The sequence below is a fragment of the Dokdonella sp. genome (assembly GCF_017744955.1).
Lineage (GTDB): Bacteria > Pseudomonadota > Gammaproteobacteria > Xanthomonadales > Rhodanobacteraceae > Dokdonella_A.
In genome coordinates this window covers 627089-684759 of the sequence record NZ_JAGIAG010000002.1, presented here as the reverse complement: position 1 = coordinate 684759, position 57671 = coordinate 627089, and the positions used below count along the sequence as shown (strand labels likewise).

Here is a 57671-nt window from a genome sequence, read left to right as displayed (position 1 = left end):
GCACGATCGCGCAGCACCGCCCAGACCACGTCGCCCGGCAGGCCTTCGCGCGCCGTGTACGCGCTCCACACGCCGCCACCGAGGCGCCGGTGCAGTCCCGCCGAGCCCCACCACAGCGAACCTTCGCGATCCACCAAGGCCGTGCGGCACCACTGCGCCGAAAGGTTCGCCGGGCCGAACACGCGTTCCCAGCGATCGCCGTCGTGGTGCAGCAGGCCCGCCTCGGTCGGCAGCCACAGGCCGCCGCGCGGATCGGGCAGCAGGGAGCCGAACTGGGCGTCGATCGGCAGCGGCGCGGCGACCGGCTCGAATTCGCCGTCGCGCGATTTCATCGACAGGCCGTTCGCGCCGCGCGCCCATACGCGGCCCTGGCCGTCCTCGAGCAGGTCGTCGATGCGTTCGCGATCGCTGCCGCGCGGAAGTTCCAGGCGCTGCCATTGCCCGGCTTCCCAGCGCAGCACGAACGCGCGCGTTCCGTCCCATGCGCCGACCCACGCATGCCGCGCGTCCGCGGCGCCGGCCATGGCGGTCGCAGTGCCGCCGGGCCAGCCGGGCAGGGCGGCGAAGCGTCCGACCGCGTCACGTGCGAACGGCCCCTGGCCGGCGGCGCCGGTGGCGGCCCACAGGCCGTCGGCGGTTTCCGCCAGCGCCGCGATCGACGTCGCGGACAAGCCCTGTTCGGCCGCGCTCGCGAACGAGGTGCCGTTCCATCGGTGCAGGCCGCCGCGGGTGCCGACCCACAGCGTGCCGTCGCGGTCCTCGAGCAGATGCGTGATCAACGCCGAGCGCAAGCCGTCGCGCAGGCCGAACGCCTGGAAGCGTTGCCCGTCGTAGCGGTACAGGCCGTTGTCCGTACCGACCCAGATGAAACCCTGGCGATCCTGCAGCAAGGCCTGGATGTAGACCGACGGCAGTCCGTCGGCCGGGCCGTAGCTGCGGTACGGCGCATGGCCCGCGGCCTCGTCGGACGCCGCGTGCGCGAACAGCGCGTGCACGAGCAGCAGCACGCCGAGGAGCCGCCGCAGCAGCGCCGTCGCGTGAAGATGTGCGTGAGCCTTGCCGCGCATGAAGTCGCTCCCCCGAAGAGCGTCGTATCTATCATCGAGCGTCGAGGCCGCGCCACTGTCGTTGGAGGGGGCGGGCGCGGCGAGGCGGGCGGCGGGAAAAGGCCGCGAAGTCGATTTTTTCCGCGGGCGGGCAGAAAATGTGCGCCCCTCGCCATCTCCGGGTAGGCAGTGCCGCGTACGACCTACCGTTTCGGCGATTGCCGCGTCGACGTTTCCGCTCGCGAGCTGCGCCGCGCCGGCGAACTCGTCGTGCTGTCGCCGAAGGTGTTCGACTGCCTCGCCTATCTGATCGAGCGGCACGACCGCGCCGTCGGTCGCGACGAGCTGGTCGCTTCCGTCTGGGGCAAGACGGAGATCACCGACACGCTGCTCGGCCAGACGATCCTGAAGGCGCGCCGCGCCGTCGGCGACAGCGCGGACGAGCAGAACGCGATCCGCACCATTCCGCGCTTCGGCTACGCGTGGGTCGCTCCGTTGACGATGGAGCAGACCGACGCGCCGCCGACGTCGTCCGAAGAAACGCCAGCCGGCGCGACGCGGCTTCCGCGTCGCCGGCTCGCGCTCGCCGCACTGGTCGCGCTGGTCGTCGGGCTCGCCTGGTGGGCCGGCATTCGTTTCGCGCAGCACCGCGAAGTCGAAGTCGTTCCGGTCGCCGCCGGCGCCGCGGCCGTGCTGCCGGTCGAGGTGCAGGCGCCGGCCGAGTGGTCGTGGGTGCGGCTCGGCCTGATGGACGCGATCGCCACGCGCCTGCGCGACGGCGCCCAGCCGGTGGTGCCGAGCGACAACGTGATCGCGCTGACGAAGACGCCGCGACAGGACGAGCGCCTTCCCGACGTGCGCGCCGCGACCGGCGCGACGCTGCTGGTCGTTCCCAGCGCCGCCTGGAACCGCAGCGGCTGGACCGTGCATCTGGAACTGCAGCGCGACGGATCGCGGATCGCCGTGGATGCCCACGACGTCGACGTGCTGCTCGCCGGCCGGGCGGCGAGCGATCGCCTGCTGACCGCGCTCGGCAAGATTCCTCCGCCGGATGCGAACGACCCGCAGGGTTGGGCCGACGCCAAGCTGCTGCAGCGGGTCGAAGCGGCGGTGCTGACCGACGACCTCGCCGGCGCGCGCCGTCTGCTCGACTCCGCACCCGAGGCGCTGAAGCAGTCCGCCGAATACGCGCTGCGCCTGGCCCACGTCGACTTCCGCGCCGGCGAATTCGAGGCCGCCGACCGTCGCCTGCGCGCGCTGCTGGCGCAGACCTCGAGCGAGAGCGATCCGGTGCTGCGGGCGCGCGTGCTGAACGGCATCGGCCATGCCGCCATCCGCCTCGGCCACGCCGACGCGGCGAAGCAGGTCTATGGCGAAGCCGCCTCGCTGTTGCAGGACCGCGCCGAGCCCGACGAGCTGGGGCAGGCCTACATGGGGCGCGCCATCGCGGCGCAGGTTCTCGGCCAGGACGAGGAATCGCGGGCGGCGTACGCGAAGGCGCGCGTGGCGTTCGACATCGCCGGCGACGCGCTGGCGCTGGCGCGCACCGAGGCGAACGAGGGCATGCTCGAAGCCGCCCGCGACCGCTACGCGGCCGCCGTCGGCCCGCTCGATCGCGCGGCGGAGCGTTTCGAGCGCTTCGGCACCTTGAACGAGCTGGCCATGGCGAGCAATGTCCAGATCGGCGCCCAGCTTGCGCTGCTGGAGCCGCACGCGGCGCTCGCCGCCAGCGATCGCGCCTGGCCGAGCCGCGAGCGGCTGAGCAATCCGCGCATCCGCCACGCGCTGGAGATCAACCGTGCGCTCGCGCTCGAGGCGAACGGGCACCGACGCGAAGCCGTCGCGCTGCTGGAGGGCGTCACCACCGGTGCCGACCCGGCGCGCGAGAAATCCGTGCTGGCGTCGGCGCGCGTCGAGCTCGCGCGCATCGCGCTCGACTCCGGGCAGGCCGGGCAGGCGGCGGAGCTGGTCCTGGTGGCCTTGCCGACCTTGATCGACGGCGACGATGCGCGCGGCCGCGCGGCGGCCTGGCTCACCGGCACGCGCGCGCTGCGCGCCGCGGGGCGCGCGAAGGAGGCCGCCGACCAGGTCGCGCGCTTCGCCGACTGGGCGCGATCGAGCCGCCAGCCGGCGGCGCTGCGCTTCGCGATCCTGGCCGAAGCCGAGCAGCGCGCCGCGCAGCAGGGCACTGCCGGGCCCGCCGGCGACGCATCCGCCGACTACGAGCGGGCGCTCGAACTCGCCTCGGCGGGCGCGGTGCCGGCGGACGTGGTCGAGGTCGCGCTGTCCTACGGCCGGCATCTGATCGCCTCGGGGCAGACCGAGCGCGCCACCGCCGTGGTCGGCCGCGTCGCGCAATGGGCGGAGCGGGACTTCGGCTGCGCGCTGCTGCAGGCGCGCCTGTACTCGGCGCTTGGCCAGCGGGCGGCCTGGGAACAGGCGCTGGCGAGGGCGCGCGGCAGCGCCGGCGATCGCGAGATTCCGCCGGACGCGGCCTTGTTCAACGGCGGCGCCTCGTCCGCAAGCCTTTGATTCTCAAGCGCCGAAAACGAACGCGAAACCTGCGCGAAAGCACCGCGAATGGCACCGGCCGCGGTGTGCGCTCATGGTCCGAAGCTCGTTGCGTGTCACAGGAGTCCACCATGCGTCTGTTCGTCGTCGCGGCGCTCGCCGCATCCGTCCACGTCGGCCTGGCCGAGGCCGGCACGTTCCGCCCGCTCGCCCAGAACAGCGGCGTCGCCGCGCTCTCGCACAACGGCCGCATCGGCACCGGCGTGTTCGCCACCGGCTACAGCGGTGCGCCGTCGTGGCGCTGGACGCCGGAGAACGGGGTGCAATCGATCCCCGACTTCCTCGACGCGGTCGGCATGAACGACTGGGCGCAGCCGCTCGCCGGCGCCGTGCACGACGCCGACGGCAACGAAGTCGCCGCGGTCGCCTACAGCAACGTGTCGGTGGTCGGGCCGGTGGTCATCGGTGCGTATCCGGGGAGTTCCGAAGTCGACGGGTTCCTCAGTTCCACCTACGGGGTTTCCGACGACGGCGTCGCCGTCGGCCTCGCCTACGACGAGACCGGCAATCCGATCGCGTTCCGCTGGACCGCGGCGGACGGCATCGCGCGCCTGCCGGTCAACCGGCCGACCACGTTCTCGCGCGCCAACGGCATCAGCCGCGACGGCAGCATCGCGTTCGGCTGGAACGACCAGCCGGACGGCTATCGCTCCGGCGTGGTCTGGAAGAACGGCTCGCCGATCGACATGACCGATGCCGACGGCAACCCGATCGGCGAGGCGTCGGCGGCCACCGCCGACGGCAGCGTGGTGGTCGGCGGCGGCTACTACACGGCCAACGGCAGCGAAGCCTGGCGCTGGACCGCGGCGACCGGCGCGCAGCCGATCGGCATCCTGCCGGCGGAGAAGCGGAACACCGCCCGCACCGCCGCCTCGGTGTCGCCGGCGACGATGCGCCTGACCGACCTGCCGGCGACGACGTCGGCTCCGGACGGCTTCCTGCCGCCCGAGTCCTACGCGTTCGCCGTCAGCGACGACGGCAACGTGATCGTCGGCGCGAGCGGCGTCTGGCCGGTGCGCACCGCGACCATCTGGACGCCCGAGACCGGCCTCCAGCCGCTGGCCGACTACGCCACCGCGCACGGCGTGACGATTCCCGATCACTGGTTCCTGGCCGCGGGCACGGCGATTTCCGCCGACGGCAAGACGATCGGCGGCTGGGGCTTGGACGCCGACGGCGTCATGGCCGCGTTCATCGTCGACCTGCGCTCCGACGAGCCGAGCGACGCCGTGGTCGAGGCGCACGGCACGGTCGGCTACAACGACCTCGCCGGCGGACCGTTCGCAGGCATCGCGGTCGGCACGCCGGTCACGCTGTCGTTCGTCGTGTCGCCCGACGGCATCGAGCTCGCTCCCGGCAACGCCACGAGCTATCCGATCCGCCTGGACACGTTCCGTCTCCAGGCGGGCGAGGCCAGCGAAACCCTGGTCGCGACCGCGAACGATCCGTCCGTCATGCTCACCAACGACTATCCGATGTCCGACGGCATCCATCTGATGAGCACGCCGACGGCCTCGGGGCAGCTGTTCGAGTTCGAGCTGTTCAATCCGGGCGGCAACCTGTTCGACTCGGACGACCTGAACCGCATCAACCGCACGTTCGGACCGGAACTCTTCGAGAAGACGTCGTGGCAGGTCAGCGAGGGCGACCAGAGCTTCTGGGTGCAGCTCGACTCGGTGAGCATCCACGACGTCGTCGCGACGGACGATGCGATCTTCGCGAACGGGTTCGAGTAGTCCGGCAGGCGTCGCGCGGCGGAAAGAGGGGGAGGGCGGTCAGCGGACACGAAGACCGGTTGCGCGGCGCCGCGATTCTCCCGTATCGACTTCGCCGGCCGAGCGATCGGCGCGCCGCTCGGCCGGAGGAGCGACGCGGCGCAGGTTCGGCGCCGTGTTGATCAGCGCGATGGGCGGGAACGCCTGCGGGAAATTGCCGACCACACGCTTGCGCTCGACGTCGTACTCCTCCGAGAGCAGGCCGACGTCGTTGCGCAGTTTCAGCAGGCGCCCGAACAGGCGCTTCGCGTCGCGCCGGCGCCCGCACATCGCGTAGGCGTCGGCGAGCCAGAAACTGCACGGCAGGAACGCGCCTTCGCCCTGCGGAAGGCCGTCGTCGGCTTCGCGCGTGTCGTAGCGCAAAACGAAACCGCGACGGACGAGATCGCACTCGATCGCCGCGACGGTGCCGCGAATGCGCCGGTCCATCGGCGGCAGGAAGCCGAGCTGCGGCAGCAGCAGCAGGCTGGCGTCGAGTGGCTCCTGGCCGTAGGCGCGCACGAAGGTGTTGCGCTCGGCGTCGTAGCCGTTCTTGCGCACGTCGCGATGGAGGCGCTCGCGCAGCCGGCGCCAGCGCGCGACCGGGCCACCGAGCCCGAGGCGCTCGACGCTCTTCACCGCGCGGCGATGCGACAAGGCCTGCCATGTGCTTCGCGTACGATTGCGCTTCACCGCCAGGGAGACTTCGTTTGGAACAGAAAGCTGCTTTCTATATTCGGTGGCCGCTCGATCCGGATTTGTGGATGGACCGCGTTCCGCAGAGCTTTCTTTCCCAGCCTGACGGGCCGGTCGAGACTCTGATGGTCGAGTCGGAGTGTGGGCAATCGATGCAAGTCCCCGGATGGCTTTCTCGAAACGCGCCGAATGACGTTACCGTCACGTACAAAAAAGGTCAGCACTGGGTAGCAGGGGCATTGCGAATCTGGCTGGAAGATGGCGAACCCCGCGCTGAGTGGCATGACGCCAAGGGTCGCCGCGTGAAGTCTCAACCCGAGATCTCGCGCGAAGCCCCCTGGGGCGCGCCTGTTGGCCCTCGGCGGACGCTGAAGAAGCGTAAGGCTTCAATGATGGAGTTGCGGCCCGAGCAGGTCGCTTTCCGCAACCGGGCGCTCCGTGTTTTTTCGCATCGTTGCGCCATAACGGGACTGCGCTGCACCGACGCGTTGGAAGCCGCCCACATTTGGACCTATGCGGAATCCCGCGACAACACGGATGGCAATTGCCTGCTGTTGCGCCGGGATTTGCACGCGCTTTTCGATCGCGACCTCATTGGCCTGGATCCGAAGGGAAAGTTGCACTTCGCAAACTCGGAGGTCGAAGCCATGTACGTCGCCGCCGGCGACATTCCTCGCTCCTGGAAAGCCGGTACACCCGCACCCTACCTGGAGGCGATCAAGTGCCGGTGGAGGCAGTTCGAGACGGCCCGGGGTAAGCGGACGAAGGACTGAATCGACGATCAGCGCGGAGATTTTGGTCAGAGCGCCCCCTCGAAGCCGCTTTCGCCGCTACAGGAAGAGCGCCGAATCAAGTGCATGTGACGTACTGCTGATGGCTACCCGGAAGCATGTTGCAGACGTGCTCGCTTCATGCAACTTGCGTGCGCAAGATCTTCCAGCATGGCGCCGCACCTGCGCGCACGCTACGCTCGCGCGGTGGCCCGGCGCATCTTCCACTTCGATTCCTACAGCATCGATCTCGCAACGCGCGAATTGCGTCATGCGGGGCAACTGGTCGTGCTTTCGCCGAAGGTCTTCGACTGCATCGCCTGGCTGATCGAGCATCGCGACCGGGCGGTCGGCCGCGACGAACTCGGCGCAGCGATCTGGGGCAAGGCCGACGTGGCCGATACGCAGCTCGTGCAGGCGATCCTCAAGGCACGCCGTGCAATCGGCGACACCGGCGACGAGCAGCGTGCGATCCGTACGATTCCCCGCTTCGGCTACCGCTGGGTCGCCGAGCTCGACGCCGAAGAGCCGGCAGCCCCGGAAACGGCGCTCGCCGCGCCGCCATTGTCCGCTTCGCCGAGTGCCGGTCCGCCGCAGGCTACCGTCGCACGACGTGCGCACCCTTTTCGCGCGCGCTGGTCCATCGCGGCGTTCGTGCTGCTCGCACTGGTTGCTGCCGGCACGACCCGGTTGTATCTGCGGCAGGCGCAGACGCGTCCTGCCGAGCGCGACGTGGCGACCGCGCAGCGGAACATCGCGGTGCTGCCGGCGGCCATCGGTGCCGAACGGGACTGGACCTGGTTGCGTCTAGGTGTGATGGACCTGGTCGCCGAACGCCTGCGCGATGCCGGCCTTGCCGTGGTGCCGAGCGACAACGTCGTCTCGCTGTTGCGAGACAGAGGCGAGGCGGAAACGGCCGAACGGATCGTGCGCGAAGCCATCGCGCCGCAGTGGGTCGTCGCGCCGGTCGTGCGGCGCAACGCGTCGGGATGGGTCGTCAGTATCGAGCTGCGCAACGTCGACGGGCAGCCGCGTGCCGTCGAGGTGGCCGATGCCGATCCGGTCGTCGCGGCGCGGCGCGCCGTCGGTGGTCTGCTGCCGGCGCTCGGCAGGACCCACGAGCCGTCCGGGGAAGCCGCGGACCCTCTCGTTTCGCACATCCGCGCCGCTTTGCTGGGCAACGATTTCGTCACCGCGCAGCGGCAGCTGGAGGCGGCCGCGCCGGCGCAGCGGGATTTGCCGGAAGTCCGGCTGCTGCAGGGGCAGACCGATTTCGGCCTGGGGCGCTTCGAATTGGCACGCGAGCGCTTCACGCAACTGCTGGACGCGCTCGGCGAGGAGGGCGATCCGCTCCTGCGCGCGAGAGCGGAGAAGGGGCGTGCCGCCAGCCTGGTGCGCCTGTCGGATTTGCGCGGCGCCGAACGCGACTACGAAGCTGCATTGGCGCTGTTGGGCAACCGCGAACCGGCCTTGGAGGGGCAGATCTACAGTGGTCGCGGCGTCGCTCGCGCATTGCGCGGCGAGGACGACGAGGGCGCGATGGCCGATTTCGGGCGTGCGCGCATCGCCCTGCAGCTGGCCGGCGATACGCTGGCGATGGCCGGCGTCGAGATGAACGAGGGCGCGCTGAAAGGCCGGCGCGGCCGCCCGGACGAAGCGCTGGCAAGTTTCCGCGCCGCCGAGCAGCACTTCGCGCGCTTCGATTCGCGCAGCAATCTGGCCGCTGCATTGGCGAACCAGATCGAGGCTCATCTTGCCCTGCTCGATCCGGCACGTGCGCTCGAAGTCGGCGAGCGCGGCCAGGTACTGGCCACGCGGCTCGCCGACCCATCGGTAAGACGATTGCTCGCCTACTGGCATGCGAACGCGCTTTCGGCAGTCGGGCGGCTGGCCGAGGCGGACGAGCAGCTGGATGCGCTGATTCGCGCGCCGGACGCCGTCGATGACGTCGGCATACGGGCGATGAGCCGCAGCCGCAAGGCGACGCTGGCACTGGCGACCGGGAGGCCGCGAAATGCAGCGGCGCTGGCGCGCGAAGCGCTCGCGGGTACGGCCGCCGGGCCCTGGAAGGATGTGCGCAGCGAAGCCTGGTTGACCCTGATCCGCGCCCTGCGCAGCGAAGGCAACGCAGCCGAGGCGGCAGCCGAAATGGCGCGCTTCTCGGACTGGGCACGTGACGTCTCCGATCCGGCTGTCGTGGTCACGGTTCGCCTGGCGCAGGCCGAGCAGGCTTGGGGCGATCACCGCGATGAGGTCGCGGCCTCGACTTATGCCGAGGCGCTCGCGCTGGCCGAGCGCTTCACGGTACCGGCCGAGATCGCGCGGGTCGCCGTTTCATGGGGCACGACGCTGATCGCCGACGGCAGGCTGGAGGCGGCCGGCCCGGTGGTCGGCCGCCTCGCGCGCTGGTCGGGGAGTGACTATTCGTGTGCGCTGCTGCAAGCCCGGCTGTACCGCGCGCTCGGCCAGCGCCCAGCCTGGCAGGCCGCGCTGGCGCAGGCGCGCTCGCTCGCCGGCGAACGCGCGCTTCCCGCCACCGTGACGGCCGAGCCGGACAGCGACGCGTTGGCCTTGAGACCGTAGATTCAGTCCGCTGCGTGATCGAAGCCGTCGCGGAAGATGACGTCGTTACCGGTGCACGGCGTCACCACCACATGAGAAGACAGCGCGAACCCCGGCGTGGCGGCGCCGATGCGGACCTGGCTGGTCTGGTTCAGGCTCGGCCAGCCGTCGAACGAGCCGCCCCAGTTGCCGCCGAACGCGGCCGGTTGTCCTTGCGTGGCGAGCGTCTGCGTGTCGCCGTTCGCATGGTTCAACAGCACGGTGCTGCGCTCGCTCTGATCCGGCATGAAGAGCGAGATCCACAGCGCCACGTCGCCGGCATTGTTCAGCGCGCGCATGGGATTGCGCGAATACGCCATGCCCCAGACGATGCCGCCGTCGACGGGATCGTACGGCGCGAACACTTTGCGCCATTGCCCAGCGCTGCCGGCGATCCAGATCGGCAGCTGCTGCGAGTCGATCAGGCGCTCGGCGTAGAAGACGATCTCGCCGTTGTCGTTCAGGAGCGGAGCGCCGAAGTCGGCATAGGTGCCGCCGTCGGGCGTGGGGTCGCCGGCCTTGACCGACCATGCATGTACGCCGCCGACACTGAGGAACAGGCCGCCCGCCGACTGGCCGCCGGAGACGTAGCCGCGGAACGACACCATGCCGCCCTGGTTGATGCCCGGCACGGGGCCGCCGGCGATCGACGTGCCGTCCGAGTAGCTCCAGTATTCGGTGCCGATCAGGGAGAACGTGCCACCGCCAGGGGCCGGGTCCCCGGCGGCGACGTACTTCGTCGTGACGCCGTCTTGCCACAGGAAAACGTCCGAGCTGTCGCCGCCGTCGGTGGCGGCGATGAACACGACCGTATCAGCGTTGTTCATGCTGCCGGGCCCGAGCGTCGTGATCGTACCGCCGAGCGGCGACGGATCGCCGACCGCGGCGACTTTCTCGAACGTGGCGTCGGCGGCGCGGTAGAGAAACAAGCCGCGCGGCGCGCTGCCGCCATGGATGTCGGCGAGGAACAGCACGTCGCCGTTGTCGTTGATGTCTGGCGTGGCGAAGGTGGCGCCGAAGAATCCGCTGAAGCTGCCGCCGATCGGCGAAGGGTCGCCACAGCTGTCCGTCGCGCCACTGCCGCCGTCGCCGCCGCAGCCGAGTGCGACGATGCGCAGACCCTGCGCGTCGGCGGTGAAGATGCCCTGGTTGCGCGCAGCGCCGTCGACGCCCGAACTGAATGCGATGCGGCCGTGCGCGTTGATCGTGGCCGAGCGGCTGAACGACATCGGGTTCAACGTGCCGGACTCGCCGTCCGGCAGGCTCTGGCCATACCAGCCTACCGGGGTGGCGCCACACACGTCGGCGCCCGTCGCGGCTGACGGCACGGCGGACAGGGCGGTCGACGCGGGCATCGCCGGGCGCGTGATGCGCCTGCCGTCGATCGTGCGATCGGTGACGACCGCGTCATCGCTGTGAAAGCGGATCGACTGGGCTTGACCGACGGAGGCCATGAGGCAGGCGAGAGCGAACGGCAGAGAGGTCCTTGAGGGGAGGCGTATGCTCATAACTAGGCGGTTTCCGGGAAGATGATGGTCAAAGTGCGGCCGGGATACGGCGCGGTCGGCTGGCGCCGGTGACGCTCCGGCGACAGACAGGCTGAATATCCCACTTGCCGCCAAGCGATTGGTTTTATTTGGTTTGAGCAACACTTTCGAGATGCTTCCGTTTGGCTTCCGGAGAGCTTTCGCATGCTGCGGGGCCGACGAAGGGCTACGGACAGGTGCGTGGGCGTGGACAGCCGGTGAGCTGTCAGGGCCGAGCTAGGTATCGGTGCTCGGCAAAGCTGTCGTGACCTGGACCTGTCGAATTCAGATGAAGTGACGCTATGGGGCTGCCGAATGGGGAACAAGCCCATAGGCCGGTTTTGCGGCACGTGCGGCACTCGACGATCTCGTGCGGCGATCTCGTGCTCGATGTAATTTTACATAATATACATTGCGCACGTATCAAGCTAGTCCGGAAGAGTCGCCGTCGGCGTGTCTGGCTCTGCTCGCCGGGGTTTTCGGGAGCTGCGCTTGAGCTGCCTGCTAGCGAGCTTGCGCCGACATGCTCGGCGTGTGCCTGCGCACCGTGCGGCATTGGGACTCCGGCCGCAACCGCGTACCGTGGTCAGCCATCCGACTTTTGCGCATTCTTCGGGCCGGCGAGCTGCCGGCGACTGGCTTCGGTGGCTGGGCGTAATTCGAGACAGCGGCAGTCGGCGCGATGATCAACCGGATTGTGCTGCCGAGCAGTTGGCTCGACGTCCAGCAACTCGATGGCCAACTCTCGCGCCAGTTGGCGGCCTGTCGGCTTCGCCGCGTGCGCGTGCTTCCGCGCTGGTGTGCACGAAGTAGTAGCCGAGCACCAAGGGACGCGGGATGCTTGATCGCCGAGCCGATCAAGAACGACGTGGCGCTATCGGCCTGCAACTCGATCGCACCGCCCTGGCTTTCCTCGAATACGGCGAACTGTCCGGTCTCGACGGCTTCGGAGGCACGCAGACGACCCTGATCAATCGCGAGCCAGGCGGCGTCGTGGTCGGTCGGCGGCTCGTAATGCCAGTGCTGCCCGTCTTCGAGTCGCACGTGAAAGTGCGGTAGCCATCCACCACGGCGAACCGGGTTCGCATACTCTTCATGACCCCGGAATCCATACTTGGCGAGCCTCGGAAGCGCCAGGTAACGATCCGCTTGGCCCGAAGCAATCTTCCGGAGCTGTTTCCCCGCCCGTTGAATTCCGCAAACCTTGAGGAGTCAGTCGTGGACCCGATCGCCCTTCTCGTTGTGCATGTCGGCCTCAGTCTGGTCGGCATCTGCTGCGGTTTCGTGCTGATAGGCGATTTCCTGCGCTCGCGCTTCCGCTCCAACGTCGCATGGATCTTTCTGGTCTCCACCGCGCTGACGAGCCTGACCGGCTACTTGTTCCATCGCGATCAGGTGCTCCCATCGCACGTGGTGGGTGCGATCGCGCTGCTGGTGCTCGTGCCGACCTGGTTGGCGTGGCGGCCGTATCGTTTGTCCGGCGGCTGGAAACGCACGTTCATCGTCGGCGCCACGATCAGCCAGTGGCTCAACGTATTCGTGCTCGTGGCCCAGCTGTTCCTGAAGGTGCCGCAGCTGCACCGACTCGCGCCTACGGGATCGGAGCCGCCGTTCGCCATGGCCCAAGGTGTCGTGCTGCTGTTGTTCATCGCAGTCGCGGTCGTCGCATGGCGACGGAATCCCACGTCACCCGGCGGCCAGCTCGCGTCGGAATCGTGATCCACGCGTTGACGCGTGGATCGCCGAAGCTGCAGCGGAACACCTGACCCCCGCCCTGCTTGAGCTGGGCAGACAAAATCCGCGATCGTCGACGCCACCGCGAACATCGCCGACGCGGCGAAGAAGATCGTATGGGGCGCAACCGCCTGGGGCGGGCAGCCATGTCCTCGACGTGGCCGAGCAGCGCCTAGTGGAGGATGAGCTTAGGACAACGCCACTCGCGCCCGACATTGCGCTGTCTCGCGCCTTGGACCGGGTGCCGTCACGAGGGGCCGTCACCTGCCGGTCGACAATACGCTCATACAGCTCGGGCAGTTGGCAGAGCTTAAGAGCCATAGGCAGAACCTCGTCGGATCGAACCGATCCAGGTTGATGCCACGGCTGGTGCTGCGAAGGCGATCACGTGCGTCGCCTGCCATGGCCCTTGAGCGACGCAGACATGCGCAACCTCGCCGCCCATTTCGCGGCACAAACGTCGACGCCCTCTCCTTCTGGGACCAGCATGCAAGCCGTCAGTCATGGCGAACAACTGTTCCTTGACGGCGATCGCGAACGTGGTGTCCCTCCCTGCCAGGGGCGCCACGGCGCCGATGCGAGAGCGCCGGCCTACGCCGGCGGCCGCTACGCGGCGTATCCGAGACTGGGCGGCCGGCATGCTCCCTACCTCGTGGCGCGTCTGCGCGGATATCGCAGCGATCAGCCGCAATACGGCAGCAACGACTTCGTCATGCACGGCGTTGCCCACGCACTCGGCGACGAGTCGATCCAGGCGTTCGCCACATGGCTGGCGTCGTTGCCGCCGGCGGAAAAGTAGCGAACGAGATCCATCGCCAGGTGTTTTATCCCAAGCAGAGGTGACATCGTGAAAAGAATCGATCAACGACCAAGTTTCGGAACCGATCAGATCGGAACCGATCAGATCCGCCGCCGTTTCCTCGTCGGCACAGGGGCCGCACTCGGGGCCGCCGCGCTCGCCGGCATGCTGCCGCGTCAAGCGAACGCAGACGACTTGCCCCATCTATCGCCGACCGATGCCACGGCGCAAACGCTCGGCTACGTCGAAGACGCGGCGCAGGCGGACAAGGTCAAGTTCTCGACCTACACGGCCGGCAGCGCGTGTGCCAATTGCAACTTCTTCCAGGGCGCCGCTGCATGGGGCACATGCCAGCTGTTCCCCGGCAAGTCGGTCAACGCCAAGGGCTGGTGTTCGGCACACGCGAAGAAAGCCTGACAGATACTGGACCGGCCTGTGAGGGGCACGGTGGACGGCGCCCCTCATTTCCACGGCACATGCGTTGCGTCATGGCATGCCTGGGATGCCTTGTTCTCCGAGAACCGCCACCTTGGTTGCTGGTGCATCTGGCCGCGGCGGCGTTTTCTTCCACGCATACCCCGCGGAACCGAGCCGGTAGCCGTAGCCAAGCAGGTCGTTCATGTACTTCGGGTCGAATCGTTTGTGCTTGGGGTATTGGAAATCCGCTCCGATGGCCGCGAGGTTGTAGTCGGCCCCATCCTGATGCGCGGTGCGGTAGATGCGGTCGAGGTCGGCGACGGATTGGCGCTGCAACAGCATCCCCAAGGCGCGGCCACCGATCGCCAGTGTGCTGCGTGGCGTGACGGACCACTCCGGCGCCACCTTCCAGTTGAGGATCACGTAGACCTGGATGGCACCGCGATAGGGTTCGCCGGTCAGCTCCTGCATGACGGCCAGCATCGTGGAAGGATAGGTGAACACCTGCGCGTTGACGCCTCCGTCCACGTGCATCTCCTGGTAGCGCTTGCCGTTCGCCTCGACGTCGATCATGACCGGAGACACGGCGCCCGGAATGCTGGCGGAAGCCACCATCACTTTCCGGAAGAGATCTAGCGCATTCGGGGCTCCGCTGGCAGCGATCGCACCCATATTCCAAGTCACCGCGCGGCCGGAATCCATCTCCGTCGTGCCGATCATCAGCGCGCGTCCTTTTGCATACTCTGCGGCGACGGCGCGAAGGACGTCCGGCGTCATGTACTTGGCCACGAATTCGATGGCCGGCTGGTTGTCGGCGAAACCGTCGCTCAAGAGACCGAACACTCCGCGCGAGCGGAAGAGCTTCTCGCGCCCGATGGACAGGATGGCATCGTGCAGCTGCGCGTCGTAGGACGGACCGAGGAAGGCGAACGGAGCGATCAGCGCGCCGGCGCTGACACCGGTGACCACGCGAAACTGCGGACGATCGCCATGCGCGGTCCAGCCTTCGAGCAGGCCCACCGCGAAGGCGCCGTTCTCGCCGCCACCAGAAATCGCCAGGATCGCGGCCGGCGGCAGCGCTTGCGCCGTCGTTCCGGATTGCGCGAACGCGGTCCGCGCTCGGCCAATGTCTCCGATCGCACTTCTCGCGAACGGAACGATGTCGCTATCCAGCCAATAACGGGCATTCGGGATGCCGGGAATCGCTGCGGCATCGGCTTCCGATTTCGGCAGCGCGTCGGTGCGCGGCAGCGTCGAGCAAGCCTGCAGCAACCAAACGACGATGGACAGCATGAGGACGCGCAGGGTCCATGTGATCGAATCCCCTGCCGTTCGCTCCATGGCCCCGTCGCGAAGCATCGTGTTTCCGCTCATGGCCGTGTTCTCCTCATGAAGAGTCGGGAGCGTTCCCGCATGCGGAACGTTCCACGGCGCAAATCTACGATTCGCTCCGTTCGCCAACTAGATGGCGCAACCGGATGGCACTCGTCCATAAACAGCCGCAAATCCAGCCACGAGGAATCCGGATCGGATTGCGGCCATTCGTGGAGGGGTGAAATCCCATTCAGCCGGCTAGTGACGTCACGATGCGGCGCCTAGAGTTTGCCTACGCAGACCGCTCCGCTTCATCGGGTTTGCGATGTCACCCAATTCATTCCTCGAAGGAGTACCGCCATGTCCACTCACGCCCAAACCCTGACTGCTCCCGCGGCCTCGGCCACGCTGCGCAATTCGACCGAGCTGTTCGGCCGCATCCTGCTCTCCGCCCTGTTCCTGATGTCTGGCCTCGGCAAGATCGCCGCCTACTCCGCGACCGCCAGCTACATGACATCCGTGGGTGCCCCTGCTGCGTTGCTGCCGCTGGTCATCCTGACCGAAGTCGGCGGTGCCATCGCCATCATTGCCGGCTGGAAGACCCGCATCGCAGCGATCCTGCTCGCTGGCTTCACCGTGCTGACGGCACTGATGTTCCACAGCAACTTCGGCGACCAGAACCAGATGATCCATTTCATGAAGAACATCGCCATCGCCGGCGGGTTCTTGATGCTCGCCGCGAATGGCGCCGGCGGCTACAGCCTGGATGCGCGCTCGGCCAGGTAAGTGGCTGCGCAAGCCACGGATATCACCGAGATCCCGCCGCCGATAGCGCAAAAGGCGCTATCGGCGGAGGTATGCGTGAAATCCCCGTCTCGGTAACAATGCCTCGGCTTCCGGGACGGCGGAGGCTTCCGCTCGGAGGCTGCTTGTGATTGATCTCAACGATGTCGCCCTGTTCGTGCAGGTGGTGAAGGCCGGAAGCTTTGCGGAAGCCGCGCGCCGTACCGGCATGCCATCGAACACTGCCAGCCGGCGCATCCAGCAACTGGAAGAACAGCTTGGATTGCGCCTGTTGCATCGCTCGACGCGCAAGCTGACGCTGACCGACGCCGGTGAAGCGCTATACGCTCGCAGCGCCGAACAGATCGAAATCGTGTCGGAAGCGGCGCAGGAGCTCGCCGAAGGCAGCCGGGTGCCGAGCGGCAAAGTACGCGTGGCGGCGCCTGCGGATTTCTTCTACTGGTTCGAGCCGTCGTGGGTGCAGGAATTCCTGCTCGAACATCCGAAGGTCCGACTGGATTTCGTGCTCAGCGACCGGCGCGCCGATCTCGTCGCGGAAGGCATCGACGTCGCCATTCGCGCCGGCGCGATCCACGAGCCGACACTCATCGCGCGTCGCGTCGGCAGCAACCGCGCCTTTCTGGCGGCGAGTCCGGCCTATCTCGCGACGCATGGGACACCGCAATCCCTCGATGACCTGGCGACGCACGATTGCCTCGTCCTGCAATCGACCGCCGGCCGCGCGGTCTGGCACCTCGATGGCCCCGAGGGCCCGGCCGACGTGGAAGTGCGCGGGCGATTCCAGGCCAATTCCGCCTTCGCGCTGCTCAAGGCCGGCGTGGCCGGCATGGGCATCGTGCTCCTGCCCGATGTCACGACCCGTCAAGCCATGCACAGCGGCCAGCTCGTGCGGGTCCTGCCCGACTATGGCATCAACGGCCTCGAGTTGTTCCTGGTGTATCAGAGCCGCAAGCAGCTGCCGCGCGCAGCGAGCGTGTTCGTCGATTTCATCATGGCCAGGATGGTCGCGACCGGACTGGTGAGCATGGATACCTCGACCACGCCGTAGCGTGCGTGCAGCGCGATTTCCCAGCTCGATTCCGTCCAGAAATGGAGCAGTCAAATCCCGTTTTCCCGGCTAGTGGCAACTGCATCGCGTGACTAGATTGGTTCTCGCCAACCCACGGAGAGAACCCATGAACGCCGTCGTCAAAACCCCGCACGAAGTCCACGAATCCACCGGTCGCAACATTGTTTTCCGCACGCGCGGCCGCGAGCACGGGCCGATCACCCGAATGGTCAGTCCTTCCGACATCGGCCGGATGATCAAGCCCTTCGTCTTCCTCGACCTCGTCGATTCGCAGCAGCCGGTCGGCCAGAAGGATTTTGGCTGGCATCCGCACTCGGGCATCGCCACGCTGACCTTGCTGATCGAGGGCCAGGGGCACTACATGGAATCGAACGGCCACGAAGGACCGATGAGCGCGGGCGACGTCGAATGGATGAGCGCCGGTCGCGGCATCTGGCATACGGGCGAAACCGCGCCGCCGATCAAGGCCTTCCAGTTGTGGGTCGCCCTGCCCGAGGATCGCGAGCTGTCTCCCGCGTTCAGCCACCACCTGTCGGTCGACGAGATTCCGTTCGATGGTCCGGCTCGGGTGTTGCTCGGTCGCAGCGGCAGTGCGGCCAGTCCGATCGATGCGCCGCCGGGCATCAACTACTTCGACGTGCGACTCGAGGCGGGTCAGCGCTGGACCCATCAACCGCCCGAGGGCCATCGCGTCGCCTGGATCGCCGTGATGGAAGGAAGCCTGCGCGCGCCCGAGCGGGTCGGCAAAGGCGAACTGGCCATATTCGATCGCTCGAACGCCGCCATCGAATTCGAGGCGATTGCCGATACGCGTTTCGTGCTCGGCACGGCAATCCCGCATCCGCACGACCTGCATCTCGGCTATTACTCGGTGCACACCAGCGATGCCGCGCTGGCCGAGGGCGAACGCGAGATCGCGCGCATCGGTCGCGAATTGCACGCCAAGGGGGTGTTGCGCTGATTGCTAGGCGCAGCACAACACCTCTCTCATCCATCGGAGTACACCATCATGACCGTCATTTCCGTCATCGTCGGCAGCGTTCGCCAGGGGCGCCTCGCCGAGAAGCCCGCCCGGTGGATCCTCGACCACCTGAAGGAGCGCGAGGGCGTCGACGCGCGCCTGATCGACCTCCAGGACTATCCGATGCCGTTCTTCGACGCGCCGATTCCGCCAGCGATGCCGGGACGGCCGGCCTACGAGCACGAAGTCGTCAAGCGCTGGACGCAGGCCATCGCCGCGTCGGACGGATTCGTCGTCATCTCGCCCGAGTACAACCACGGGCCCACCGCCGTGCTGAAGAACGCGATCGACTGGGTCTACCCAGAGTGGAATCGCAAGGCCATCGCTTTCGTCGGCTACGGCAGCGTCGGCGGCGCACGCGCGATCGAGCAACTGCGGGAGATCGCGGTGGAAATGCAGCTCGCGCCGATCCGCTCGGCGATCCATGTCCCGGCCGCGGCGCTGTACGCGCATTTCCAGGGGCAGGACGTGGCGCCGCACCTGGCCGAACTGGACAACGTCGCCGACCAGATGGTGGACGATCTGCTCTGGTGGACGCATGCGCTGAAGACGGCACGGGCACGGGTGACAGCGCTCGAGTGATCGATGTCGCATGACCGAAGTCGATCGACCTCCATCACCAACCCGCCAGCCTGCGGTACTCCGCAGGCGGGCGAGCGGCATGCGTCACCTGTTGTTTCCATCCGTCTGGTCGCCGCGCTGCAGCCAGGTTCCCGACATCGGTGCGCACCCCTCGCGGATCGTGGTGGTCGTGTATCCGCCAAAGCCCCAGTTGTCCGTATCGACCTCCTCGGTCGTGACGTGCGTCCATTCTCGCGAAGGAATCATCTGGATCCGGTTGGAGATGGCTCTGCATATCGCGACGTAAAGGGGCATGCGCGCCTGCTGCAATCAGGTTCGTGCCCGAACTCCGCCCTCCAGCGGGAGAGTTGTTTGCGCAGCGTCGTCACACGGACCTGCCGCGGCCAACACGACGCGCGGGCATCTTCTCGGCAGCTCTTCAACCAACGGGCATCTTGTTGATCGGTCGGTCAACACTGCGGCACAGTATCGGCAGCTCGACCGATACTAGGGTGATTTTTTGACTCTCAATCCGGCGAAACCATGCCCACGCCAGCCGCCGATCGCCGGCGCACGCGCTTTCCTTTGAACATTCCTCGTCCCCGGACCTGGCTAGAATCACCCACATGAACACCACAGCCCCCCGCACCAGCGGCACCGCCGTCGCCAGTCTCGTCTTCGGCGTGCTCTCGTGGTTCGCGTTGCCCGTTATCGGCGCGATCCTGGCGATCGTTCTTGGCCACAGTGCCCGCGGCGAAATCCGGCGCGCGCCTCCAGGCACCGTCGACGGTGACGGGATGGCCATCGCTGGATTGATCCTCGGCTGGGCGCACGTCGTCATCGTGGTTCTGGGCCTCGGAGTGATCTTCCTGTTCCTCGGCGGAATCGCGTTCTTCGCGCACTACGTCGCCTGATGACGGACGATCGCGCAAGCCGCGACCCGGTCGAGCGCTTCGGCAACCGCGTCGACGACTACGTCCGCTATCGGCCCGGCTATCCCACGGCCGTGACCGACTACCTGCGCGAACGAGGCTGGCTATGGCCGGGCGCCGTGGTCGCCGACGTCGGCGCCGGTACCGGCATTTCGAGCGCGCTGTTCCTCGATGCGGGCTGCGTCGTGCATGCGGTCGAGCCGAACGCGCCGATGCGCGCGGCGGCCGAGAGCCGGCTGGGTGCCCACCGGGGATTCCAGGCGGTCGACGGCCGCGCCGAGGCGACCACGCTCGCCGCGGACAGCGTCGACCTGGTCGCCGCCGGCACCGCCTTCCACTGGTTCGACGCGGCGGAGACGCGCGCGGAGTTCGCGCGCGTCCTGCGCGGCGACGGCCACGTCGTCCTGTTCTGGAACCTGCGCCGGCAGGACGACTTCATGCGCGCCTACGAAGCGATCCTGCGCACGCACAGCCGCGACTACGCCGAAGTCGAATCGAGCCGGCGCGCCGACGAGATCGCGATCCGCGCGTTCTTCGGCGAGGGCTTCCTGCAGAGCGCGACGTTCCCGAACGCGCAGCGGCTCGATTTCGACGGCCTGCTCGGTCGCGCGCGCTCGTCCTCGTACGTGCCGAAGCCCGGCGATGCCGCCTATGCGCCGCTGCGCGACGCGCTGCGCGAGCTGTTCGAGCGCAGCGCGGTCGACGGCAACGTCGCCATGCACTACGACACGCGGCTCTACGTCGGCCGGCTGCGCTGACGCCCGTCACGAGCGGACTACCCGTGACCGACGGCGGCGACCGGACAGCCGGATCGCGCCCGCAACCGGCGGCCTGCCGGTAAAATCCCCGAAATTCCTTCCTTCGTCCGCGCTCCGACGGCCCCATACGCGCCGCGCGGCACCGCTTGAGGACCAGTCCGGATGTACGCCCTCGCCCGCCCGTTCCTGTTCTGTCTCGACGCCGAGCGCGCGCACGACCTCGGCCTGGTGTCGATCGAGGCGGCCTACCGCACCGGTACCAGCGCCCTCCTCGCACCGCGACCGAAGCCGCTGCCGGTGGAAGCGCTCGGGCTGCGCTTCGACAATCCGGTCGGACTCGCCGCCGGGCTGGACAAGAACGGTGCCTACGTCGACGCCCTCGCCGCGCTCGGCTTCGGCTTCATCGAAGTCGGCACCACCACGCCGCGCGCGCAGGCTGGCAACCCGAAGCCGCGCATGTTCCGCCTGCCCGAGCACGAGGCCGTCATCAACCGGCTCGGCTTCAACAACGGCGGCGTCGACGCGCTGGTGCGCAACGTCGAACGAGCGACGTTCGGCGGCGTGCTCGGCATCAACATCGGCAAGAACAAGGATACGCCGAACGAGCGCGCGGTCGAGGACTACCTGCACTGCCTCGAGCGCGTCTACGCGCGCGCGAGCTATGTCACCGTCAACATCTCCTCGCCCAACACGCAAGGCCTGCGCGACCTGCAGGAAGAGGAGACGCTCAAGCGCTTCATCGGAACCTTGCGCGAAGCGCAGGAGCGCCTCGCCGCGCAGCATCGCGTGCGCAAGCCGATGCTGCTGAAGATCGCGCCGGATCTTTCCGACACCGAACTCGACGCGATCGCCGAGGTGCTGCTGGCGGCGGGCGTCGACGGCCTGATCTGCACCAACACGACGATCGACCGCACGGCGGTCGCCGGCCATCGCTACGCGAACGAAGCCGGCGGATTATCCGGCAAGCCCGCGTTCGCGAAATCGACCGAGGTGCTGGGCGGCATGGCGCGGCGGCTCGGCGGCAAGATCCCGCTGATCGGCGTCGGCGGCATCGTCAGCGGCGCCGATGCGGCGGCGAAGATCGCCGCCGGCGCGACCTTGGTGCAGTTCTACACCGGCATGGTCTATCGCGGCCCCGGCCTGATCGGCGACTGCGTCGAGGCGATCCGTGCCCGCGCTTAATTCCGGTCTCGCCCAGGGCGACGGCTACACGATCGTCGAGCGCGCCTCGCTGGCCGGGCGCAACACGTTCCGCGTGCCGGCGCGCGCGGAGCTGCTGATCGACGTGCGCAAGCCGGCGGCGCTGGCCGAATTGTTCGGCTACGCGGCCCTGAAGACGCAGCCGCTGCTGGTGCTCGGCGAAGGCAGCAACGTGCTGTTCACGCGCGACTGGCCGGGCGTCGTGCTGTCGATCGCCGCGCGCGGCATCGCCGTGCCCGAAGATCGCGGCGACGCCGCGCGCGTACGCGTGGAGGCCGGCGAGAACTGGAACGACTTCGTGCGCTGGTCGCTGGCGCACGGGTTCGCCGGGCTCGAGAACCTGGTGCTGATTCCCGGCACGGTCGGCGCGGCGCCGATCCAGAACATCGGCGCCTACGGTATCGAGGTGCGCCAGTTCATCGCCGCGGTCGAGGCCTGGGACCGCCGAGAGGCGCGGCTGGTTCGGCTCGACAACGCCGATTGCGCGTTCGGCTACCGCGATTCGCGCTTCAAGCGCGAGCGCGAGCGCTACGTCGTGACCGCGGTCGAGTTCGAGTTGCCGCGCGAGCGCGCGCTGCGCCTGGACTATGCCGGCGTGCGCGAGGAACTGGCCGCGCTGGGTATCGACGAGCCCACGCCGTCGAACGTCGCCGAGGCGGTCGCGCGCCTGCGCACGCGCAAGCTGCCGGACCCGGCCGTGATCGGCAATGCCGGTAGCTTCTTCAAGAACCCGATCGTCGCCGCCGGGCTTGCCGAGCGCTTGCGGCGCGAGCATCCGCAGTTGCAGGCCTGGCCGACCGAAGACGGCGGCGCCAAGCTGTCCGCCGCCTGGCTGATCGAATCGCTCGGCTTCAAGGGCGCACGCGAAGGCGATGCCGGCGTCTCCGAGCGGCATGCGCTGGTGCTGGTCAACCACGGCAGCGCCAGCGGAGCCGAGCTGTGGGCCCTTGCCGAGCGCATTCGCGGACGCGTGCGCGAATGCTACGACGTCGTGCTCGAAGCGGAGCCGCTGATCGTTTGACGCCGGCGCTTCGTGCCGATCGGCAGCGCAGCAAGCCCGCGGCCTGCTGAGCCGGGCGTCACAAATCGGGTCATGACGGCCGCCTATGCTTGATCGCCCTGCGGGTCGCCGCCCGGCAGGTACGGGGAAGAAAAAAAGCCATGACAGCCGCATCCGTTTCGCTCGCTTCGCGTCGTCGCCTGTTCACCGCGCTGTCCGCCGCCGTCGGCAATGCGCCCGCCGCCGCGATGCGGCGCGCGGGCCGGCCTGCCGCTCCCGCCGCGGTGCCTTACGTGCCGCTCGCCAGCACGCCGCCGGCGCCGGTGCGCTGGCTGCAGAAGGCGACGTTCGGCTATTCGCCGCAGGCGAAGGCCGCGTTCGACGCGCGCCCCGGCGCCGGCGACGACGCGCGCTGGCAGAACTGGGTCGATTGGCAGCTCTCCCCTGCCGCGATCGCCGACGCGGCCTGCGACGCGCGCATCGCCTCGGGCAGCTTCCTCACGCTCGACAAGTCGCTCGCGCAGCTGTGGGCCGATCATCACGAAACCGGCGACTACGCCGTGCGCATGCTGCCGGCCGCCGAAGCCGAGTGCGCGACGACGATCCGCGCGATCTACAGCGAGCGCCAGTTGTTCGAGGTGACGGTCGATTTCTGGCACGACCACTTCAGCGTGTTCGGCTGGGACTACGACGGCGGCCCGCTGTTCCCCGACCTCGACCGCCGCCTGCGCGCGAACGCGTTCGGCAATTTCCGGCAGATGCTCGAACAGGTCTGCCAATCGACCACGATGATGTACTCGCTCGACCTCTACGCCAGCACGCGCGCCGGCCCGAACGAGAACTACGCGCGCGAACTGCTCGAACTGCACACGCTCGGCGCCGAGCACTACTTCGGCCCCACCGACCCGCTCGGCGTGCCCTGCATCGACGCCGACATCCATTGCGAGGACAGCTTTCCGCAGGGCTACGTCGACAACGACGTCTACGAAGCCGCCGCCGCGCTGACCGGCTGGACCATCAAGGACGGCAACTGGCAGTTCCCGGCCGACAACGACGGCGGGTTCGTCTATCGCAGCGAATGGCACGACCGGCGCAACAAGATCTTCCTCGGCCGCTACCTGCCGCCGGACCAACCGGAGATGCGCGACGGCCGCGATGTGTTCGACCGTCTCTGCGCGCATCCGAACACGGCGCGCCACGTCGTCGGCAAGCTGTGCCGGCGCTTCGTCGGCGACAACCCGCCGGCGAGCCTGATCGAAAGCGCCGCCGCGCTGTTCACCGCGCAGATCGGCGCGCCGGACCAGCTCGCGCAGGTGCTGCGCGCGATCCTGCTGTCCGACGCGTTCAAGAACACCTGGGCCGCCAAGGTCAAGCGGCCGTTCAACAGCTTCGCCGGTGCGCTGCGCGCGCTCGGCGGCGATTTCACCCCGACCACGCGCGACTACCCGAACCAGTGGCCGACCGCGGACGAACTCGCCGCGCGCCTGCAGCAGGCCGGCCATCGCCTGTTCTACTGGCCGGCGCCGAACGGGTATCCCGATCGCGCTGCCGCCTGGAGCAGCACCGGCGCGATCGCGATGAGCTGGAAGCTGCTGACGCGCCTGACCACGATCCGCCAGGAGGTCGGCTATTCCGACACCTACCCCTACGTCGCCGACGTCGTCGCGCAGACCAACGCGGCGATCGCTGCCGGCGGACGCAGCGCCAGCGCGGTGGTCGGCTACTGGTGCGATCGCATCCTCGGCTTCCGCCCCGAACCGGTGCGCGGCAAGGCGGTCGACTTCCTGCGCCAGAACGCCGGCGCCGACGACGCGCTCGACCTGGAACGCAACGACTGGCACGCGGACGATCTGAAACGGCACTACACGCAGGACCGCCTGCGCTCGACGGTGGCGCTGATCCTGTGCAGTCCCGACTTCCTGGCTCGCTGAGGAGAAGCCCGATGACCCGCATCGATCGACGCGATTTCCTCAAGGCCTGCGGCACCTGCGGCCTCGTCGCCGGCGCCCTGCCCGGCACGCGCCTGGTGTTCGGCGCACCGAACGCGAACGACCACGACACCCTGGTGGTGGTGTTCCTGCGCGGCGGCATGGACGGCCTCAGCCTGATCTCGCCCGGCGCCAGCAATTCCGAGCGCTTCCGCTACGAGCAGGCGCGCAACGCCACGCGCATCCCTTTGACCGGCGAAGGTGCCGGCCTGCCGCTCGGCGGCGACGGCCAGTGGCAGGCGCATTCGCGCGCGCCGGAATTGCAGGCGCTGTACAACCAGAACCGGCTCGCGGTGGTGCTCGGTGCGGGCATGCCGGCGCCGGTCACGCGCAGCCACTTCGACGCGCAGATCAACATGGAAGTCGGCCTCGCCGGCCAGGGCAGCGGCATCGGCTGGATCACGCGCGCGCTGGCGAGCGGCGCGCTGCCGCCGAACGTGATGATCCCGGCCGTGTCGGTCGGCAGCCTGACCGCGACCAGCCTGCTCGGCAGCGCCGAGGCGATCACGCTGTCCGACGGCGGCGATTTCCGCATCGACACCGGCAACTGGCCGTGGAACGTCAGTCCCGACTACGCCGGCGACGCGCCGGCCGGCGTGCACGGCATGCTGTCGATGCTGCCGCAGCTTTGGACCGGCGGCAGCTCGCTCGAAGCGGCCGGCCGACAGACGCTGGAAGCGCTGCAGGTGATCCGCGGCATCGACTTCGAAGGTTATGTGCCGGCGCCCGGCGCCAGCTACGACGACGACGGCTTCGCGCAGCAGCTGCGCATGCTCGCGCAGCTGATCAAGCTCGACGTCGGCCTGCGCTACGCGGCGATCGACCTCGGCGGCTGGGATACGCACAACGGCCAGAACTACATGTTCGGCGAGGCCGTCAGCCGGCTCTCGCGCGGGCTCGGCGCGTTCCACGCCGACCTCGCCAACGACACCGGCAACTACGCGCAGCGCGTCAGCACCGTCGCGATGAGCGAGTTCGGCCGCCGCGTGCAGGAGAACGACGACCAGGGCACCGACCACGGCTACGGCAACGTCATGCTCGCGCTCGGCGGATCGGTCAACGGCGGCCGCACCTTCGGCGAATTCGCCGGTCTCGCCGGCGACCAGATGTTCGAAGGCGCCGACGTGATGGTCACCACCGATTACCGCCGCGTCTTGTCCGAAGCGTTGATCCGCCGCCTGCGCAACGCGAACGTCTACTACGCCTTCCCCGGCTACGCGAACTACTCGCCGCTCGGCATCTTCCAGGGCAGCGATCTGGCGCCGACCGGCTTCGACGCGGTGTTCGCCAACGGCTTCGACTGAAGCCACCGGCGAGCACGCCGTCGATCACGCACGCACGCGCCGGCGGCGAAGCGTCGGCGCGTCGGTCGCTTCCGCGCTCAGCGCAAGGCTTCCGCCGCCGCGACGATGTCGGCGTCGCCCGGCAGCACCAGGAACGCCGCGCCGGCGAGCGGCGTGTAGGTATCCGCGCCGACCACGCGACGCAGCGGCGTGGCGCCGTGCCCGGCCTCGACGATCGCGGTGATCACGCCTTCGCCGACGCCGGCCGAATGGCGGCCTTCGTCGACGACCAGGATGCGCTTGGCGTTCTTCGCCTGTTCGGCGATGAAGCTCTCGTTGAGCGGCACCAGCCAGCGCAGGTCGACCGTGCGCACCTTCCAGCCGAGCTTCTTCTCGATCTCGCGCGCGGCGCGCAGGCTCATCGGCACGCCGTTGCCGTAGGTGAAGACGACCAGGTCGTCCGCGCCTTCTTCGTAGACGCGGCCTTCGCCGAGCGGCATCGCCTGGTCCGGCGGCGGATAGGACGTCAGCCACTGGCCGTCGCCGGCTTCGTACAAGTCCTTGGTCATGTACAACGCGATCGGTTCGAGGAAGATCGCGACGCGACCGTCGACCTTCGCCAGCGCCGCCAAGGTGCGCAGCATCGTCGCCGCGTCGTCGCCGCGGCTGGCGCAGCCGACCACGATGCCGGGAATGTCGCGCAGCGCGGCGATCGAGTTGTCGTTGTGGAAGTGGCCGCCGAAGCCGCGCTGGTAGCCGAGGCCGGCAATGCGCACCAGCATCGGGTTCTTGTACTGGTTGTTGGAGAAGAACTGCAGGCTGGCCGCCTCGCCGCGGATCTGGTCGCAGGCGTTGTGGAAATACGCCAGGTACTGGATTTCCGGCACCGGCAGCAGGCCCATGTTGGCGTAGCCCTGAGCCAGGCCGAGGATCATCGTCTCGTCGAGCAGCGTGTTGAACACGCGCGCGTTCTTGAACGCCTTGTGCAGACCCTTGGTCACCGTGTAGACGCCGCCCTTCTGCGCCACGTCCTCGCCGAACAGCAGCGCCTCGGGGTACTTGCAGAACAGGTCGTGCAGCGCGTTGTTGATCTGGATCGCCAGATGCCGCGGCGGCAGGGTCTCGGGCAGCTTGTCGGCGCCGAACACGGCGGCGCGCTTGATCGCGTAGTCGGCGCGCTGCGCTTCCGCGCGCACCTTGTCCGGCGTGTACGGCGCCAGCGGCGCCATCACGTCGTCGAGCCGGTCGAGCTTGGGCCGGCGATCGGCTTCCTCGGCCGCGGCGAAGCACTTCTTGCGCACCTCTTCGTACTGCGCCAGCAGCGATTCCTTCGTGTACAGGCCCGATTCCAGCGCGATCGCGGCCGAACGCAGCAGCGGATCGGTCGACTCGACCGCGACCAGTTCCTCGACGCTGCGCCACTCGATCTCGAAGTCGGTGCCGGCGTGGCCCATGATGCGCGTGGTGCGCAGGTGCAGGAAGGTCGGCCGCCGCGTCGTGCGGCAATGATGCACCGCGCGCGCGACCTGCTCGTAGCCCTCGGCGAGATCGAGGCCGTCGGCGTAGAAATAGTCGAGGTCGCGGCGCCCGCCGAAGCTGGCGCGGATCCAGTCGTTCGGCGTCTTCACCGAGATGCCGATGCCGTTGTCCTCGCACACGAACAGCACCGGCGCCGGCAGCTTCTGGTAGGCGGTCCAGGCGGCGGCGTTGAACGCGGTCTGCGCGGTGGCGTGGTTGGCCGAGGCGTCGCCGAACGAGCAGATCGCGATCGAATCCTCCGGCACCGGCAGCGCGTGCGCGAGGCGCCTGGCCTGCTCGATCGCGACCGCGGTACCGAGCGCCTTCGGCAGATGCGAGGCGATCGTCGAAGTCTGCGGCAGCACCCACAACGGCTTGCTGCCCCAAACCTTGTGGCGGCCGCCGGAGGCCGGATCGTCCTTGCTCGCCGCGAACGACAGCGCCGAATCCATGATGGGATCGAGCTTTCTACCATCGGTGCCCGGCAGCTTGCGGAAGCGCTCGGCCATGAACGCGCCGCTGCGGTAGTGCAGGAAGGCCGGATCGGTATGGCGCGTCAGCCGCGCGACCATCGCGTTGCCTTCGTGGCCGCTCGAGCCGATGGTGTAGAACACCTTGTTCTTCACGCGCAGCACGCGCGCCATCAGGTCGAGGTGGCGCGAGACCAGCTGCGATTCGAACAGCGCGAGGAAATCGCGCGCGGTGCACAGGCTGCCCGGCAGCACGGCTTCGTCCGCCTGCGGCGCATGGTGCGGCGAGCCGGACCAGTTCTGCACGAATTCGACGAAGTTCTGGTCGCAGACCTCGGCGCGGTTGACGTTCTTGTGGCGGGCGGGGATCGGATTGGGAATGGCGTTCATGGCGTAGGGCCGATGGAAAGTGGGGATCGAGCGTCGGCTCGGAAGCTAGGCGGACTGGGCGATCAAGGCGGCATTTTCCGCCGCAATCGGCGGCATCGCCACGAAGCCTGGCTGCGCGCGCACGCGCGCGAGCCAGTCGACGACGCGCGGACAGGCGGCCAGATCGAAGCCGCCGTCGGCGGCGCAATGCGTGTAGCCGAACAGCGCGATGTCGGCGATGCCGTAGCCGGTGCTGCTGAACCAGTCGTTCGCGGACAGGTGCCGCTCCATCACCGCCAGCGCCTGATCGCCGCGCTCGCGCAGCCGCGGCAGGTCGGCGCGGCGCGGCGAATCGGCCGGCGTCCAGCCGCAGATGAAGCGCGCGACGGCGACGTAGGGTTCGTGGCTGTACTGCTCGAAGAACATCCACGACAGCGTCTGCGCGCGCTGCCACGCGTCGCCGGCGAAGTACGAGGTACCGTCGGCGAGCCAGGCGAGGATCGCGTTGGACTCGACCATGCGGCGGCCGTCGTCGAGTTCGATCATCGGCACGCGGCCGTTCGGATTCTTCGCGAGATACTCCGGCGTGCGCGTGGCGCCGTGCGCGCTGTCGGTCTCGACCCAGCGATGCTCACGCCCGAGGTGGCCGAGCAGCATGCGCAGCTTGTGGCAGTTGCCGGAAGGCGAATAGCCGTAGACGGTGATCATGCGTCGCGCTCCTGCGCGCGCCGGGCCAGCCACTGCTCGCGCGACTGGCCCCAGACGTCGACCGCATGATCCTGGAAAGGCGCCGGCAATCGGCCCGGCCCCTGGCGTGTCGAACCCAGGCGCTGCGCCACTTTCTGCGACGCGAGATTGGCCGGATCGATGCAGTGGATGATCTCGTTCCAATCGAGGTGGTCGAAGGCCCAGTCGATCGAGGCCACCGCCGATTCCAGCGCATAGCCCTTGCCCCAGGCGTCCGGGTGGAACGCGTAGCCGATCTCGTTGCCGGGCCAGCCTTCCGGGCGCCACGGCCCCATCTGTCCGAGCCAGCGTCCGCTGGCCTTCTCCTCGACCGAGAACATCGCGAAGCCCTGCACCGCCCACGCACCGGGCATCTGCAGGAACTTGCGCCAGGCCGCCGCGCGCGGCGCGGTGCCGCCGATGTAGCGCGCGGCCTCCTCGTTCGCGTGCAGCTCCGCGTAGCGCTCGAAGTCCTCGATGCGCGGCAGGCGCAGGACCAGGCGCTCGGTTTCGATGCGGATGTCGGGAAGGCTCACGATGACTTCACTCCAGATGGCTCGTCGGTCCCCGCCCGCTCGCGCGGGCGACATGCGTCAAGGACCGTCGGAGGCTGCCGGCGCACCGGCGATTTTCGGCGTCTTCGGCGTGTACTCGCACAGCGGACTGACGCGCTTGATCTGCGGATAGTCCGTCGTCTCGCAGCGCCAGCGCACGCCCATCGCATCGGCCTGCGTGGTATCCGCGACGAGGCGGATGCGCCCGCCGTCGACGCCGGAGGTCGCATCGAACACGAGGTCGATGCTGCCGTCGGATGCGACCGTCGCGGACTTCAGCGTCTTGCCGCGATAGCGGTCCGGTGCGGGCAGGCCCGCGTCGGCCTGCTGCGCCGGCAGCTTTCCGTTGGTCTGGTAGTACTCGACGATCGCCACGCGCATGCCGGCGACCGCTTGCAGGTCTTCGCGCATGCGCAGGCTGCCTTCGTCGGCGGAAGCGGCCAGTGCTTCGTGCGACTCGTCGAGCGTCTTGCGCATCCGCTGCTGCTCGTCCTTCAGCGCCGAGACTTCGCCGCTCAGCTGCTGCCATTGCCGGTCGCCGATCAGAAATCGATAGGCGACCAGCACCAGCGCCGCCGCCAGCAGCGCGCTCGCGAATACCGCGGCGACCGTGCGCACGAAGGTTTCCCGAGGCTCAGAACGCGTTGATTCCCGTCACCTCGCGGCCGACCACCAGCTGGTGCACGGTCTCCGTGCCCTCGTAGGTGATGACCGACTCGAGATTCAGCGCGTGGCGGATCGGACAGTGTTCGGTGGTGATGCCGGCGCCGCCGAGGATGTCGCGGCATTCGCGCGCGATGTCGATCGCCATGCGGCAGTTGTTCCACTTCGCCAGGCTGACCTGGGTCGGCTGCATGGTGCCGGCGTCCTTGAGGCGGCCGAGCTGCAGCGACAGGAGCTGCGCCAGCGTGATCCGCCGCGCCATCTCGGCGAGCTTGATCTGCACCGCCTGCGTCGCCGCGATCGGACGGTTGAACAGGGTGCGGTTCTTGGCGTATTCGGTGGTCTCGGTGAAGCAGGCGATCGCCGCGCCGATCGGGCCCCAGGTGATGCCGTAGCGCGCCTGCGTCAGGCAGCCCAGCGGTCCCTTCAGGCCCTTCACGTTCGGCAGGCGGTTGGCGTCCGGCACGCGCACGTTGTCGAAAAACAACGCGCTGGTGACCGACGCGCGCAGGCTCATCTTCTTGTGCACTTCCTGCGCGCTGAAGCCCTTGAAGTCCTTCTCGACGATGAAGCCCTGGATGCCTTCCTCGGTCTGCGCCCAGACGATCGCGATGTGCGCGAGGTTGCCGTTGGTGATCCACATCTTGGCGCCGTTGAGGATCCAGTCGGCGCCGTCGCGCTTGGCATTGGTCTTCATGTTGGCCGGATCGGAGCCGCCGTGCGGCTCGGTCAGACCGAAGCAGCCGATCACCTTGCCCTGCGCCATCTGCGGCAGCCAGCGCTGGCGCTGTTCCTCGCTGCCGTAGGCGTAGATCGGATACATGCACAGCGAACTCTGCACCGAGGCGAAGCTGCGGATGCCCGAGTCGCCGCGCTCGAGTTCCTGGCAGACCAGGCCGTAGCTGACGCCGTTCATGCCGGCGCAGCCGTATTCGGTCGGCAGCGACGAGCCGAGCAGACCCAGTTCGGCCATTTCCGGAATCAGCTCGGTCGGGAAGCGTCCCTTGTCGAAGCAATCGCCGATGATCGGCAGCACGCGCTCGTCGGTGAAGCGGGCGACGGTGTCCTGCACCATGCGCTCTTCTTCGGAGAGCAGCGAGCGGACGTCGTAGAGATCGGTGGGGTTCAGCGGGGTGGCGGGCATGGGCCTGGGTCCGGACGGAGGCAAAGCCCCGCATTGTACCTTTGCCGCTGCGCCGCGGCCATGTTCGCTAGTTACGCGAAGGCGCCCGGCAATGGCGCGCGAACAGCGTTTCGCCTTGTCGGAGTGCGGCCGCCCGCTGTGCGGCGTCGAGCTTCTCGGCGGCGCCCTGCGCGGCGGCCTGGATGTCGGCGCGGGCGTCTTCCCCGTGCCGCAGCCGATCCGCTTGGGCGTAGGCGATCATCAGGCTCGGAGACGGCTGGAACAGCCAGTCCAGCTGCCCGGCCTGTCCGCGGTAGGCGTCCGCCAGCAGCGGCAAGGCGTCGCAGTCGCCGGCGGCGAGCGCCTGCTGCAGCAGATCGGCAGCGGTTTGCCGGCGCCGCTCGACCTCGTCCGGATGCATGAGGATGTCCTCCCTGCCCATGCCGTGCAGACCCCAGTTGGCGTAGTCGAGGCGCGCCCTCGCATCGCCGGCGCGGGCGGCCTTTTCCAGCCAGGCGACTCGATTCTCGAGCAGTGCGGGATCGACCCCGGTGCAGTCTTCGCGCCGTCGGGCTCTGTCCTCGACCTCCGCAGCGACCTGGCCGATTTCCAGCTCCGTCGCCGGTTCGTGGCCGTTCCTCCAGTAGAAGCGTTTGAGCGCGTTGCGGCGGATTTCCTCGTCCGGCTCGGAGTCCGCCCCGGCGCAATACATCAGGCGCATCGACAGCTCGCGCATCGCGTCGGGTCGGCCTTGCTCGGCGAGGGCGCGCAAGGCCTCGATGGCGCGATTGGCCGGGACGTCCGGCGCCGGCAGGTCGGGCGCGGCCGGGGTTTTCGCGCCGGCTCGCGTATCGGATGCCCGCGCGGGTGCGTCGGACGGGTCCGTCTTCACCGTCGCGGCGACGGCCGGCGCGCTCGTCTCGGCCCGCACCCTCCGCTCGCGCGACACCAGCAGCCAACCGCCAATCGCCGCGGCCAAGCCGAGCGTCGCAGTCAGCGAAAGCCCTCCCTTGATGCGCATGCGCACGATGTCCCAACCTCGAATCACAGCGGCGATACTAGGGGGATGCGAGTACCCGTCCTGGCCTACCACTCCAACAACGTCGCCGGCAACGACTACGCCGACAACGACCACGTCGCATTGGCGCACGACCTGCGCGCCATTCATCGCCGCGGTCTACGCATCGTACCGCTGGCGCGCATCGTCGACGCGCTGCTCGGCGCGGCTCCGCAAGCCAGCGTCGAGAACGCCGTCGCCGTGACCTTCGACGACGGCTCCTGGTTCGACTGGCACGACCTCGAGCATCCGACCTATGGACCGCAGCGCGGCTTCGCCGGCGTCCTGCGCGACTTCGTCGCGGAAACCGGCGCGGCGGCGCACGCGACCAGCTTCGTCGTCGTCTCGCCCGCCGCTCGCGCCACGCTCGACCGCACCTGCCTGGCCGGACGCGGATGGTGGGGCGACGAATGGTGGCCCGCGGCGCAGGCCGAGGGCCTGCTCGCGATCGAGAGCCACAGCTGGGACCACAACCACCCCACCCTTCCGCTCACCGCGCAGCGCGAGCAGCGCAAGGGCACGTTCCGCGCGATCGACAGCTACGCCGACGCCGACGTGCAACTGCGCCAGGCCAGCGACTGGCTCGACGCGCATTGCGCGCCGCACCGCACGAGCCTGTTCGCCTATCCGTACGGCGAGAGCAACGACTACCTGGTCGAGGACTACCTGCCGCGGCACGCGCACGAGCACCGCCTGCGCGCCGCGTTCGGCACCGATCCGCGCCCGCTCGAAACGGGCGCCGACCGCTGGCGGCTGCCGCGCTTCGTCTGCGGCGACGCCTGGAAGTCGCCGCAGGCGTTCGAGCGCGTTCTCGACGAAGCCGGCTAGAACGGCCCGATCGCGTGCGCCTGCGCGAGCAGCCGGGCTTGCTCGGCGCCGGGCAGCGCGCGCGTCCAGTGGACCAGCAAATGCGCATGCGGCGTGCGCCGGAATCCGGCGGCCAGGTCGACGCGCTCGGCCAGCGCGTCGCCGCAGTAGCCGAAGATCGCCGCGTAGGTCGGCGCGAAGTGGCGCACCGACCAGTCCAGCGTCATGCGATAGAGGCCGCCGGCGTCGCGGATCGCGGCACGTGTGGCCGGAGCCATGTCGCGCATCGCTCGGTTGTCGACGCAGGCGCCGCCGCCGAGCAGGATGTCGCCCATCGCGGTGAAGTGCACGTAGCAGACCACAACTTCCGATCCGTCACCGCCGCGATGGAACGCGAGCACGTGGTGCGGAAAATCCGGCGGCGCCTGCCCGAAGCGACGGCGGAACAGTGCCTGCGCGCGCTGCGCGCCGTCGGCCGCCTCGCGGATCGTCAGCATCGATTCGCTCATGCGTCGGACGACGCCGGACGCCGCGGCACGTGGCCGGTGGCGACGTGCTGGCGCGCGGATTCGACGTTGACGGTCGAGTCGTCGAAGAAGATGTCGGCGCCGAACGCTTCGAGGAACGGTCCCTTCGGCCGGCCGCCGAGGAACAGCGCTTCGTCGATGCGCACGCCCCAGTGGCGCAGGGTCAGGATCACGCGCTTGTGCGCCGGCGCCGAACGCGCCGTCACCAGCGCGGTGCGGATCGGCGAGGCTTCGCTCGGGAACGCGGCCTGCAACCGGTGCAGCGCGTCGAGAAAGCTGCGGAACGGACCGCCGGACAGCGGCTCGCGCTCGCGCTCGGCTTCGTGGCGATGGAAGGCGTCGATGCCGCCCTCCTCCGAGATGCGTTCGGACTCGTCGCCGAACAGCACGGCGTCGCCGTCGAACGCGATGCGCAACTGCTCGGACGACCGCTGCGGCGCCTTCGACGGCAGGATCGTCGCCGCCGCGATGCCGCCGGCGAGCGCGTTGGCGACGCTGTCGGCGTTCGCGGACAGGAACAGGTCGGCGCCGAACGCGCGCACGTAGGGCAAGGTCGGCTCGCCGCGCGTGAACGCGGCGCGCACGATGCCGAGACCGTAGTGTTCGATCGAATTGAAGATGCGCAGGCCGGTGTCGGCCGAATTGCGCGAAAGCAGGATCACCTCGACGTGCGGCGCTTCCGGCGGCGCGCGGTTGAGTCGCAACAGCTTCTGCACCAGCGGGAAGGCGATGCCAGGCGCGAGCAGCTCGTTCTCGTTCTGGATCTGGTGCTGCGCAAACGCCTCCACGCCTTCGCGCTCGAACAGCTCGTGGCTGTCGCCGAGGTCGAACAGCGCGCGCGACGAAATGGCGACCACCAGGGTGTCGCCGTCGCGTTTCTTGTCGGCGCGCGTGCGTTCCGTTTCAGCCATCGAATCCGTCCACGAAGATCACGTCCAGTTCCGCTTCATCCAGTGCGGCCTGCACCGCCGCCGCGGCGTCGAGGCGTCCGTAGCCGGCCTGGTGGTTCGGCCAGTCGCTCATCGTCGTTCCACCGCAGCCGCCCGGGTTGTACGCGCTGGTCACGCCGCTGGTCGTCGCGCTCGCCCGCAGCAGGGCGGCGAGGCGCGCCGGCTGGCCGCGCAGCGAGGGGTTGGCCGACATCATCAGCGCCGCGGTGCCGGCCACGTGCGGGCCGGCCATGCTGGTTCCGCTCATCGTGCCGTAGCCGCCACCGGGCAACGTGGAAAGAATGCTCACGCCCGGCGCGACCACGTCGGGCCGGATCGTAGCGGAACCGGCGACCGGCCCGCGACTGGAAGACGACCACACCGCGTCGGAGGTGGTCGTCGCGCCGACGACGAAGCTCGCGTCGTAGATCGCTGCCGGCGTCGTGATCGAGCCGCAGCCCGGACCGTCGTTGCCGGCCGAGACGACGAAGAACACTCCGGCCGCGACGAGGTTGTCGACGGCGACCTGCAATTCGTCGCCGACCGTGCAGCCTTCCTCCGGCACGCAGCCCCACGAGTTGTTGACCACGTCCGGCGCGCGATCCGGATCCGGATTCGCCCCGGCCAGGTCGGTCGGCGCCAGCAGCCATTCCATGCATTCGATGTAGCTCGCCGGCGTGCCGTCGCCGTCGTCCATGTTGCGGCAGCCGATCCAGCGCGCGCCGGGCGCGACGCCGATCGGATTGCCCGCGCCGTCGCCGCCGGCGAAGGTGCCCGCCGTGTGCGTGCCGTGGCCGTAGTCGTCGCAGGGTGCCGGCGAATCGGCCGGGCAGCTCGCATTGGGCTGGTGGATGGCGTCGTGCCAGTTGTAGTCGTGGTCGGCGACGCTGCCGTCCCAGCCGCGGTACTGCGACTTCAGGGCCGGATGGTCCCATTGATAGCCGGTGTCCTGGCCGCCGATGACGACGCCCTGCCCGGTGATGCCGCGCTCCCAGACCGCCGGCGCCCGGATCTTCTCCACGCCCCAGGCGCTTCCCTGCGGCGCGGTCGGCGCCGCAGCCGACGTCGCCGGCTGCGGCAGGCGCGCGGCGATCTTCGGATCGGCGGCGATGCGCGCGACGTCGGCGCGACGCGCCAGCGCGTCGATGTCGTCCGCGTCCAGTCGCGCCGATATCAGGTTCGCGATCCAGTACGGCCGATAGGCGATCCCGCGCGACGCCAGCCATCCGCGCACGCCGGCCTGCTGCACGCCGGCGCGCGCGCGCAGCGCGTCGACCAGGGCGCGGCGGCGTTCGCGATAGTCGGCGCGCGGATCGAGCGGCGCCAGGGTCGGCTGCGCCTGGTCGGCGAAGACGATCAGCACGTCGACGTCTCCGCCCTGCCCTGCGCTCGTGCGCACGGCGGGATCGACGTCGGCGGCGAGCGCGGCGTTCAGCGCGAACACGAGGGGAACGATCGACAACGAAGCGAGCGAGCGAGGCATGGCGGGATTCCGTCGACGGCGAGCGCGGCGCCAGAAACCGCACGTTACAACAAGCGCGGCGAGGTCGCGCGCGCCCGCCGCGCCGGATCGGCCGGCCGCCGCGCGGACGACGACGCGGCGCGCCGCTTCAGAGATTGCGGCCGTCGAACTGGTGGATCTCGAGCTTGGCGAGGTCCACGTCCGGCAGGCAGCGCACGTTGATCGCCCAGGTCGCATCGCCGTTCTGGTCGGTGCCGCGGCCGAACGTCGCGATGCCGCAGTTGGGGCAGAAATGGTGGCGGATGCGGTGCGTGTTGAAGGTGTAGGTCGACAGGTCCGCTTCCGGCGTCTTCAGGCGCACCTGCGCGTCCGGCACGAAGGCGAGCAGGCCGCCGCGGCGCGAACACATCGAGCAGTTGCATTCCATGGCGCTGTCGATCTCGGCGTCGACTTCGAAGGCGATTCGACCGCAGTGGCAGCTTCCAGCGTGAGTGGTCATCGGACGGGTCTCCGTATCGGGAAAGGGAAGATCAACCGAACCCGAGCGAGGGCTGCGTCAGCTGGCGCAGGAAATGCCCGACGACGTCCGGTTCGATCAGGATGGTGGCGAATACGCCGTAGGCGGCTCCCCATAGATGCGCGCTGTGGTTGACGTTGTCGGTGCGCTGGCGATCCATGTAGATCGAATAGGCGACGTATGCCACCGCGTAGAGGATCGCCGGCAGCGGCAGCACGAACACGATGATCTTGCTCCACGGCGCCAGCAGGATGAACGAGAACAGCACGGCGGAAACCGCGCCGGACGCGCCGAGGCTGCGATAGCGGCTGTCGTTCTTGTGCTGCAGATAGCTCGGCAGGCTCGATACCACCAGGGCGCCGACGTAGAAGATCAGGTAACCGATCGCGCCGCCGCGGCTGACGTAGAAGCCCTCCATCGCGCGGCCGAAGAAGAACAGCGTGATCATGTTGAACAGCAGGTGCGGCCCGTCGGCGTGGATCAGTCCGCAGCTGGCCAGGCGCCACCATTCCTTGCCGCGCGTGATCGCCGGCGGCCACAGGATCAGGCGGTCGAGCAGCCGCTCGTCCTTGAACGCCATGAACGACACGACGCAGGTGATCGCGATGATGATCAGGGTGATGGTCATGGGTCGGCTGGTTTCCTGCGGTTTTCGAAAAGAAGGCTCACGGGACCGGGCATCCCGCCGCGGCTGGCGACGAAACGATCGCGGCGGCGCCGCACCACGCGTGCCGCCTCGGGGATCGGATCGGCCGCCGAAAGCGACGACACGCCCCCGTACCGGAGCGGCTTTCGCGCCGCTTCCGGAAGGCGCGCACGATATGATGGCGCGCATGTCGCCCACAAGCGCCGAGCGGACGAGTACGGCATGCTGACCCATCACGGCGCGGACGGCCGCGTACTGACCACGGCGGCCGACGGCCGCTCGTCGGGCGAATGCCGCTGGTTCGACCTGCGCGATCCGACCGCCGAGGAAGTCCGCGACGTCGAGCGCAGCACCGGCCTGTCGCTGCCGACGCAGGAGCGCATCCGCGCGGTCGAGATGTCCAGCCGCGCGCGCCTCGACGGCGACGTGCTGTATCTGAACGTGCCGTACTTCGCGCACGACGTCGAGCAGCGGCCGGTGCCGTTCGGCTTGATCGTCGCGCCGAAATTCCTGGTCTCGATCCGCTACGGCGATTCGCCGGCGTTCCGCCAGGCCACCAATGCGGTTCACGAGACGAAGACGCCGGACGACGGCGCCGGCGTGTTCGTCGCCCTGCTCGAGGCGCTGGTCGGCGAAATCGCCGATCACCTGGAGGCGATCACCGCGCAGACCGCGGATCTGTCGTTGCAGATCATGGGGCAGCCGAAGCATTCCACCCGCACGCTGACCGGCATGCTGAAGCGGATCGGCGAACTCGAAAGCGCCCTCACGCGCGCGCGCCAGACGATGAGCGGCCTCGGTCGCATCGTCGGCTTCATGCAGGAGAACGCGCCGCCCTGGGTCGGCAAACCTCAGCTCGCGCAGCTGAAGGTCGTGCACAAGGATCTCGACGGGCTCGGCGAGCTGGACAGCCACATGACCGACAAGCTGCAGTTCCTGCTCGACGCCGTGCTCGGCTTCATCAACATCGAGCAGAACGACGTCATCAAGATCCTGACCGTCGCCTCGGTGGTGTCGATCCCGCCGGTGATCCTGGCCGGCATCTGGGGCATGAATTTCGTCAACATGCGGGAACTGAAGCTGCCGTACGGCTATCCGCTGGCGCTGGTGGCGATCGTGCTGAGCGCGGTGCTGCCGCTGTACTGGTTCAAGCGACGCGGGTGGCTCTGAGTTCCGGATCGCTCTCCGCAGCGGCACAGCGGGAGAAACCGGCTCCGGCGCCAAGCGACCGACGCGCCGAAGGCATCCGCCGCCGCGAGATCGGCCCGCGCGCCTCGCCTTTCCGCGAATCCGTCAGCCCGCCGGCACCTCGGCCGCGGCTCAGGCCAGAATGCGCTCGACCCAGGCGGCGTACGCGCGCAGGAACTTGGCCAGATACTCGCGCGTCGATTCGTTGACCAGTTGGCCTGCTTCGTCGAACAGCTTGTCGGCGCCGCCGATGTACATCTCCGGCTGCTGCAGCATCAGGATGTCGAGGAACACGCAGGATTGGCGCAGATGATGGTTCGCGCCGAAACCGCCGATCGCGCTCGGCGAGACGCTGATGACCGCGCCCGGCTTGCCGCTCCACACGCTGTGGCCATACGGACGCGAACCGACGTCGATCGCGTTCTTCAGTCCGCCCGGCACCGACCGGTTGTATTCCGGCGTCACGAAGATCACGCCGTCGGCGCGGCGCACGCGGTCGCGGAACGGCGCGTAGGACGCCGGCGCCGGCTCGCCGGCCTCGAAATCCTGGTTGTACAGCGGCAGCTGGCCGATCTCGACGATCTCCAGCTTCAACGGTTCCGGCGCCTGCGCGATCAGCGTACGTGCGACTTTGCGATTCAGCGATTCCTTACGCAGGCTGCCGACGATCACGGCGACGTCGCGGATCTTGGCCATCGGTCTTTCCTCGAGCGGCACGAAGGTGGCACGACGTTATCATCCGCCTCCCCCTTCCTGTCCAGACGATACCCGATGACGACCTCGCGCTATCTGCAACTCGACGTGTTCTGCGCGCGCGCCGGCGGCGGCAATCCGCTCGGCACGGTGATCGGCGCGGACGACTGGAGCGGCGAGGACATGCAGCGCTTCGCGACCTGGACGAATCTGGTCGAAACGACCTTCGTGCTGGCGCCGACGAAAGCGGAAGCGAGCTACCGGCTGCGCATCTTCACGCCGGGCAAGGAGATCCCGTTCGCCGGCCACCCGACCATCGGCAGCGCGCACGCGGTGCTCGAAACCGGCTTCGCGCAACCGCACGGCGGCTTGCTGGTGCAGGAATGCGCGGCCGGCCTGCTGCCGGTGCGCGTCGAAGGCGACGGCACCGCGCGGCGCCTGTTCGTGCAGGCGCCGGGCGCACGCGTCATCCGCGAGGGCGTGCACGTCGACCCCGTTCTTTCCTATCTGCTGCGCGGCATCGCGCTCGGCGCGCTGCCGCCCGCCTGCGTCGAGGGCGGACGTCGCTGGTGGGTGGCCGAGTTCGCCAGCGAAGCGGCACTGCGCGGCTGGCAGCCGGAACACGCGTCGATCGGTACGCTCGCGCGCGAAACCGACACACTCGGCCTGTGCGCGTTCGCGCGATGCGCGAACGGGACCGAGACCGGTTACGACCTGGTCGTGCGTGCGTTTCCGGCCGGTGTCGGCATCGTCGAGGATCCCGCCTCCGGCGCAGCCAACGGCCTGATCGCCGCATGGATCGCGCTGCGCGAACCGCAGGGCGCACTGGCGCGCGGCTACCGCGTCAGTCAGGGCCGCGAGATCGGCCGCGACGCGTCCATCCAGATCCGCATCGACTCTCCGGGGCCGAGCGGCAAGGCGGCGGTCTGGGTCGGCGGGCAGACCCATACCGTCATCGACGGCCGAGCCGGCCGACTGCCGTGAGGCATGCGGCTTTTCATTGCGCCGGCAGCTTCGCCTGAGACGCGCGGCGCAAGCCCTTGCGCCCAGCGGGCCGCAGCGATCCGCGGACGATCCAAACGCAAGCCAAAAAAAAACCCCAGGCGTTTCCGCCTGGGGTTTTTGAAACGGACCGGTGAGGCCTTAGACCACCTGAACCTGGTCAGCCTGCATGCCCTTCTGGCCCTGCACGGCGACGAAGGTCACGCGCTGGCCTTCCTGCAGCGACTTGAAGCCGGTGCCCTGGATCGCGCGGAAGTGCACGAACAGGTCGGGGCCGCTCTCCGGGGTGATGAAGCCGAAACCCTTGGCATCATTGAACCACTTGACGGTACCGGTTTGACGATTGGACATCTTGCATAACTCCTGAAAACACGAATGAACATCGCGATGGCGGAACATTCCCCATCGAGACTGGGTTGCAGGGAGCTAGCGAGGCTAAATCGATGGAGCGGATCGCCGAGGATCAACCGCATCAGGCCACGATTCACAGTGACCCTTGCAAACACAGTGGGCGGATCATACTCGCAAATCCGTAGGAGTGCTAACAAGATTTTAAAAGTGACGAAAGTCCCGGTTCGGCTCGGCGATCGGTGACTTGTGCGACCCGGATCAGGTACGGGTCCGGACCGCCCGGCTGCGGCGGCGGGCGCCTCGTCCGGCTCGATCGATTCGAGCGCTGCGGGGGGACGAGGTCGGCATCAACTACGACAGCGGCGGCGCCGCGCGGAACGCGCGGGCCGCCGCGAAAGACGGGACTTCAGGCGCTCTTCTTCGCCGCGGCCTTCTTCGCCGGCGCAGCCTTCTTCACGGCCGGCTTGGCAGCCGCCGGCTTGGCGGCGGTCTTCGTGCCGGCAGCGGACTTCGCCGCATGCGGACGCGAATTGCCGTAGCTGCGGATCGCGATCTTGCCCTTCTTGGTCTTGCGGTCGCCTCTGCCCATGTCTCGCTCTTGATATCCATCGGGAATTCGGGGCGCGCAGGATAGCAGGCCGTCCGCCCTATGCAAGAATCGCGGCTCGCCGCCGCCACACGAGCCGCGCCATGTCCGCCACTCCGCTTCCGCCCTTGAGTCTCGCCCTGCAGGGCGGCGGCGCGCACGGCGCCTTCACCTGGGGCGTCCTCGACCGCCTGCTGGAGGAACCCGCGCTGGCGCTGGATGGCGTCAGTGCGACCAGCAGCGGTGCGATGAATGCGTTCGCCCTCGCACAGGGCTGGATCGAGAACGGCCGCGAGGGTGCGCGCGCCAAGCTCGAAGCGCTGTGGCAGGCGGTCGCCACGCAGTCCAATCCGCTGCGCTGGGCTTTCGGCGGCGCCCTGCTGTCGAACTGGACGCACCACTTCACCCCCGAGCAGATCAATCCGCTCGGCCTCAATCCGCTGCGCGCGATCGCCGAACGCCTGTTCGACTTCGAGCGCCTGCGCCGCGAGGCGCCGTTCAAGCTGTTCACAGCCGCCACACGCGTGCGCGACGGCGCGCTGAAGCTGTTCGGCAACGACGAACTGTCGATCGACGCCCTGCTCGCCTCGACCTGCCTGCCGCAGCTGTTCGCCGCGGTCGTCGTCGACGGCGAGACCTACTGGGACGGCGGCTACGCCGGCAATCCGGCGCTGGAGCCGCTGATCTACCGCTGCACCGCGGCCCACGTCGTCTGCGTGCTGGTGCAGCCTCTGTCGCGCCCGCAGTTGCCGTCGAGCGCGCGCGCGATCGCCGAACGCGTCGCCGAACTCGGCTTCTCGACCACCTTCCTGCGCGAATACGACTCGCTCGTCCACGCCCAGGCCGCCTTGCGCGGCAGCGTGCCGCTGAGCGCGCTCGGCCGGCGCATGAAGACCCTGCGTCTGCACCTGATCGAGCCGGGCGACACGCTGACCGAGTACCGCGCGAAGACGCGCCTCAACACCGAAATCGGCTTCCTGCTCGAGCTGCGCGATCTCGGCCGCGAAGCGGCGACGGCATGGCTGGCCGACAGGCAAGCGACCGGGCACCAGCCGCTCCGCGATTGAGCTTCACTCTTGCCCAAGAATACGTCCGGCCACGGGAAGGAACGGACTGCTCGCGGGAATCTGAGCAGCGAACGAATCGTCGCGCTCGACGACGCGCCGAGCACGTTCGAACGGACCTCGCCGTGACAGAGGTGCTCGAGTAGCGCAACCTAGACGGCTTTCGCAGCTAGGCTCTTGCTGACGGAGAGGCGCTTGCGCAGCCGCCGCAAGGGTTCGCGGTAATAGTCAGCAAGTTCCTTGTGCTGCGCCTGGATGGCCTCTGCCTTCGCTGCCAGCTCGTGCGCTTGCGCGGCGTGGCCGAGCGCGAGGTGGCATTCGGCCAGGGTGATTTGCGCTTCGGCGACCAACGGGCTCATCGGCAGCCAATATTTGATGCGCGCGTCCAATGCCCGCTGCAACAGCGGCAGCGCGGCAGCGGCGTCGCCCGCACCAAGCTTGGCCGAGCCATCGAAGAAGTCGGCGCGCGTGGAGATTTTTTCGAGCAATTCGGCGTGACCGCTGGCCTGGACCGCCGCACGCAAGCTCGCCACCGGCTCGGCAACGGCCGCGACGTTGCCCGAACGCAGGGCGAGTTCGGCCATCAACACCCAACGGATCACGGCGAAACGCTGCAGGCGCTGGCCTGGTGGGTCCTGCGGAACGACGAAATCGTCGATCACCTGCTGCGCCTCGGCGAAACGACCTTGGAACATGGCCCACTTCGCCGTCGTTTCCCGGATCGGATTGAAGGCGACGGTGGTGCGCTTCTGGCCGGCCGCCTCGCGGATGCTCGCCGCCTCCTCCAAGTCCTTGCGCGCCTCCTCGAAGCGGCCCATTTCCGTCAGGGTACGCGCGATTTCGCTGATCGTGACTGCCCGCGTCACGTCCGCGGGATCGCGCTTCAGCGCCGCCCGCACGGCTTGGATGTCGGCCAATCCCGCTTCGAGATCGCCCGCGACGCTCAAGAGGCTGGCCCTGGTCCCCACCACGTAGGCGACGTCGGTCGGATCGTCCGCGCCGGGCAAGGCGAGGAACTGCTCTTTTGCCCGCGTCAGCAGATCCAACCCGTCGCGGGTGTTGCCGGCGAGGAACAGGACCTGGCCGAGCGTCGTGGTCTTCCTGACCGTCTCGATGTGCCGCTCGCCGTTCACGGCCTGCACCGCCTGCAACGCCAGGCGCGCGTTGCGCTCTGCCTCGGCGTAGTCGAGGGATTGCATCTGAAAACCGGCGAGTTCGCCGTACGCGCGCGCCAAGGCGAAGCGCCCTTCCGGCACCGCGCGCAACACGTTGATGGCCTTGTTCATCGAAACGGCGGCGTCCTCCCAGTTGGCGGCAAGGGATTGCATGTTTCCCTCCAGCCGCAGCGCCTCGGCCAGGTCCAGCGAGGGAGGAAGCGCCTCGAACAAATCCGCCGCGCGTCGCACATCGTCGAGCGATCGCGGCCGATCGGTCAGGCGGCGAAACTGCGCCTGCTTGAGCAGCAGCCTGCCGCGCAGTACCGAGCGGTCGTCGTGGCGGCGATCGAGGATCGCCTGCGCTTCGTCCAGCACTGCCGCGCCGTCTTTTTCCTCCTTCGTTCCGTACAAGGCGTCGCCGAGCTCGGTGAGGGACGCGGCCAGTTCAGGAGAATCCGCGCCATACGATTTCCGCGCCAGCTCGACTGCCTGGCGGCGCAGCGTGACTTGCTCGTCCTTGATCTCCAGATCCTTGTAGAGATCGCCCAGCAGCCGCACCGTGCCGAGCTTCGCTTCGGGCGCATCGTCCATCGCGGCGTCGATCTTCTTCGCACCGAGATCGAGCAATTCGCGCGCCGTGGTCCGGCGCGCCTTGGCCGGATCGCTTTGTGCGCTCGAGTTGGCGCGGAAGATGTCGCGCATGAAATCCTGCACCGCGGTGGCCGTGCGCGCCTCGCGTTCCGCTCGCCGCGCTTCGGAGCGCGCCTTGTCCGCCTGCCAGGCAATGGCAATGGTTGCGACCGCCATCGCCACGAACAGCAGCGCCGCACTGGCCAGCGGCAGCCAGTTCCTGCGCATGAACCGCCTCGCCACGTACGCCCGCGCCCCCGCCCTCGCCTGCACGGGACGATGATCGAGGCAGCGCCGCACGTCCTCGGCCAGCGCGCGCGCGTCCGGGTAGCGGTCGCTCGCGTCCTTGCGCAGCGCCTTGCCGACGATCGCGTCGAGGTCGCCTTGCAGCGCGCGTTTATGAATGGGCGATGGCTCCGTGACGCACTTGCTCGGCGGCGGCAATGGCGCATCGAGCAACCGCTTCACGGCGGTCGCCATCGGCGCGCCGTCGTCCGACCACGGCAGCCGGCTCGTCAGCAGCTCGAACAGGATCACGCCCAAGGCGTAGACGTCGGTGGCCGTGGCGAGCGCACCGTCGGTCAACTGCTCCGGCGCCGCGTAGTTCGGCGACAGATACAGCGTGCGGGTGCGGTCTTCCCGCGAGTCGGCGTCGAGCAGCTTGGCGATGCCGAAGTCGAGCAGCTTGGCCTGGCCTTCGGCCGTGACCAGGATGTTCGACGGTTTCAGATCGCGGTGCACGACCAGGCGCGTGTGCGCATAGGCCACTGCATCGACGATCTGCAGGAACAGGTTCAGCCGGTCGGACAGGGACAGCCGATGCGCTTGCGCGTAGGCGATCAGGTGCTCGCCTTCGACGTACTCCATCACCATGTACGCCGTGCCGTCCGCCTCGACGCCGCCGTCGTACAGCCGCGCGATGCTCGGATGCGCCAGGCCGGCGAGGATCTCCCGCTCGGTGGCGAAGCGCTGGCGGAGCGAGCCGCGCGCCTGCGGGATCAGTTTCACCGCGGCCTGCTGATGGAAGCCGCCTTCGCTGCGTTCGGCCAACCACACTTCCGCCATGCCGCCGCGGCCGAGCGGGCGCACCAATCGATACGCGCCGATCGTGCGGCCGGCGGCGTGGGCGCTTTGCGAGACATCGGCTGGCGCGTCGGACGGATCGGCTCGGACGGCCGAACGGTCGAGAAATCCTTCACCGCCCTCGGCCAGCCGCAGCAGCTCCTCGATGCGCGCGCGAAGCGGCGGTCGTCCGGCACAGACCTGGTCGAGAAATGCGGCGCGTCGCTCGCGCGGCAGCCCCAAGGCGCGCTCGAACAACGCGTGCACCTCGCCCGTCGGCGACTCCTGCGTCATCGCATCGCCCTCCCCGGGTGGATGCGTCCAGCATAGCGCCGCGCCTGTTCGTCAGCGAGCGCGAATCGGGAGCGGCAGGTTGGCACACCGTTCGGCGCAGGCGCAGGGATGCGCAATCCAACGCCGAAGACGCACCGTTGCCCCCGTCGAGGCTCGTCTCTCGCCACTGCCGATGCTCTGAGCGACGACGAGCCGCGCGCTGCTCGTACGTCCCGATTGCGTGAATCCGCTCTCCTGCGCAAGTGCCAGGCGCGAAACCGACTGCCTTCGTCACCGGTTTTCCACCGCCGTCGATTCCGCGTGGCGGATTCCCTCGCCCTCCGGCGTAGAGGTTCGTGCGCACATCAACGGAGGCCGAGTCATGCGCACATGCACCGTCATCGCTCGACGTCGAATCGGCAGCACGCTGCGCCTCGCCCTGCTGTTCGCCTGCATCCCTGCCGGTGCGCAGAGCACGGGCGGTGCCTACGCGATCGACAAAGCCGTCGTCGCCGGCGGCGGCGCCACGCTCGGCGCCGGCGCGTTCCGCCTCAGCGGCACGCTCGGCCAACCGGCGATCGCCACCTCGAGCGGCTCCGCCTACTCGCTGCAGGACGGTTTCTGGACGGCAGCCGGCACCGGCTCCGATCGCATTTTCGCCAACGGCTTCGATCCTTGAGGAGGGATGCTATGCGTACTTTGATGGGCTTGTTCGCCGGCTTGCTCTGGTCCGCCGCGCTGGCCGCGCCGCTCGGATCGGACTTCACCTACCAAGGCCAGCTCAGCGAGAACGGCCAGCCGGCCAGCGGCTCGTACGACGTGCAGTTCGCGCTGTACACCGAGCCCAGCGGCGGCTCCCCGGTCGACACGATCGACCGCGACGCGCTGGCCGTCAGCGACGGCTTGCTCAATGCCCAGCTCGACTTCACGGCGGTACCGTTCGATGGCCAGGCGCTATGGGTCGAAGTGCGCATCCGCCATGCCGGCGGCAGCAGCTACACGACCTTGACGCCGCGACGAGCGCTGTCGGCGACGCCGTATGCACTGTATGCGGCCAGCGGCACTCCGGGACCGCAGGGGCCGATCGGGCCGCAAGGTCCGCAGGGGCCGGTCGGAGCCACCGGCGCGCAGGGACCGCAAGGACCTGCGGGCGCAACCGGTGCGGCCGGACCGCAAGGACCGCAAGGGCCGGCTGGCGTCGTCACCCTACCCTACAGCGGATCGGACGGATCGGCCATGTCGTTTTCGATCACCAATACGCAGGCGTCGAACGGCAAGGCGGTCGTCGTCACCACCGGCCCGGGCGCCGGCAGCTACGGCGTGCTGGCCAGCGCGGGCGCAGTAGGTACGGGCATCTCCGGAATCGCCGACGGAGATGCTTCCTCCTACGGCGTCTGGGGGCGGACCGATCAAGGCTACGGGGTCGTAGGCGACTCCGATTCCGGAGTAGGCGTCTATGGGAGTTCGAGCACCAGTTCCGGTGTCCGCGGCTTCACCTCGACCGGACAAGGCGTCTACGGCGTGGCGTCCAGCCCGGTGGGTGTCGGCGTATACGGCTACCACGACGGGACCGGAACGGGCGTCTACGGCCGGGCGACGGGGCCGGAGAGCTACGGCGTGTTCGGCGAAGTGACGGATCGGGATTCCTGGGGCGTTTTCGGCAGCACTCAGGGAAACGGGATCGGCGTCGTCGGCGCGGCTCCGGTCATGGGTGTCTATTCGCCGGGCAACCTGGGCGCCGGCGGCGCGAAGACCTTCATCGAGCCGCATCCGACCGACCCCGGCAAGGAAATCCGCTACGCCTCGCTCGAAGGCCGCGAATCGGGAACGTACTTCCGCGGCACCGTGAAGCTGGTGCACGGCCAGGCCACGATCGAAGTGCCGGAGGACTTCCGCATGGTGTCGAGCGAGCACGGCCTGACCGTCGTCGCCACGCCGATCGGCGAACTCGCCACGGTGGCCTGCCTCTCCAAATCGCTGGACCGCATCGTGCTGCGCGGCTCCGCCGATGTCGAAGTCGACTACGTGGTCAACGGACTGCGCAAGGCGTTCGCGGATTTCCAACCGGTGCGCGAGAACCAGATGTTCGTCCCGCGCAGCAGGGATGCGACGGATTTCACTCTGGGACTGCCCGAGGAAAGCCTGCGGCGCCTGAAGGCGAACGGCATCCTCAATGCCGACGGAAGCGTGAACCAGGCGACGGCGCACCGGTTCGGCTGGGATCGGAAGCCCGGTTGGAACCTGTCGCGATCGTCATCCGCTCCGCCGCCGCAGCGACCGCTCAAGTCGGCGAGCCCGTAGGCGAACGCAGATCACCGGAACCGGAAAACGCGTTCCGCTCCACTAGCACCGCCCTTGCGCGCACCCATCGTGCGCGCAAGGCTGCGCCTCGATCTGCACGGTCGCGTGCTCGATGCGGAAGTGCTCGCGCAATACGCGGTGGATCGAGCGGATCGCCTGGTCGGCGTCGGCGCCTTCGTGCAACTGCGCGTGCAAGGTCGCAACGTGGTAGCCGCCGGCGAGCTGCCAGACGTGCACGTGATGCACGCCGCGCACGCCGTCGGCTTCACGCTGCAGGGCTTCGCCGACGCGATCGGCGTCGATGCCCTCCGGCGAGCCCTCGAGCAGGATGTGCGCCGAACGGCGCAGCAGGCGCCAGGCGCTGGCAAGGATCAGCAACGAAACGAGGATCGAGACGATCGGGTCGGCCCACAGCCAGCCGAGCCAGCCGATCAGCAGGGCCGCCGTCACCGCGCCGAGCGAGCCGAACAGATCGCCGAGCACGTGCAGGCGCGCGCTGGCGGTGTTGAGATCGTCGTGGTCGTGGCCGGACAACACGAACAGCACGAACGCATTCACGACGAGACCGGCGATCGCGACGACCAGCATCGTGCCGGACAGGATCGGCTGCGGCTCGCTCAGGCGCAGCAGCGCCTCGACCACGATCCAGGCGACCAGCACGAACTGCACGAGCGCGTTGCTGTAGCCGACCAGCACTTCGAGCCGCGCATAGCCGAAACTGCGCCGCGCATCGGCCGGCCGCTGCGCGAAATGCGCGCCGAGCCAGGCGAACATCAGCGCCGCCGCGTCGACCAGCATGTGGCCGGCGTCGGCGAGCAACGCCAGCGACCCGGACAACCAGCCGCCGATCGCCTCGGCGACCAGCGTGATCGCGGTCAGCGCGAACGCGAACAGCAGCTTCCGCGCGCGCCGGTCGCCCGCGCTCGCGTGGTCGTGAGCATGATCGTGCGCATGGTGGTGCGTGTGACTCATCGGAAAGAAAGGCGCTGCGTGGAGAGCGCAAGACTAGGCGCCGCGCGCCGCGTTACACAATCGCAGGCCGCCGCTAGTGCCCGCAGGCGGCGTCGTGGACGTGGCTGTGCGCGAGACGCAGGTTCACCAGATGCGCCAGCGCGACCAGCGTGCCGCCGATGCTGACCAGAACGGCATGGCCGATCGTGGCGTGCTCGACGTCGATGAGGATGCCGGTGACCAGCAGCACGATGCCCGGCAGCAGGAACCAGAACGCGCGGAAACGCTGGTGACGGCGGAAGCCGATGATCAAGGTCGACAGCGCCAGCACGGCGGCGAACGCGACGAAGACGCGCTCGAAGCGATGATCGGCGAGGAAGCCGAGGCCGAGCATCGGCAGCACCGCGATCACCAGCGGCAGCAGGGCGCAATGCACCGCGCACAGGAACGACGCGGTCGCACCGAAACGATCGGCGAAGCGCGCGAACCAGGATGGGCGGTGCGGTGCGGTGCTCATGGATGCTCCGGCTGACGTTACAACATAACTCGAATCACGATCTTCGGGCACGAGGCCGTCGCCTCAAGCCCCGGCGTCGACTTTCGTCGCGAGGACGCGAATCGGCGCCATTCCGACCCGCAAGCATGACTTCCGGCAGGACTGGCGCGCCTCGGTTGCGTAATAATATAACATTACTCTGTCGAAAACACCCCACCCTGGCGCCTCCCACGATGAAAAGAACTGCCCTGGCCTGCTGCATCGGCTTCGCCCTGCTCTCCTCCGCTCCCGTCTTCGCCGATCCGGTGGACGACGCACCGCCGCCGTCCAACGACGCTGAGCCTGCGACCAAACTGAAGGACGTTGTCGTCACCGCCGTGCCGCTCGGCCAGAGCGCCGACCAGATCGTGACGCCGGTCAGCGTGCTCGCCGGCACCGAGCTGGACGACGCGCGCAGCGGCACCATCGGCCAGACCGTCGCCGGCGTGCCCGGCGTGCAGACGACCGCCTTCGGTGCCGGCGCGGGCCGCCCGGTCATTCGCGGCCTCGACGGCTCGCGCGTCGCCGTGCTGGCCGACGGGCTCGGCTCGGCCGACGTCTCCAACGTCAGCCAGGACCATGCGACCACGGTCGAGCCGTTCCTCGCCGACCAGATCGAAATCCTCAAGGGCCCGGCCACCCTGCTCTACGGCTCCGGCGCGATCGGCGGCATCGTCAATCTCGTCGACGGCCGCATCCCGCAAAGCGCGCCGGCGAACGGACTCTCGGGCCGCACCCAGATCGGCTACGACAGCGTCTCCGGCGGCGGCACCGGCATGTTCCGCGTCGACGCCGGCGGCGACGGCTTCGCGCTGCACGCCGACGGCCTGTATCGCCACGACGGCGACTACGACATTCCGGGCCGCACGCTCGACAACAGCTTCGCGCACAGCAAGTCCGGCGCGCTCGGCGGCTCCTGGCTCGGCGACTGGGGTTATCTCGGCCTGTCGGTCTCGCGCTACCTCAGCAACTACGGCAATCCGGCCGAGCCCGGCGATCCCGCCGAAGGCGAACCGGCCGTGCGCGTGTCGATGGGACAGACCCGCTACGACCTCAAGGGCGCGCTGAACGCGCCGTTCGCCGGCATCGACAAGGCCGAGTTCAGCTTCGGCCACAGCGACTACCAGCACGTGGAATACGAAGGCAGCAAAGCCGGCACCACGTTCACCAACCAGACCGACGAGGGCCGCGTGCAGCTCACGCATGCGCCGCTGGCCGGATGGACCGGCGCGTTCGGCCTGCAGGCCTTCCACCGCGATTTCGCCGCGATCGGCGAGGAAAGCTTCGTACCGCCGACCTCGACCAAGGGCGTCGGCCTGTTCGTCACCGAGCAGCGCGAGTTCGGGCCGCTGAAAGTCGAACTCGGCGCGCGCACCGATCGGCAGAGCAGCACGCCGGACAACGGCGACAAACGCGACTTCAGCCCGCTCAGCCTCTCCGCCGGCTTCGCCTGGCGTTTCGACGACGCCTGGCACATGACGCTCAACCTCGACCGCGCACAACGCGCGCCGGCCGAGGAGGAACTGTTCTCGCACGGCCCGCACGCGGCCTCGGCGACGTTCGAGATCGGCGATGCGAACCTCGCCAAGGAAACCGCCAACCAGGTCGAACTCGGCCTGCACTACCACAGCGAGTTCGTCGAGGCGAAGGTCGCCGCGTACTACAACCGCTACGACGACTTCATCTACCTCGCCGACACCGGCGAGATCGAGGACGACCTGCCAGTGCGGCAGTGGTCGCAGCGCAACGCGAAGTTCCGCGGCGGCGAAGCCGAAGCGACCTTCCATCTGGCCAAGAACGCCAGCGGTCACTACGACCTGCGCGTATGGGGCGACACCGTGCGCGCGACGCTGGCCGGCGGCGGCAACCTGCCGCGCATTCCGGCGGCGCGTTTCGGCAGCGAACTGAGCTGGCGCAACGACGACTGGCGCGCCAGCCTCGGCGCGACGCGCTACTTCGAGCAGGACGACGTGGCCGAATTCGAGACCGACACGAAGGGCTTCACCCTGGTCAACGCGCGCCTCGCCTGGAGCTTCTTCAACAACGACCGCTCGAGCTGGGAAGCCTTCGTCAACGCCGACAACCTGACCAACCAGACCGCACGGCTGTCGACCTCGCTGATCAAGGACCAGGCACCGCTGGCCGGGCGCAACTTCGCGATCGGCGTGCGTGGGATGTTCTGACCGAAGCCCTGCGGCGGATCATGCTCGCCCAGAATGATTTCTCGCAGAGGCGCTGAGAAAAGCATCGACTGAACTCTTTTCCTCTGCGTTCTCTGCGTCTCTGCGAGAAACTTCTTTCAAGAATCACGCCGCAACGTCACCGCTCGCGCGGCGCCGACGCATGCAAACGCGCTCTCTCGCAGACGCATAGAGCGTCAAAAAACGCGCAGGCGGAATTCTCTCCTCCGCGTTCCCTGCGTCTCTGCGAGAAACCTTCTTCCCCAACGCCCCAACCCTCGAAATACGCCTCGCTGCTGTGCCGCAGCATGACAAGCACTTCGACCGTCCCGCATGATGTAAACGTTTACATCCGCGAGACGGGCGACACTTGAGCGTGACGATCAAAGACGTGGCGAAGGCGGCCGGCGTATCGGTCGCGTCGGTCTCGCGCGCCCTCAACGGCCACGACAGCGTGACGCCGGATACACGCCAGCGCATCCTCGACGTCGCCGCCCGCCTGCGCTACATGCCCAACAGCGCCGCGCGCAGCCTGATCACCCAGCGCACGCAGACGATCGGTGCGGTGCTGCCCGACCTGCACGGCGAATTCTTCTCCGAGCTGATCCGCGGCATGGACGCCGCCGCACGCGCGCGCGGCCTGCACCTGCTGGTGTCCAGCTCGCACGGCTCCGCCTCCGAGGTCGGCGAGGTCCTGCGCACATTGCGCGGTCGCGTCGACGGCGTGCTGATCATGTCGCCGCACGCCGACGCCGTCACATTGGCCGACAACCTGCCGGCTGCGCTGCCGACGGTGCTGATGAACACGCGCCTGGCCGGCGGCGACTACCTGTCGCTGTCGATCGACAACTACGGCGGCGCCTACGCCATGGTCGAGCACCTGGTCGCCTGCGGCCATCGGCGCATCGCCTTCGTCGCCGGGCCGCCGAACAACTTCGACGCCGACGAGCGCCTGCGCGGCTACCGCGACGCGCTGAAGAAACGGCTGCCGAAGCAGGCGCCGGAGATCCTGCAAGGCGATTTCAGCGAGGAGTCGGGCTATCGCGCCGGCCTCGCCGTGCGCGAGCTGACGCCGCGCCCGCAGGCGATCTTCGCCGCCAACGACATGATGGCGATCGGCTGTCTGTTCGCGCTGAAGGAACTCGGGCTGGACGTCCCCGGCGACATCGCGCTGGCCGGCTTCGACGACATCCCGATCGCGCGCTTCGTCAGCCCGCCGCTGACCACGATGCGCGTGCGCATCGCCGATCTCGGCAGCCAGGCGCTCGAACGGCTCGCCGCGGCCATCGACGGCCAGGCCATGCCACGGCTCGCGCACGAGCTGGAGTGCAGCCTGGTCGTCCGCCATTCCAGCGGCGCGGAGCCCGCGCTGGAAACCGATACCAGTTGACCGGCACCACCAGAGCGGAACGGCGCTCGCGGCCGTTCCTTCGCCACGTTTCGTACGTCAAATCCGGAAACTCCCGGGGAGAGGAGCAACGAATGAAAACGACACCGATCCAGTTCCGTCCCGCGTCGCGCAAGCTGCTCGCCTGCGCGCTGGCCAGCTGCTTGTGCGCCGCCACGCCGACCGTGTTCGCCCAGGCGGTGGGCGCCACGTTGCGCGGCCAGGCCAGCGCCGGCGTCGAGGTCACCGCGACCAACGTCGACACCGGCCTGAAGCGCCAGACGATGGTCACCGCCGACGGCAGCTACGCGTTGGCCGGCCTGCCGCCGGGTACGTATCGCGTCAGCGCCGGACCGGGCGCGGAGAAAACCGTGACGCTGTCGGTGGCGTCGACCGCCACGCTGAACTTCGCCGCCGGCGAGCCGGCACCGTCGGGCGGTACCCAGCTCGAAGGCGTCACCGTGACTGCGAGCGCGCTCGCCGAGGTGAAGACCTCGGAGATCGGCGACACGATTTCGCTGCGCCAGATCAACACCGTGCCGCAGGTCACGCGCAACTTCCTCGAATTCGCCGACACCGTGCCCGGCATGGCCTTCAACCGCGATCCGGTCAACGGCACCTACTCGCTGAAGAGCGGCGCGCAGTCGGCCAACGCGATCAACGTCTACGTCGACGGCGTCGGCCAGAAGGGCTACATCCTCAAGGGCGGCATCAGCGGACAGGACAACAGCCGCGGCAACCCGTTCCCGCAGCTCGGCATCGCCGAGTACAAGGTGATCACGCAGAACTACAAGGCGGAGTACGACCAGCTCAGCAGCGCGGCGATCACCGCCGTCACCAAGTCGGGCACCAACGAATTCCACGGCGAGGTGTTCGGCAACTACACCAGCGACACCTGGCGTTCGCCGTATCCGTCCGAACTGAAGGCGGACCACAAGGTGCCGTCGCAGGACCAGGAGTACGGTCTCTCCATCGGTGGCCCGATCGTCAAGGACCTGGCGCACTTCTTCTTCACCTACGAGGGCAAGGACTACACCACGCCGGTCGCCGTCGTCCCAGGCGTGAGTCCGCTGCCCGGTCCGCTGCCACCCGGCGTGGGCGACGCGATCGGTCCGGCCTCGCAGGCGTTCAAGGAAGACCTGTACTTCGGCAAGATCGACTGGCAGCCGACCGACCGCGACCTGATCGAATTGACCGGCAAGTACCGCGAGGAAGCGCAGACCGACAACATCGGCAACACGCGCGCGCCGTCGTTCGCGGTCAACATCGTCAACGACGAGAAGCGTGCCGACCTGCGCTGGCAGCACACCGCCGACCGCTGGCTCAACGACCTGCACATCACCTGGGAAGACGCCGAGTGGGGTCCGCGCCCGGTCAACAACGGCATCGCGCGCATCTACACCTACCCGCTCGACCAGGACAAGATCGTGCTCGAAACCGGCGCCGGCGCGAGCTTCCAGAACAAGAGCCAGAAGGGACCGGCGATCCAGGACGACTTCAGCCTGACCGACTTGCACTGGAACGGCGACCACCTGGTCAAGATGGGCTTCAAGTACAAGGAAGTGAAGCTGAGCACGCAGGAGATGAATCCGGCCAATCCGCAGTTCTTCTACGACGTGACCTCCGGCGGCACCGCGGACATTCCGTGGAAAGCCAAGTTCGGCGTGCCGCTGGCCGGTGTCGGCAACGGCAGCGCCGAATCGAAGAACAAGCAGTTCGGCCTCTATTTACAAGACGACTGGGTCGTGAACGAGCACCTGACCCTGAACCTCGGCGTGCGCTGGGACTACGAGAAGACGCCCTCGTACCTCAGCTACGTGACGCCGGCCGACGTCGTCTCCGCGTTGCGCGGCTGGTCCAACATCAACAACCCGGCGTCCGGCATCCGCATCGACGACTACATCAGCACCGGCAGCAACCGCAAGGCGCCGAAGGACCAGTGGCAGCCCCGCGTCGGCTTCGCCTACGACCTCGACGGCAATGAAGAGCACGTCATCGTCGGCGGCGCCGGCCGCTCCTACGACCGCGACAGCTTCGACTACCTGCAGCTGGAGCAGTCCAAGGCGACCTTCCCGACCTACGAGATCCGCTTCAACTCGGCCGATCGCGGCTGCGACACGACGCAGCCCAACTGCATCGACTGGGATCCGCGCTTCTACGACATCAACAACCTGCGCTCGCTGGTCAGCGCGACCGGCGGCGGACGCGAGATCAACCTGATCAACAACAACCTCAAGGTCCCCTACTCCGACCAGTTCAGCATCGGCATGCGCAACAAGGTCGGCGACTGGAACACCAGCGTGATCCTGTCGCGCATCGTCAGCAAGGATGGCTTCGCCTTCGTGCTCGGCAACCGGCAGCCCGACGGATCGTTCTGGTTGCCGGGCAACGGCGGCCAGCCATGGGGCTTCCCGATTCCCGGTTTCGGCTCGCTGATCCTCGGCAAGAACGGCATCGAGACGAAGTCGAACTCGCTGCTGCTCTCGCTGGAGAAGCCGTACACGAAGGAATCGGGCTGGTACGCCTCGGTCGCCTACACGTACACGGACGCCGAGGAAAATCGCAAGTCCGGCGAGCAGTACTCGCTCGACGAGCCGGACATCAAAGACTACCCGTGGCTGCAGTCCTCCGGCGTGTCCAAGCACCGGCTGGTCGCCGTCGGCAGCGTCGACGGCGCGTGGGGTCTGACCTATACCGCCAAGCTGACCCTGTCCACGCCGCGGCCGCTGTCGGACATCGCCTGCTACGATCCGACCACGCACTGCACGCCGTCGGCGATCACGCCGCACGGTTCCAGCTTCCTCGTCGGCGGCCCGATCTTCGGCACGCGCCAGATCGACTTCGCGGTCAACAAGAACATCGACCTGACCGGCGGGCTCAGCATGTATCTGCGCCTGGACGCGATCAACTTCTTCAACTTCAAGAACTACTCCGACTACGTCACGAACTGGGGCTCGAACGGGCGCTTCCTCGGCTACGCGCCGTTCAACAAGTCCGGCAACATGTTCACCGTGCCGCGTACGTTCAAGTTCACGATGGGCGTGCGGTTCTGATCGCCCGTGCGCGCCGATGCCACCCGTCACCGGCGCGCACGCATCCGCTCCACGCTCGGGAGCCGGCCGTCCGAAGGAACTGGATGGCCGGATTTTTGTCAGCCAATCCGTTCCTCCGTCGCTTCGAAATCCTCTAGTGTCCGCTTGCCATAGAACCATCCTCCCGCGCCTCGTCTTCCTCCTGTTCGCCGCCGTCGCGCTCGGCGCCTGCCAGCGCAGCGAGCCCGAACCGCCCCCGACTCCGGTCACGCCGCTGCTGCGCCCGCAACTGACGCCGCTGTTCGACGACGTCGAGAGGCGCACCTTCGACTACTTCTGGGAAACCGCCGACCCGGACACCGGCCTGATCCCGGACCGCTATCCGTACACCGAGGCGTTCTCCAGCGTCGCCGCGGTGGGCTTCGGCCTGACCGCCTACGGCATCGGCGTCGAACGCGGCTACATCACGCGCGAGCAGGCGGTCGAGCGCACCTTGCTGACCCTGCGCACGCTCGAAGGCCTGCCGCAGGGTTCGCGCAACGACGGCATGGCCGGCTACCGGGGATTCTTCTACCACTTCATCGGACTGAAGACCGGCGCGCGCTACGCCGACTGGGTCGAACTGTCCTCGGTCGACACCGCGCTGCTGCTCGGCGGCGTGCTGTTCGCGCAGTCCTACTTCGACCACGACCAGCCGGGCGAAGCGGAGATCCGCCGCCTCGCCGACACGATCTACCGGCGCGTCGAATGGCCGTGGATGCAGGTGCGCCCGCCGCTGATCTCGATGGGCTGGTATCCGAAGCAGGGCTACATCCCGTACGACTGGGAGGGCTACAACGAAGGCATGCTGGTCTACGTGCTCGCGCTGGGCTCGCCGACGCAGGGCATCGGCGCGGACGCGTGGAACGCCTGGACGAAGAGCTATTCGCGTTCCTGGGGCACCTTCCACGAGCAGGAGTACCTCGGCTTCGCACCGCAGTTCGGCCACCAGTATTCGCATGTGTGGATCGACTTCCGCGGCATCCGCGACGCCTACATGCGCGAACGCGGCTTCGACTACTTCGAGAACAGCCGCCGCGCGACCTACGCGCAGCGCGCCTACGCGATCGCCAATCCGATGGGCTGGAAGCTCTACGGCGAAAACATCTGGGGCCTGACCGCTAGCGACGGCCCACAGGGCGCCAAGCTCGACTTCGGCGGCTCCGTACGCGAGTTCCGCCACTACTCCGCGCGCGGCGCCGGCCTCGCCGACGCCTTCGACGACGGCACCATCGCACCGACCGCCGCGGCGGCCTCGCTGCCGTTCGCGCCGGAGATCGTGATTCCGGCCGTGGAGGAGATGCACCGCCTCTACGGCGCACAGATCTATTCCAAGTACGGCTTCCTCGACGCGTTCAACCCGAGCTTCAACTACGACATCCCGCTGCAATCGGGCCAGCTGATCCCGAACTTCGGCTGGGTCGCCAGCGACTACATCGGCATCGACCAGGGCCCGATCATCGCGATGATCGAGAATTACCGCGACGACTTCGTCTGGAACGTGATGAAGAAGAACCCGTACATCCGCAAGGGGCTGGAACGCGCGGGCTTCCGCGGCGGCTGGCTCGACGAAGCCGCAAACGCGAAGGCTCCCGCTGCGAAGAAGGCGCGGTGAAAGGCGCGTCGCTCGAGCGGAAAGGACTTCGGCGTTGCGCGGCGATTCTTCTCGCGCTGCCGTTCCTCGCCGCCTGCGCGCGTTCCGAACCGAACGTCACCGTCCTGAAGTTCTGGGCCGTCGGCCGCGAAGCCGAAGTCGTGCCGGCCCTGCTCGCCGACTTCGAGCGCGAGCATCCCGGCCTGCGCGTCGAGGTGCAGGCGCTGCCGCTGACCGCCGCGCACGAGAAGTTCCTCACCGCGTTCGCCGGCGACGCGCTGCCCGACGTCGCCCAGCTCGGCAACACCTGGCTGCCGGAGCTCGCCACGCTCGGCGCGCTGGAACCGTTGCAGGAGCGCGTCGACGCTTCGCCGGTCGTGCGCCAGGACGACTATTTCCCCGGCATCTGGGACACCAACGTCATCGACGGCCGC

51 protein-coding genes (2 of these 51 running past the window's edge) are annotated in these 57671 nt (G+C 68.4%); 29 read left to right on the top strand and 22 right to left on the bottom strand.

What is annotated here, in order from left to right:
• Positions 1-1067: the beginning of a two-component regulator propeller domain-containing protein gene (locus J7520_RS08020; RefSeq protein WP_291186330.1), read on the bottom strand. 2449 nt of this gene lie to the left of the window's left edge; 1067 of the gene's 3516 nt are visible here — the first part of the coding sequence; its start codon is at positions 1065-1067; the stop codon falls past the left edge of the window.
• A 168-nt stretch (positions 1068-1235) separates the two neighbouring features.
• On the opposite strand from J7520_RS08020, the gene J7520_RS08015 reads away from it, so the two are divergent.
• Positions 1236-3578 (top strand): winged helix-turn-helix domain-containing protein, encoded by a 2343-nt coding sequence (locus J7520_RS08015; protein WP_291186327.1) that lies wholly within the window; start codon positions 1236-1238, stop codon positions 3576-3578.
• Between the two features lie 110 nt (positions 3579-3688).
• A complete protein-coding gene (locus tag J7520_RS08010) occupies positions 3689-5353 on the top strand; it encodes a hypothetical protein (RefSeq protein WP_291186324.1) in 1665 nt (554 codons plus the stop codon).
• Between the two features lie 39 nt (positions 5354-5392).
• On the opposite strand, the gene J7520_RS08005 is transcribed toward J7520_RS08010, so the two are convergent.
• Positions 5393-6064 (bottom strand): glycoside hydrolase family 15 protein, encoded by a 672-nt coding sequence (locus J7520_RS08005; protein ID WP_291186321.1) that lies wholly within the window; start codon positions 6062-6064, stop codon positions 5393-5395.
• Positions 6065-6081: 17 nt separating this feature from the next.
• On the opposite strand from J7520_RS08005, the gene J7520_RS08000 reads away from it, so the two are divergent.
• A complete protein-coding gene (locus J7520_RS08000; protein ID WP_291186318.1) occupies positions 6082-6840 on the top strand; it encodes an HNH endonuclease signature motif containing protein in 759 nt (252 codons plus the stop codon).
• A 138-nt stretch (positions 6841-6978) separates the two neighbouring features.
• The gene (locus J7520_RS07995; RefSeq protein WP_345776902.1) at positions 6979-9420 is read left to right on the top strand and encodes a winged helix-turn-helix domain-containing protein; all 2442 of its coding nucleotides are present in this window, start codon (positions 6979-6981) and stop codon (positions 9418-9420) included.
• Between the two features lie 2 nt (positions 9421-9422).
• Here the strand turns inward: J7520_RS07995 and J7520_RS07990 are convergent, their stop codons facing one another.
• A complete protein-coding gene (locus J7520_RS07990; RefSeq protein WP_291186312.1) occupies positions 9423-11090 on the bottom strand; it encodes a choice-of-anchor tandem repeat NxxGxxAF-containing protein in 1668 nt (555 codons plus the stop codon).
• Between the two features lie 711 nt (positions 11091-11801).
• Between J7520_RS07990 and J7520_RS07985 the strand changes: the two genes are divergently transcribed.
• From J7520_RS07985 to J7520_RS07970, 4 genes are all read left to right on the top strand, one after another.
• A complete protein-coding gene (locus tag J7520_RS07985; RefSeq protein ID WP_291186309.1) occupies positions 11802-12023 on the top strand; it encodes a hypothetical protein in 222 nt (73 codons plus the stop codon).
• A gap of 159 nt (positions 12024-12182) precedes the next feature.
• Positions 12183-12683 (top strand): hypothetical protein, encoded by a 501-nt coding sequence (locus tag J7520_RS07980; protein ID WP_291186306.1) that lies wholly within the window; start codon positions 12183-12185, stop codon positions 12681-12683.
• 439 nt (positions 12684-13122) lie between these two features.
• Positions 13123-13497, top strand: coding sequence for a hypothetical protein (locus tag J7520_RS07975; RefSeq protein ID WP_291186304.1), 375 nt, complete (start codon positions 13123-13125; stop codon positions 13495-13497).
• Between the two features lie 48 nt (positions 13498-13545).
• Positions 13546-13914, top strand: coding sequence for a high-potential iron-sulfur protein (locus J7520_RS07970; protein WP_291186301.1), 369 nt, complete (start codon positions 13546-13548; stop codon positions 13912-13914).
• A gap of 69 nt (positions 13915-13983) precedes the next feature.
• Here the strand turns inward: J7520_RS07970 and J7520_RS07965 are convergent, their stop codons facing one another.
• Entirely contained in the window at positions 13984-15288 is a 1305-nt protein-coding gene (locus J7520_RS07965) for a patatin-like phospholipase family protein (protein WP_291186298.1), read from the bottom strand.
• 300 nt (positions 15289-15588) lie between these two features.
• Here J7520_RS07965 and J7520_RS07960 point away from each other — a divergent pair, with 300 nt between their 5' ends.
• From J7520_RS07960 to J7520_RS07945, 4 genes are all read left to right on the top strand, one after another.
• The gene (locus tag J7520_RS07960; RefSeq protein WP_291186295.1) at positions 15589-16014 is read left to right on the top strand and encodes a DoxX family protein; all 426 of its coding nucleotides are present in this window, start codon (positions 15589-15591) and stop codon (positions 16012-16014) included.
• A gap of 145 nt (positions 16015-16159) precedes the next feature.
• Positions 16160-17080 (top strand): LysR family transcriptional regulator, encoded by a 921-nt coding sequence (locus J7520_RS07955; protein WP_291186291.1) that lies wholly within the window; start codon positions 16160-16162, stop codon positions 17078-17080.
• A 97-nt stretch (positions 17081-17177) separates the two neighbouring features.
• The gene (locus J7520_RS07950) at positions 17178-18062 is read left to right on the top strand and encodes a pirin family protein (protein WP_291186288.1); all 885 of its coding nucleotides are present in this window, start codon (positions 17178-17180) and stop codon (positions 18060-18062) included.
• Between the two features lie 48 nt (positions 18063-18110).
• Complete coding sequence (locus tag J7520_RS07945) at positions 18111-18704, top strand: NAD(P)H-dependent oxidoreductase (protein WP_291186285.1); 594 nt, start codon at positions 18111-18113, stop codon at positions 18702-18704.
• A gap of 84 nt (positions 18705-18788) precedes the next feature.
• Here the strand turns inward: J7520_RS07945 and J7520_RS07940 are convergent, their stop codons facing one another.
• Positions 18789-18998 (bottom strand): hypothetical protein, encoded by a 210-nt coding sequence (locus J7520_RS07940; RefSeq protein ID WP_291186282.1) that lies wholly within the window; start codon positions 18996-18998, stop codon positions 18789-18791.
• Between the two features lie 311 nt (positions 18999-19309).
• On the opposite strand from J7520_RS07940, the gene J7520_RS07935 reads away from it, so the two are divergent.
• The 6 genes from J7520_RS07935 to J7520_RS07910 all read left to right on the top strand — a co-directional run bounded on the left by J7520_RS07935 (position 19310) and on the right by J7520_RS07910 (position 25865).
• The gene (locus J7520_RS07935) at positions 19310-19597 is read left to right on the top strand and encodes a DUF4190 domain-containing protein (RefSeq protein ID WP_291186279.1); all 288 of its coding nucleotides are present in this window, start codon (positions 19310-19312) and stop codon (positions 19595-19597) included.
• On the top strand, positions 19597-20373 hold the full coding sequence (locus J7520_RS07930) for a class I SAM-dependent methyltransferase (RefSeq protein ID WP_291186276.1): 777 nt from the start codon (positions 19597-19599) through the stop codon (positions 20371-20373). Before J7520_RS07935 ends, J7520_RS07930 begins: the two co-directional genes overlap by 1 nt.
• Positions 20374-20535: 162 nt before the next feature.
• Complete coding sequence (locus tag J7520_RS07925; RefSeq protein ID WP_291186273.1) at positions 20536-21555, top strand: quinone-dependent dihydroorotate dehydrogenase; 1020 nt, start codon at positions 20536-20538, stop codon at positions 21553-21555.
• Positions 21542-22594, top strand: coding sequence for a UDP-N-acetylmuramate dehydrogenase (gene murB / locus J7520_RS07920; RefSeq protein ID WP_291186270.1), 1053 nt, complete (start codon positions 21542-21544; stop codon positions 22592-22594). The genes J7520_RS07925 and murB overlap by 14 nt, the downstream gene beginning before the upstream one ends.
• A gap of 140 nt (positions 22595-22734) precedes the next feature.
• Positions 22735-24504 carry a DUF1800 domain-containing protein gene (locus J7520_RS07915; protein WP_291186267.1) on the top strand — a complete coding sequence of 590 codons (1770 nt, stop codon included), beginning with the start codon at positions 22735-22737 and terminating at the stop codon, positions 24502-24504.
• Between the two features lie 11 nt (positions 24505-24515).
• Positions 24516-25865, top strand: coding sequence for a DUF1501 domain-containing protein (locus J7520_RS07910; RefSeq protein ID WP_291186265.1), 1350 nt, complete (start codon positions 24516-24518; stop codon positions 25863-25865).
• Positions 25866-25942: 77 nt separating this feature from the next.
• Here J7520_RS07910 and J7520_RS07905 read toward each other — a convergent pair whose 3' ends face one another.
• From J7520_RS07905 to J7520_RS07880, 6 genes are all read right to left on the bottom strand, one after another.
• Entirely contained in the window at positions 25943-28222 is a 2280-nt protein-coding gene (locus J7520_RS07905) for a thiamine pyrophosphate-dependent enzyme (RefSeq protein ID WP_291186264.1), read from the bottom strand.
• A gap of 45 nt (positions 28223-28267) precedes the next feature.
• On the bottom strand, positions 28268-28909 hold the full coding sequence (locus J7520_RS07900) for a glutathione S-transferase family protein (RefSeq protein ID WP_291186262.1): 642 nt from the start codon (positions 28907-28909) through the stop codon (positions 28268-28270).
• Positions 28906-29463: a GNAT family N-acetyltransferase gene (locus J7520_RS07895; RefSeq protein WP_291186259.1), complete on the bottom strand. Its 558-nt coding sequence runs from the start codon at positions 29461-29463 to the stop codon at positions 28906-28908. The genes J7520_RS07900 and J7520_RS07895 overlap by 4 nt, the downstream gene beginning before the upstream one ends.
• A 57-nt stretch (positions 29464-29520) precedes the next feature.
• On the bottom strand, positions 29521-30099 hold the full coding sequence (locus J7520_RS07890; protein ID WP_291186256.1) for a pilin: 579 nt from the start codon (positions 30097-30099) through the stop codon (positions 29521-29523).
• A 16-nt stretch (positions 30100-30115) separates the two neighbouring features.
• Complete coding sequence (locus J7520_RS07885) at positions 30116-31288, bottom strand: acyl-CoA dehydrogenase family protein (RefSeq protein ID WP_291186253.1); 1173 nt, start codon at positions 31286-31288, stop codon at positions 30116-30118.
• A 67-nt stretch (positions 31289-31355) separates the two neighbouring features.
• Positions 31356-32288, bottom strand: coding sequence for a hypothetical protein (locus tag J7520_RS07880; RefSeq protein WP_291186251.1), 933 nt, complete (start codon positions 32286-32288; stop codon positions 31356-31358).
• A 45-nt stretch (positions 32289-32333) separates the two neighbouring features.
• Between J7520_RS07880 and J7520_RS07875 the strand changes: the two genes are divergently transcribed.
• Positions 32334-33152 carry a polysaccharide deacetylase family protein gene (locus J7520_RS07875; protein ID WP_291186248.1) on the top strand — a complete coding sequence of 273 codons (819 nt, stop codon included), beginning with the start codon at positions 32334-32336 and terminating at the stop codon, positions 33150-33152.
• Here J7520_RS07875 and J7520_RS07870 read toward each other — a convergent pair.
• The 5 genes from J7520_RS07870 to J7520_RS07850 all read right to left on the bottom strand — a co-directional run bounded on the left by J7520_RS07870 (position 33149) and on the right by J7520_RS07850 (position 37194).
• Positions 33149-33640, bottom strand: coding sequence for a hypothetical protein (locus J7520_RS07870; RefSeq protein ID WP_291186245.1), 492 nt, complete (start codon positions 33638-33640; stop codon positions 33149-33151). The genes J7520_RS07875 and J7520_RS07870 overlap by 4 nt on opposite strands.
• Positions 33637-34569: a 5'-nucleotidase gene (locus J7520_RS07865; RefSeq protein WP_291186243.1), complete on the bottom strand. Its 933-nt coding sequence runs from the start codon at positions 34567-34569 to the stop codon at positions 33637-33639. The genes J7520_RS07870 and J7520_RS07865 overlap by 4 nt, the downstream gene beginning before the upstream one ends.
• Complete coding sequence (locus J7520_RS07860) at positions 34562-36070, bottom strand: S8 family serine peptidase (RefSeq protein ID WP_291186240.1); 1509 nt, start codon at positions 36068-36070, stop codon at positions 34562-34564. Before J7520_RS07860 ends, J7520_RS07865 begins: the two co-directional genes overlap by 8 nt.
• 127 nt (positions 36071-36197) lie before the next feature.
• Positions 36198-36548, bottom strand: a complete 351-nt coding sequence (locus J7520_RS07855; RefSeq protein ID WP_291186237.1) for a GFA family protein — start codon at positions 36546-36548, stop codon at positions 36198-36200.
• 31 nt (positions 36549-36579) lie between these two features.
• Positions 36580-37194: a rhomboid family intramembrane serine protease gene (locus J7520_RS07850; RefSeq protein ID WP_291186234.1), complete on the bottom strand. Its 615-nt coding sequence runs from the start codon at positions 37192-37194 to the stop codon at positions 36580-36582.
• A 240-nt stretch (positions 37195-37434) separates the two neighbouring features.
• Here J7520_RS07850 and J7520_RS07845 point away from each other — a divergent pair, with 240 nt between their 5' ends.
• A complete protein-coding gene (locus J7520_RS07845) occupies positions 37435-38382 on the top strand; it encodes a CorA family divalent cation transporter (protein WP_291186232.1) in 948 nt (315 codons plus the stop codon).
• Positions 38383-38532: 150 nt separating this feature from the next.
• Here the strand turns inward: J7520_RS07845 and J7520_RS07840 are convergent, their stop codons facing one another.
• A complete protein-coding gene (locus tag J7520_RS07840; RefSeq protein WP_291186229.1) occupies positions 38533-39096 on the bottom strand; it encodes an NAD(P)H-dependent oxidoreductase in 564 nt (187 codons plus the stop codon).
• A 75-nt stretch (positions 39097-39171) separates the two neighbouring features.
• Between J7520_RS07840 and J7520_RS07835 the strand changes: the two genes are divergently transcribed.
• Positions 39172-40077, top strand: a complete 906-nt coding sequence (locus J7520_RS07835) for a PhzF family phenazine biosynthesis protein (protein ID WP_291186226.1) — start codon at positions 39172-39174, stop codon at positions 40075-40077.
• 159 nt (positions 40078-40236) lie between these two features.
• On the opposite strand, the gene J7520_RS07830 is transcribed toward J7520_RS07835, so the two are convergent.
• Positions 40237-40446: a cold-shock protein gene (locus J7520_RS07830; RefSeq protein ID WP_291186224.1), complete on the bottom strand. Its 210-nt coding sequence runs from the start codon at positions 40444-40446 to the stop codon at positions 40237-40239.
• Between the two features lie 406 nt (positions 40447-40852).
• Positions 40853-41035, bottom strand: a complete 183-nt coding sequence (locus J7520_RS07825) for a 30S ribosomal protein THX (RefSeq protein WP_291186222.1) — start codon at positions 41033-41035, stop codon at positions 40853-40855.
• 101 nt (positions 41036-41136) lie between these two features.
• Between J7520_RS07825 and J7520_RS07820 the strand changes: the two genes are divergently transcribed.
• On the top strand, positions 41137-42099 hold the full coding sequence (locus J7520_RS07820) for a patatin-like phospholipase family protein (RefSeq protein WP_291186219.1): 963 nt from the start codon (positions 41137-41139) through the stop codon (positions 42097-42099).
• Between the two features lie 149 nt (positions 42100-42248).
• Here the strand turns inward: J7520_RS07820 and J7520_RS07815 are convergent, their stop codons facing one another.
• Positions 42249-45239 carry a serine/threonine-protein kinase gene (locus J7520_RS07815; protein ID WP_291186216.1) on the bottom strand — a complete coding sequence of 997 codons (2991 nt, stop codon included), beginning with the start codon at positions 45237-45239 and terminating at the stop codon, positions 42249-42251.
• A 361-nt stretch (positions 45240-45600) separates the two neighbouring features.
• Here J7520_RS07815 and J7520_RS07810 point away from each other — a divergent pair, with 361 nt between their 5' ends.
• Together J7520_RS07810 and J7520_RS07805 are read left to right on the top strand one after the other, a co-directional pair.
• Entirely contained in the window at positions 45601-45897 is a 297-nt protein-coding gene (locus J7520_RS07810) for a hypothetical protein (RefSeq protein ID WP_291186213.1), read from the top strand.
• Between the two features lie 11 nt (positions 45898-45908).
• A complete protein-coding gene (locus J7520_RS07805; protein ID WP_291186210.1) occupies positions 45909-47519 on the top strand; it encodes a hypothetical protein in 1611 nt (536 codons plus the stop codon).
• A 42-nt stretch (positions 47520-47561) separates the two neighbouring features.
• Here the strand turns inward: J7520_RS07805 and J7520_RS07800 are convergent, their stop codons facing one another.
• Both J7520_RS07800 and J7520_RS07795 read right to left on the bottom strand, forming a co-directional pair.
• Complete coding sequence (locus tag J7520_RS07800; protein WP_291186208.1) at positions 47562-48491, bottom strand: cation diffusion facilitator family transporter; 930 nt, start codon at positions 48489-48491, stop codon at positions 47562-47564.
• A 73-nt stretch (positions 48492-48564) separates the two neighbouring features.
• Positions 48565-48987: a MerC domain-containing protein gene (locus J7520_RS07795; RefSeq protein WP_291186205.1), complete on the bottom strand. Its 423-nt coding sequence runs from the start codon at positions 48985-48987 to the stop codon at positions 48565-48567.
• A gap of 197 nt (positions 48988-49184) precedes the next feature.
• Between J7520_RS07795 and J7520_RS07790 the strand changes: the two genes are divergently transcribed.
• The 5 genes from J7520_RS07790 to J7520_RS07770 form a co-directional block, all read left to right on the top strand.
• Positions 49185-51188 carry a TonB-dependent receptor gene (locus J7520_RS07790; RefSeq protein WP_291186561.1) on the top strand — a complete coding sequence of 668 codons (2004 nt, stop codon included), beginning with the start codon at positions 49185-49187 and terminating at the stop codon, positions 51186-51188.
• Between the two features lie 367 nt (positions 51189-51555).
• Positions 51556-52575: a LacI family DNA-binding transcriptional regulator gene (locus tag J7520_RS07785; protein WP_291186202.1), complete on the top strand. Its 1020-nt coding sequence runs from the start codon at positions 51556-51558 to the stop codon at positions 52573-52575.
• 92 nt (positions 52576-52667) lie between these two features.
• Positions 52668-55625, top strand: coding sequence for a TonB-dependent receptor (locus J7520_RS07780; RefSeq protein WP_291186199.1), 2958 nt, complete (start codon positions 52668-52670; stop codon positions 55623-55625).
• A gap of 136 nt (positions 55626-55761) precedes the next feature.
• The gene (locus J7520_RS07775; protein WP_291186196.1) at positions 55762-57258 is read left to right on the top strand and encodes a glucoamylase family protein; all 1497 of its coding nucleotides are present in this window, start codon (positions 55762-55764) and stop codon (positions 57256-57258) included.
• Positions 57259-57314: 56 nt separating this feature from the next.
• A protein-coding gene (locus J7520_RS07770) for a sugar ABC transporter substrate-binding protein (RefSeq protein WP_291186558.1) crosses the window boundary here: on the top strand, positions 57315-57671 show its start. 879 nt of this gene lie beyond the right edge of the window; the window shows 357 of its 1236 coding nt (coding positions 1-357); it begins with the start codon at positions 57315-57317; the stop codon falls past the right edge of the window.

Bases quoted from the DNA above. Each gene is read 5' to 3' on its own strand.
- J7520_RS07820 (WP_291186219.1), top strand. From the start codon at position 41,137: ATGTCCGCCACTCCGCTTCCGCCCTTGAGTCTCGCCCTGCAGGGCGGC.
- J7520_RS08010 (WP_291186324.1), top strand. From the start codon at position 3,689: ATGCGTCTGTTCGTCGTCGCGGCGCTCGCCGCATCCGTCCACGTCGGC.
- J7520_RS07845 (WP_291186232.1), top strand. From the start codon at position 37,435: ATGCTGACCCATCACGGCGCGGACGGCCGCGTACTGACCACGGCGGCC.
- J7520_RS07850 (WP_291186234.1), bottom strand. From the start codon at position 37,194: ATGACCATCACCCTGATCATCATCGCGATCACCTGCGTCGTGTCGTTC.
- J7520_RS07830 (WP_291186224.1), bottom strand. From the start codon at position 40,446: ATGTCCAATCGTCAAACCGGTACCGTCAAGTGGTTCAATGATGCCAAG.
- J7520_RS07795 (WP_291186205.1), bottom strand. From the start codon at position 48,987: ATGAGCACCGCACCGCACCGCCCATCCTGGTTCGCGCGCTTCGCCGAT.
- J7520_RS07935 (WP_291186279.1), top strand. From the start codon at position 19,310: ATGAACACCACAGCCCCCCGCACCAGCGGCACCGCCGTCGCCAGTCTC.
- J7520_RS07960 (WP_291186295.1), top strand. From the start codon at position 15,589: ATGTCCACTCACGCCCAAACCCTGACTGCTCCCGCGGCCTCGGCCACG.
- J7520_RS07945 (WP_291186285.1), top strand. From the start codon at position 18,111: ATGACCGTCATTTCCGTCATCGTCGGCAGCGTTCGCCAGGGGCGCCTC.
- J7520_RS07840 (WP_291186229.1), bottom strand. From the start codon at position 39,096: ATGGCCAAGATCCGCGACGTCGCCGTGATCGTCGGCAGCCTGCGTAAG.
- J7520_RS07825 (WP_291186222.1), bottom strand. From the start codon at position 41,035: ATGGGCAGAGGCGACCGCAAGACCAAGAAGGGCAAGATCGCGATCCGC.
- J7520_RS07860 (WP_291186240.1), bottom strand. From the start codon at position 36,070: ATGCCTCGCTCGCTCGCTTCGTTGTCGATCGTTCCCCTCGTGTTCGCG.
- J7520_RS07930 (WP_291186276.1), top strand. From the start codon at position 19,597: ATGACGGACGATCGCGCAAGCCGCGACCCGGTCGAGCGCTTCGGCAAC.
- J7520_RS07975 (WP_291186304.1), top strand. From the start codon at position 13,123: ATGCGCAACCTCGCCGCCCATTTCGCGGCACAAACGTCGACGCCCTCT.
- J7520_RS07835 (WP_291186226.1), top strand. From the start codon at position 39,172: ATGACGACCTCGCGCTATCTGCAACTCGACGTGTTCTGCGCGCGCGCC.
- J7520_RS07810 (WP_291186213.1), top strand. From the start codon at position 45,601: ATGCGCACATGCACCGTCATCGCTCGACGTCGAATCGGCAGCACGCTG.
- J7520_RS07780 (WP_291186199.1), top strand. From the start codon at position 52,668: ATGAAAACGACACCGATCCAGTTCCGTCCCGCGTCGCGCAAGCTGCTC.
- J7520_RS07915 (WP_291186267.1), top strand. From the start codon at position 22,735: ATGACAGCCGCATCCGTTTCGCTCGCTTCGCGTCGTCGCCTGTTCACC.
- J7520_RS07985 (WP_291186309.1), top strand. From the start codon at position 11,802: ATGCTTGATCGCCGAGCCGATCAAGAACGACGTGGCGCTATCGGCCTG.
- J7520_RS07865 (WP_291186243.1), bottom strand. From the start codon at position 34,569: ATGGCTGAAACGGAACGCACGCGCGCCGACAAGAAACGCGACGGCGAC.
- J7520_RS07855 (WP_291186237.1), bottom strand. From the start codon at position 36,548: ATGACCACTCACGCTGGAAGCTGCCACTGCGGTCGAATCGCCTTCGAA.
- J7520_RS07875 (WP_291186248.1), top strand. From the start codon at position 32,334: ATGCGAGTACCCGTCCTGGCCTACCACTCCAACAACGTCGCCGGCAAC.
- J7520_RS07885 (WP_291186253.1), bottom strand. From the start codon at position 31,288: ATGCCCGCCACCCCGCTGAACCCCACCGATCTCTACGACGTCCGCTCG.
- J7520_RS07815 (WP_291186216.1), bottom strand. From the start codon at position 45,239: ATGACGCAGGAGTCGCCGACGGGCGAGGTGCACGCGTTGTTCGAGCGC.
- J7520_RS07805 (WP_291186210.1), top strand. From the start codon at position 45,909: ATGCGTACTTTGATGGGCTTGTTCGCCGGCTTGCTCTGGTCCGCCGCG.
- J7520_RS07965 (WP_291186298.1), bottom strand. From the start codon at position 15,288: ATGAGCGGAAACACGATGCTTCGCGACGGGGCCATGGAGCGAACGGCA.
- J7520_RS07925 (WP_291186273.1), top strand. From the start codon at position 20,536: ATGTACGCCCTCGCCCGCCCGTTCCTGTTCTGTCTCGACGCCGAGCGC.
- J7520_RS07800 (WP_291186208.1), bottom strand. From the start codon at position 48,491: ATGAGTCACACGCACCACCATGCGCACGATCATGCTCACGACCACGCG.
- J7520_RS07880 (WP_291186251.1), bottom strand. From the start codon at position 32,288: ATGCGCATCAAGGGAGGGCTTTCGCTGACTGCGACGCTCGGCTTGGCC.
- J7520_RS07940 (WP_291186282.1), bottom strand. From the start codon at position 18,998: ATGCCCCTTTACGTCGCGATATGCAGAGCCATCTCCAACCGGATCCAG.
- J7520_RS07995 (WP_345776902.1), top strand. From the start codon at position 6,979: ATGCAACTTGCGTGCGCAAGATCTTCCAGCATGGCGCCGCACCTGCGC.
- J7520_RS07870 (WP_291186245.1), bottom strand. From the start codon at position 33,640: ATGAGCGAATCGATGCTGACGATCCGCGAGGCGGCCGACGGCGCGCAG.
- J7520_RS07910 (WP_291186265.1), top strand. From the start codon at position 24,516: ATGACCCGCATCGATCGACGCGATTTCCTCAAGGCCTGCGGCACCTGC.
- J7520_RS07905 (WP_291186264.1), bottom strand. From the start codon at position 28,222: ATGAACGCCATTCCCAATCCGATCCCCGCCCGCCACAAGAACGTCAAC.
- J7520_RS07900 (WP_291186262.1), bottom strand. From the start codon at position 28,909: ATGATCACCGTCTACGGCTATTCGCCTTCCGGCAACTGCCACAAGCTG.